The organism is Streptomyces sp. NPDC006458, from assembly GCF_040612135.1.
GTDB lineage: Bacteria > Actinomycetota > Actinomycetes > Streptomycetales > Streptomycetaceae > Streptomyces.
On record NZ_JBEXPR010000020.1, the window covers coordinates 113,931 to 169,906 of the forward strand.

Sequence of the window (55,976 nt, forward strand, 5' to 3'; positions counted from 1 at the left end):
GTACGACGACCGGCCGGAGACCTACGCCAAGCTCGCCGAGCACTTCTTCACCTGCTTCCCGCAGCTGGAGGGGGCGCGGTTCACGCACGCCTGGGGCGGTGCCATCGACACCTGTTCCCGCTTCTCGGCGTTCTTCGGCACCGCCCACCGGGGCAAGGTGGCCTACGCGGCGGGCTACACGGGTCTCGGCGTCGGCGCGACCCGGTTCGGCGCCGAGGTGATGCTGGACCTGCTGGCGGGGGAGCGCACCGAGCGCACCGAGCTCCAGATGGTCCGGCGCAAGCCGCTGCCTTTCCCGCCGGAGCCGTTCGCCTGGACCGGCATCGCCCTGACCAAGTGGTCGCTCGCCCGCGCGGACGCGCACGGCGGGCGGCGCAATCTGTGGCTGCGGGCGATGGACAGGCTGGGGCTGGGCTTCGACAGCTGACCGTTGACCACCGTCACCCGAAAGCGGGGCGCGAAAGCCGCGTCTCCCCGTGGCGGGCGACGCGGACAACGTCTTCCCGCCGCTGCGCCCGGACCAGGTCGCGATCGGCATGCCGGCGTCGACGAACGCGGGCAACGGCCATGTGGCCCCCGCCGAGGTCGGGAAGACCCTGGACTGCCTGACGAAGAAGACCAACTGCGGCTCGTACACCACCCACGGCACCTGGCCCGCGCTGCGCGGCCTGATGACCTGGTCGGTCAACTGGGACCGCTACTCGAACTGGGAGTTCCAGCGGACGTTCGACGGCTACTTCGGCTGACCATGGCGACGTAGGCGGTCAGCAGCACCGCCGACAGGCACCAACTGGCCACGACGTCCAGTGGCCAGTGGTAGCCGCGGCGGACGAGCCCGTAGGACACGCCGAGGACGAGCGCGGCGTACACCGCCACGATCACGCGTCGCAGGAGCGGGGAGGAGGCCCAGGGAAGGAGGAGCAGGGCGGCCGCGCCGTAGGCGACGGCCGCCGTCGCCGTGTGGCCGGACGGGAAGTAGCCGGTGCCCGGCGGCACGGTCGGTGCGATGGCCGGGGTGCCCGGCCGGTCGGTCAGCTCCTTGACCGGGACGACCAGCGCGGGCACCAGCACCATCAGCAGCGTGGCCCAGGCGGCGGGCCACCACCAGCGGTCCGCACCGGCGAGCCGCGACAGCCGGCCCGAGTACACCGCCGCCACGGCGAGCACGGGAACCGCGATGTGCGCGCTGCCGAGGTCGGAGAGTGTCTCGGAGAACCGGTCGGGCTGCACCAGCGCCCGGCTGAGCCGTTCGTCCAGCCCCACCAGTGGGCCGTCAGCCACCACCTGCCAGGTGATCAGCCCGAAGGCGACAGCCGGGAGCAGGAGAAGAAGGAAAAAGGTCGGCCACCCCGGAACAGGGGGGGTGGTTCCGGGGCGGCCGAACGGATCGGAACGCCGCGCGCCCCGGGGGGTCTGGGGCGGGCGACCGTCCGATCGGTGAGGAGATCCGGAGCCAGAGGCCCCGTCTGTGTGCGCGAGGGCACGACCAGGTCGAAGCTGGGGAGGCCCCGGCCTGGGATCGCCCGTGGTGCCCCACGAGCGAGGTGTATCTCTCATCTGGGAAGAACCTACGTCAGGGGGCGGGGCCGGCACAGCAGGAATGGCGTCCTGCCATCTACCCCGCACACCTTCTTCACACGTCTGCCGCAGGCGCCCCTTCAGAGGTGCGGACCACCTGCTCAGATGCGCGCGAACGCCTGCTCGATGAGGTCGAGACCCTCGTTCAGCAGGTCGTCGCCGATGACCAGCGGCGGCAGGAAGCGCAGCACGTTGCCGTAGGTGCCACAGGTCAGGACCAGCAGGCCCTCGGCGTGGCAGGCCTTGGCGAGCGCGGCGGTCGCCTCCGGGTTCGGCTCCTTGGTCGAGCGGTCCTTGACCAGCTCGATGGCGATCATGGCGCCACGGCCGCGGATGTCGCCGATGATGTCGAACTTCTCGGCCATCGCGCCGAGGCGCGCCTTCATCACGGCCTCGATGTTCTTCGCCTTGGCGTTGAGGTCCAGCTCCTTCATCGTCTCGATGGAGCCGAGCGCACCGGCGCAGGCCACCGGGTTGCCGCCGTAGGTGCCGCCCAGGCCCCCGGCGTGCGCGGCGTCCATGATCTCGGCGCGGCCGGTCACCGCGGCCAGCGGCAGACCGCCGGCGATGCCCTTGGCGGTGGTGATCAGGTCGGGGACGATGCCCTCGTCCTCGCAGGCGAACCACTGGCCGGTGCGGCAGAAGCCGGACTGGATCTCGTCGGCGACGAAGACGATGCCGTTGTCGTTGGCGTACTTCACGATCGCCGGCAGGAAGCCCTTGGCCGGCTCGATGAAGCCGCCCTCACCGAGCACCGGCTCGATGATGATCGCGGCGATGTTCTCCGCGCCGACCTGCTTGGTCATCTGGTCGATGGCCTGGGCGGCGGCCTCGGGGCCGGCGTTCTCGGCACCGGTCGGCCAGCGGTAGCCGTAGGCCAACGGGACGCGGTAGACCTCGGGCGCGAACGGGCCGAAGCCGTTCTTGTACGGCATGTTCTTCGCCGTCAGCGCCATCGTCAGGTTCGTACGGCCGTGGTAGCCGTGATCGAAGACGACGACGGCCTGGCGCTTGGTGTACGCGCGGGCGATCTTGACGGCGTTCTCGACGGCCTCGGCACCGGAGTTGAACAGCGCGGACTTCTTGACGTGGTCACCCGGGGTGAGCTCGGCGAGGGCCTCGGCGACCTCCACATAGCCCTCGTAGGGGGTGACCATGAAACAGGTGTGGGTGAAGTCGGCGAGCTGGGCGCTCGCACGGCGTACGACGGCCTCGGCCGAGGCGCCCACGGAGGTCACGGCGATGCCGGAACCGAAGTCGATCAGGCGGTTGCCGTCGACGTCCTCGATGATGCCGCCGCCGGCGCGCGCCGTGAACACGGGCAGCACCGAGCCCACACCCTGCGCGACCGTCGCGACACGGCGGGCCTGAAGCTCCTGCGACTTCGGGCCGGGGATGGCGGTGACGACGCGGCGCTCCTGCGGAAGTGCGGTCATGAGGGCTCCTGTGGGTCTTACGGACGTCTTACGGACGCTTTCCTTCTTTTGTCGCAGGCTAGGCCCGGTGGTGAGGGGTGGGCATGCTCCATGTGGGCGTCTTCGCGTGTCGCGGTTGTCCGCCGTGGACATAGCCGCGCGCCCGCACGCGGGAAGGCCGACTGGCGCGTCCCCGCCGCGTACCGGTGAACTCCCCGTGGGAGAGCGTTAGATTGACCGCTGACGACGGACCGCACGGCTGGTCAGGGGGCAAGGGCGATGGACGGCGACGGGACCCAGGACGCACGGGGCACACAGGCGGGCCCGGTGCCGCGTCCGGCGGGTCCCCCGGACATGCCCGCGGCACCGCCGATGCCCGCGGCCCCGCCCCGGCGGGACGGCTCCGCCTTCCTGTCGTGGCTGCGGGCGCCGCGCCCCGAGGCGGCGCCCGGCGTATGGCGCTTCGGGCACCGGCCGCGCGCCGCGGAGGAACCCGAGGAGGTGCCCGCCCGCCAGCTCCTCGGCGGCGCGCTGATCGCCTTCCTGGTCGGCTGGCTGCTGTGGTCCCTGCTGCAGAACGGCTACCTCGGCGGCTGGTGGATCCTGCCGCTGGAACTGCTCGTCCCCGACTCCTGGCTCGGCAGCGACAGCCGGATCGGCAACGCCCTGCTCTACAACGGCTACACCCTCCTCGTCGCCCTGGCGATCATGGTCGGTGTGGGCCGGCTCGGCCGCTGGGGCGACGTCTGGCGCCGCTTCGTCGCCCCGCGGCTGCGCCGCGGTGAGCCGGACCGGCCCGCCCCCGCCCCCGAGGACGACCCCGCCGCCTGGCCGCAGCTGCGCGCCGCCGGGGCCGTCGACGCCGCCGAGCGGCTCGCGGCGGAGGCACGCGGCGGGCTCATGCGGGACGTCGACCACGCCCGGATCGCCCGCGCCTGGCAGGGCGTACGCACCGGCCGCTTCCCCCTTTCCACGTTCACCGCAGCGGTCCTCCAGGACGGCTCCGCCGCCTGTCCGCACCCCTCCGGCGAGCGCGACCTGCCGGCCCGGCACGCCCGCCACGACCTGGTCACCGGCCAGGTACGCCTCGGCACGACCGCCGACGACCCGCGCAACCCCTACTCCTACCGGGGCGCCGGCCTCGGACTCGGCCCCGACCTGCTCGGCACCTCGCTCGTCGCCGTCGGCCCGGCCGGGTCCGGCAAGACCGGCAGCCTGGTCCGGCCGCTCACCGAGTCGCTGTGCCTGCACGCGCTGGCCGGACGCGCGGCCGTCGTCGTGGTCGGCGCCGCGGGCGCGGGGCTCGGCCCGGCCGACGCGTTCGACGTGGTCGTCCGCGTCGGGAACGCCGACTCCGTCTACGACCTCGACCTCTACGGCGGCACCACCGACCCGGACGAGGCGGCCGCCATACTGGCCGAGGCCCTGGTCGGGGACCTCGACGACGTCCGCCGCGCGACCACCGTGCTCGCCCGGCTGCTCGGCCCCTTCCGGGCCGTGCACGGCCGCTTCCCCGGAGTCCCCGAGCTGCGCCGCCTGCTCGACGGGGATCTCGGTCCGATCGCCGAGCTGCGCCAGGCCCTGCGGGAGTCGGGGCAGGAATCGCTGCTGCGGGAGCTCGACGCGCGCGAACGGCAGCTCGGGCAGCCGGGCGACCCGGGCGGCGCCCTCGCCGACCGGATCGCGCTGCTCGACCGCCCCGCCTTCGCGGGCTTCTTCGACACCTCGGGCCTGTCCCGGCCCTTCTCCCTCAAGGCCCTCGACCACCCGGTCCGGGTCCGGGTCGATCTGCCCGAGCGTGGCCACGCCGACGCCTCGCGCATGCTGGCCCGGCTGGTGCTGGCCCAGTTCACGGCGAGCGTGACCGTACGCGAGGACCGGTCGCTGTTCGCGTGCCTGGTGCTGGACGACGCCACCGGGGTCGTCACCCCCGAGGCCGTGCGCGGCATCCAGCGGCTGCGGTCGTCCAACGCCGGAGTCGTGCTGACCCTGCGCACCCTCGACGATGTCCCGCGTCCGCTGCGCGGCCCCCTGCTCGGCGCCACCGGCTGCCGGATGGCCCTGTCCGGGCTCACCCCGTGGGACGGGCAGGACTTCGCCGAGGTCTGGGGCAAGGAATGGACCGAGGCCCGGGACGTCACCGACCGCCAGATCATCGCCGAGACCCCGGCCGGCAAGGCCGTGCACATGCTGCGCCGGGTGATCACCGGCAAGGCGCCCACCGCCCGCGCCGTCACCGTCCGCCAGGTCGAACGGGAGCGCTGGTCGGCGTCGGAGCTGGCCCACGGGGTGCCCCCCGGGCACGCCGTGCTGTCGCTCACGACGGTGAAGGGGGAGCACGCGCCGCCGCTGCTGGTGGAGCTCCGGAACTGAGGGTGTACGGCTGGGGCCCGACCGTACGGTGAGGCAGAATCGACCCAGGCCGTTCATACGTGGCGGCCAAATGATCAGGCCGCTCTCCCCGGCCTGCCGATCCGCCTCGGCAGGCTTCCCCCGATCCTGTCCCGCCGCTTCCCGTCTGTCCGGTCCCGCCGCTCCCCGTCTGAAGGCCCCATGCTCCCCACGCTCGCCTCGCTCGTCCACCACTCCGCGCTCAAGCTGACCGTGCGGGCGGGCGAGGACCGTCTGGACGTGCCCGTGCGCTGGGCGCACGTCAGCGAACTCGCCGACCCCGTGCCCTACATGGAGGGCGGCGAACTGCTGCTGGTCACCGCGCTGAAGCTGGACGCCGAGGACCCCGAGACCATGCGCCGCTACGTGCGGCGGCTGGCCGGCGCGGGAGTCGTCGGACTCGGCTTCGCGGTCGGCGTCAACTACGACGAGATCCCCGAGGCCCTGGTCGACGCCTGCGCGCGGGAAGGGCTGCCGCTCCTGGAGGTGCCCCGGCGCACCCCGTTCCTCGCCATCACCAAGGCCGTCTCCGCGGCCATCGCCGCCGACCAGTACCGGGCGGTCACCGCGGGCTTCGCCGCCCAGCGCGAACTGACCCGGCAGGCGCTCGGGGCCGGCCCCGAAGGGCTGCTCGCCGTCCTCGCCGCCCAGGTCGACGGCTGGGCCGCGCTCTACGACGCCTCCGGTGCCGTCGTCGCCGCCGCGCCGGAGTGGGCGGGCCGCCGCGCCGGCCGGCTCACCGCCGACGTGGAACGGCTGCGCGAGCGGCCCGCGCCCGCCAGCTCCGTGGTCGGCGGGCCCGAGCACGAGGACCGCGTCGAACTGCACACCATCGGCACCGGCCGCCGCCCCCGCGCGGCCCTCGCCGTCGGCACCGCCGCCGCCCTCGGCACGGCCGAGCGCTACGCCCTGCACTCGGCCATCGCCCTGCTCACCCTCACCACCGAACGCTCCCGCTCGCTGCAGGCCGCCGAGCAGCGCATCGGCGCGGCCGTGCTGCGCATGCTGCTCGCCGGGGAGCCCGACCACGCCCGCGCGGTCGCGGGGGATCTGTACGGGGAGCTGCTGGACGCCCCGTTCCGGGTCGTCCTCGCCGAGTGTGTGGCGGCCACGGCCGAGCGCGCCGAGGCCCTCGGCGCGCTCGCCGAGCTGGTGGAGTCCGCGACGGCCCGCTCCGGCGAGCCCGTGCTGGTGGTGCCGGAGGGGGAGCGGCTGGTGGTGCTGGCCGCCGACGGCGGCGCGGCGGTGGCCGCGTGCGCGCAGTACGCCGCCGCCCGCGAGGCCGCGCGCGAGCAGCCGGGCCGCGCGGGAGCCGCCGTGCGCGAGATCGTGCCCGGCGAGGACGACGAGCTGGTCGTCGGGCTGTCCGCGCCCGTCGGGCCGATCGCCGCGGCCGCCGCCTACAAGCAGGCCGAGCAGGCCCTGTCGGTGGCGCGCAGACGCGGCCGCGTCCTCGTCGAGCACGAGCAGCTCGCCGCCGGGTCCGTGCTGCCGCTGCTGGCCGACGACGCCGTGAAGGCGTTCGCCGACGGGCTGCTGCGGCCGCTGTACGAGCACGACGCCACCGGCCGCGGCGACCTCGTCGCCTCCCTGCGGGCCTGGCTGTCCCGGCACGGACAGTGGGACGCGGCCGCCGCCGACCTCGGCGTGCACCGCCACACCCTGCGCTACCGGATGCGGCGCGTCGAGGAGATCCTCGGCCGCTCCCTGGACGATCCGGACGTACGGATGGAGCTGTGGCTGGCCCTGAAGGCCACGGCCCCCGAGTAGAAGTCCAAAGCGGCGCACCCCGGACGCCCACTGCTACGAATCGGACAACCCCGCCGCCCGCGCCCCGCACCTACGGTGGTCCAGGTAACCCCCACCAGACCTCTACGCGGAAGGGCCGGGACTCGAATGACCGCCACCCATGCCTTCTGGCTCGCCGGCCGTCAGGCCACCGGCACGGACACCTTCGACGTGACGAACCCCTTCGACGGCCGTGTCGTCGCCCAGGTCAGCGTGCCGACCGAGGCCCAGGTCGAAGAGGCCGTCGCCGCCGCGCACGCGGTGGTCGACGAGTTCGCCGCCACCCCGGCCCACGTACGCGCCGCCGCCCTCGACCACGTCTCCAGGCGGCTGGCCGAGCGCACCGAGGAGATCGCCCAGCTGATCTCCGCCGAGAACGGCAAGCCGATCAAGTGGGCCCGCGGCGAGGTCGGCCGTGCCGTCTCCGTCTTCCGCTTCGCGGCCGAGGAGGCCCGCCGCTTCAACGGCGGCGAGGTCCAGCGCCTGGACACCGACGCGGGCGGCGTCGGCCGCCTGGGCCTGACCCGCCGTTTCCCCAAGGGCGTGGTTCTCGGCATCGCGCCGTTCAACTTCCCGCTGAACCTGTGCGCCCACAAGATCGCCCCGGCCATCGCCGTGGGCGCGCCGATCATCCTCAAGCCCGCCCCGGCCACCCCGCTGTCCGGCCTGATCCTCGGTGAGCTGCTCGCCGAGACGGACCTGCCGGCCGGATCCTGGTCCGTGCTGCCGGTGCTCAACGAGGCGATGCCCGCCCTGGTCCAGGACGAGCGCCTGCCGGTCATCTCCTTCACCGGCTCGGACAAGGTCGGCTACGCCATCCAGCAGTCCGTGCCGCACAAGCACTGCACGCTGGAGCTGGGCGGCAACGCCGCGGCCGTCGTCCTCGGCGACTGGTCCTCCGAGGCGGACCTCGACTGGGCGGCGACCCGGATCGCCACCTTCTCCAACTACCAGGCCGGCCAGTCCTGCATCTCCGTACAGCGCGTGATCGCCGACGCCTCCGTCTACGACCGTCTGGCCGAGAAGGTCGTCGCGGCCGTCGAGGCGCAGGTCACCGGCGACCCGGCCGCGGACTCCACCGACGTGGGCCCGCTGGTCAGCGAGGACGCCGCCCGGCGCGTGGAGTCCTGGGTGAACGAGGCCGTCCAGGCCGGTGCCAAGCTGCTCACCGGCGGCACCCGCGAGGGCGCCACCTACGCCCCGACCGTGCTCGCCGAGCTGCCCGAGGGCGTCACCCTCGCCGGCGAGGAGGTCTTCGGCCCGGTCCTGAGCCTGCACAGGGTGGACGGCGAGGCCGAGGCGTTCGCCGCGGTCAACGACTCCAAGTTCGGCCTCCAGGCGGGCGTGTTCACCCACGACCTCCAGACGGCCTTCCGCGCCCACCGCGCCCTGGAGGTCGGCGGTGTGATCGTCGGCGACGTGCCCTCCTACCGCGCCGACCAGATGCCGTACGGCGGCGTCAAGCAGTCCGGCGTCGGCCGCGAGGGCGTCCGGTACGCGATGGACGACTACACGTACGAGCGCGTCCTGGTGCTGACCGGCCTCGCCCTGTGAGGTCGGACGTACTGACCGGCCTCGCTCTCTGAGGTCACACCTCACGGCAGACCACGGCCGGAGCCCGAACTGTGCGGGGGCTCCGGCCGTCGCCGTGTCGCGTGGCGAAGAGGCCCGGCACCGGTGCACTTCCGCTGCCGGGCCCCTTCCCGCGGCTTCCTCCGGAGGGGTGCAGACATGGGGGTGCCCGGGCATGGGCATCGATGACGAGAAGGGGCAGCGCTTCCGGGGGAAGTGACAGTGCGTCAGGACGCGAAGGGCGCCGGTCCCGAACTGGCCCGGATCGTCAACTCGGGCGCGATCAGTATGACTTCGTCGTCGATGCGCCCCTCCAGCTTGGCCACCAGCCGCTGCACGGCATGCCTGCCCATCTCCTGTGCGGGGATCGCGACGGACGTCAGCCGCACCGACGCCTGGACGGCGGACGGCCCCTGGCGGGCTGGCCGAGGCCGGATCGCCCTCCGCCGGACTGGCTCTCGCCGTGTCGGCCTCCGCCCGGCGAGTCGACCCCTGCGGGGCGTTGGGACGGCCGCTGCCGAATCGGCCCCCGCCGGGTTGGCCACCATCAGGATGGCCCCCGCCGGGACGGCCTCCCTCGGGACGGTCCCCGCCGGGACGGTCCCCGCCGGCACGGCCTTCACCGAGGTGGTGTCCGCGAGGCGTGGTCGTCCGGGAGACGGCCCCGGGCGAGGTGGTGTCCGCGAGGCGTCGTTGTCCTGGAGGCGGGCCCGAGGCGGTGTCCGCGAGGCGTGGTTGCCCTGGAGGCGGCCCTCGCCCAAACGGCCCGCCCAGACACCCCCGCGCAGACACCCCCGCCCAGGCGTCCTCCGCTCGGGAGCGCCTCGCCACCCCGGCCCCGTCCACCCGCACCCGTCCGGCCCAAGCCGACCGCCCCGGCGTCGCGGGGGTGGGGCGGCGGGGTCGCCACAGGTCGGCGCCCCCGGGCGCCGCAGCGTATAGCGTCGACATCGGGGCGGCGGCTGCGCGAGGGCTGGTGGGGGCGTCCCGTTTCAGGTACATACGTTCCGGTAGCACCGATCGGTAACGCACGGTTTCCAAGATCCCTCCTCGCGGCGAGGTGAGCCTCATGACCGCAACAACGCCCCCACGCACCGTCACCGAACGTGAGGCCCGCCAGGTGGCGGAGGCGGCCCGGGAACAGGACTGGCGCAAGCCGAGCTTCGCCAAGGAACTGTTCCTCGGGCGCTTCCGCCTCGACCTCATCCACCCCCACCCCCTGCCCGCCCACGACGACGTCCAGCGCGGCGAGGAGTTCCTCGCCAAACTGCGCGACTTCTGCGAGACGGACATCGACCCGGCGGTCATCGAGCGCGACGCCCGCATCCCCGACGCGGTGATCAACGGGCTCAAGGAGCTCGGCGCGCTCGGCATGAAGATCGACCCGAAGTACGGCGGCCTCGGCCTCACCCAGGTCTACTACAACAAGGCCCTCGCCCTCGTCGGCTCCGTCAGCCCGGCCGTCGGCGCCCTGCTCAGCGCCCATCAGTCCATCGGCGTGCCCCAGCCGCTGAAGATGTTCGGCACCCAGGAACAGAAGGACGCCTTCCTGCCGCGCTGCGCCCGCACCGACATCTCCGCGTTCCTGCTCACCGAGCCCGACGTCGGCTCCGACCCCGCACGCCTTGCCACCACCGCCGTACCCGACGGCGACGACAGCTACGTCCTCGACGGCGTCAAGCTGTGGACCACCAACGGCGTCATCGCCGACCTCCTCGTCGTCATGGCCCGGGTCCCGAAGTCCGAGGGCCACAAGGGCGGTATCACCGCGTTCGTCGTGGAGGCCGCCTCCGAGGGCATCACCGTCGAGAACCGCAACGCCTTCATGGGCCTGCGCGGCATCGAGAACGGCGTCACCCGCTTCCACCAGGTCCGCGTACCCGCGGGCAACCGCATCGGCCCCGAGGGCTCGGGCCTGAAGATCGCCCTGACCACCCTCAACACCGGACGGCTGTCCCTGCCCGCGATGTGCGTGGGCGCCGGCAAGTGGGCCCTGAAGATCGCCCGCGAGTGGTCCGCGGTCCGCGAGCAGTGGGGCAGGCCCGTCGCCCAGCACGAGGCGGTCGGCGCCAAGATCAGTTTCATCGCGGCCACCACCTTCGCCCTGGAAGCCGTCCTGGACCTGTCCTCGCAGATGGCCGACGAGGACCGCAACGACATCCGCATCGAGGCCGCCCTCGCCAAGCTCTACGGCTCCGAGATGGCCTGTCTCATGGCCGACGAACTGGTCCAAATCCGCGGCGGCCGCGGCTTCGAGACCGCCGAGTCCCTCCGGGCACGCGGCGAGCGCGCCGTCCCCGCCGAGCAGATACTGCGCGACCTGCGGATCAACCGCATCTTCGAAGGCTCCACCGAGATCATGCACCTGCTCATCGCACGCGAGGCCGTCGACGCCCACCTCAGCGTCGCCGGCGACCTCATCGACCCCGACAAATCCCTCTCCGACAAGGCCAGAGCGGGCGCGAACGCCGGCCTCTTCTACGCCAAATGGCTGCCCAGACTGGTCGCGGGCCCCGGCCAGCTGCCCGTCTCCTACGGCGACTTCCGCCACGAGACCGACCTCTCCGGCCACCTGCGCTACGTCGAGCGCCACGCCCGGAAACTCGCCCGTTCCACCTTCTACGGCATGTCCCGGTGGCAGGGCCGCATGGAGACCAAGCAGGGCTTCCTCGGCCGGATCGTCGACATCGGCGCCGAACTCTTCGCCATGAGCGCCGCCTGCGTCCGCGCCGAACTCCTGCGCAGCCGCGACGACCACGGCCCCGAGGCCTACCGGCTCGCCGACGCCTTCTGCCGCCAGGCCCGCATCCGTGTGGACGAACTCTTCGAGCGGCTGTGGACCAACACCGACGACAACGACCGCAAGGTCGTCAGAGCCGTCCTCGACGGCAGCTACGAGTGGCTGGAACAGGGCATCGTCGACCCGTCCGGCGACGGCCCGTGGATCGCCGACGCCACCCCCGGCCCCGCGACCCGGGAGAACGTCCATCGCTCGATCCGCTGAGCCCCCACCCCATGAGCACATCCGGCGCCCGAGTACGGCAAGAATGGGGGGCATGAGCGACAGCCCAGCCCCCCTCGCCGACCCGCACCTCGTCTTCGACCCCGTCGCGGGAGACGGCCCCAAGGACGTGGTCGTCCTCGGGTCCACCGGCTCGATCGGCACGCAGGCCATCGACCTGGTCCTGCGCAACCCCGACCGCTTCCGGGTGACCGCCCTGTCCGCCAACGGCGGCCGGGTCGCCCTGCTCGCCGAGCAGGCCCGCCGCCTGCGGGTGAACACCGTGGCGGTGGCCCGCGAGGACGTCGTGCCGGACCTGCGCGAGGCACTGGCCGCCGAGTACGGCGCGGGCGAGCCGCTCCCCGAGATCCTGACGGGCCCGGACGCGGCCACCCACGTCGCCGCGTCCGACTGCCACACCGTCCTGAACGGCATCACCGGCTCCATCGGCCTCGCCCCGACCCTCGCCGCCCTGGAGGCGGGCCGCACCCTCGCGCTCGCCAACAAGGAGTCGCTCATCGTCGGCGGCCCGCTGGTCAAGGAGCGCGCCAAGCCCGGCCAGATCATCCCGGTCGACTCCGAGCACGCCGCCCTCTTCCAGGCCCTCGCCGCAGGCACCCGCGCCGACGTCCGCAAACTCGTCGTCACCGCCTCCGGCGGCCCCTTCCGCGGCCGTACGAAGGAACAGCTCGCGCACGTCACCGTCGAGGACGCCCTCGCCCACCCCACCTGGGCCATGGGACCGGTGATCACGATCAACTCGTCGACCCTGGTCAACAAGGGCCTGGAGGTCATCGAGGCGCACCTGCTCTACGACATTCCCTTCGACCGCATTGAGGTCGTCGTCCACCCCCAGTCGTATGTTCACTCGATGGTGGAGTTCACGGACGGATCGACCCTGGCGCAGGCCACGCCCCCCGACATGCGTGGCCCCATCGCCATCGGCCTGGGCTGGCCCGAGCGCGTGCCCGACGCCGCGCCCGCGTTCGACTGGAGCACGGCCTCGACGTGGGAGTTCTTCCCGCTCGACAACGAGGCCTTCCCGTCGGTGAACCTCGCCCGGCACGTGGGCGAGCTCGCGGGCACCGCCCCGGCGGTGTTCAATGCCGCCAACGAGGAGTGCGTGGAGGCCTTCCGGGCCGGTGCGCTGCCCTTCAACGGGATCATGGAGACCGTCACCCGGGTCGTCGAGGAGCACGGCACCCCGAGGACGGGAACTTCACTGACCGTGTCGGACGTCCTCGAAGCGGAGACCTGGGCCCGCGCACGCGCCCGGGAACTGACGGCACAGACGGCGGAGGCCCGTGCATGACGACCCTGATGTTCATCCTCGGCATAGTGGTCTTCGCGGTCGGCCTGCTCTTCTCGATCGCGTGGCACGAGCTGGGCCACCTGTCCACGGCCAAGATGTTCGGCATCCGCGTGCCGCAGTACATGGTCGGCTTCGGCCCGACCATCTGGTCGAGAAACAAGGGCGAGACCGAGTACGGCGTCAAGGCGATCCCGTTCGGCGGCTACATCCGCATGATCGGCATGTTCCCGCCCGGCCCCGACGGCAGGCTGGAGGCCCGCTCCACGTCCCCGTGGCGCGGCATGATCGAGGACGCGCGCTCGGCCGCCTTCGAGGAGCTCAAGCCGGGTGACGAGACCCGCCTCTTCTACACGCGCAAGCCGTGGAAGCGGGTCATCGTGATGTTCGCGGGCCCCTTCATGAACCTGATCCTGGCCTTCGGACTGTTCCTCACCGTTCTGATGGGCTTCGGCATCACCCAGCAGACCACCACCGTCAGCTCGGTCTCCCCCTGCGTCATCGCGCAGAGCGAGAAGCGCGACGAGTGCCAGAAGGCCGACCCCGCCTCCCCGGCCTCGGCCGCGGGCATGAAGGCCGGCGACAAGATCGTCGCCTTCGACGGCACCAGGACCGACGACTGGAACACCCTCTCCGACCGCATCCGCGAGAGCGCGGGCAAGGACGTGGCGATCGTCGTCGACCGCGACGGCCGCGAGGTCACTCTGCACGCGAAGATCGCCACCAACCTGGTCGCCAAGAAGGACTCCGCCGGGACCTACGTCCAGGGCGAGTACATCAAGGCGGGCTTCCTCGGCTTCAGCGCCGCCGAGGGCGTCGTCACCCTGGGCTTCGGCGACTCCGTGACCTGGATGGGCGACCGCGTCGGCGACGCGGCGGACTCCCTGGTCGCCCTGCCCTCCAAGATCCCCGCCCTGTGGGACGCCGCCTTCGGCGACGGCCCGCGCGAGCCGGACTCCCCGATGGGCATCGTCGGCGCGGCCCGCGTCGGCGGCGAGATCGCCACCCTCGACATCCCGGCCTCCCAGCAGCTCGCGATGTTCGTCTTCCTGCTGGCCGGGTTCAACCTCTCCCTGTTCCTGTTCAACATGCTCCCGTTGCTCCCCCTGGACGGCGGCCACATCGCCGGCGCCCTCTGGGAGTCGCTGCGCCGCACCATCGCCAAGGCCCTGCGCCGCCCCGACCCCGGCCCCTTCGACGTGGCGAAGCTGATGCCGGTCGCCTACGTGGTCGCCGGAGTCTTCGTCTGCTTCACCCTGCTGGTCCTGGTGGCGGACGTGGTCAACCCGGTGCGCATCTCGTAGGAAAGAGGCAGGACACCCGCAGTTCACGGCGGCCGGGCACCCTGGGTGTCCGGCCGCATTCCATCGAGTGGTTTACCGGTGTGATGTGATCGGCGCGGGCCGCGTGCCGTAATCTCGAAGCCTGGAGCCCGCCGCAGATACGGGTCCGGACCTTGATCCACGACTTGGGGTTGCACAGCAGATGACTGCGATTTCTCTCGGCATGCCGTCCGTTCCGACCAAGCTCGCCGAGCGCCGGAAGAGCCGGCAGATCCAGGTCGGTTCCGTGGCGGTCGGCGGGGACGCCCCCGTTTCGGTCCAGTCGATGACGACGACCCGTACGTCCGACATCGGCGCCACGCTCCAGCAGATCGCCGAGCTGACCGCGTCCGGCTGCCAGATCGTCCGGGTCGCCTGTCCCACCCAGGACGACGCCGACGCGCTCGCGACCATCGCCCGCAAGTCGCAGATCCCGGTGATCGCCGACATCCACTTCCAGCCCAAGTACGTGTTCGCCGCGATCGAGGCGGGCTGCGCCGCGGTCCGCGTCAACCCGGGCAACATCAAGAAGTTCGACGACCAGGTCAAGGAGATCGCCAAGGCCGCCAACGACCACGGCACTCCGATCCGCATCGGCGTCAACGCGGGCTCGCTGGACCAGCGTCTGCTCCAGAAGTACGGCAAGGCCACCCCGGAGGCCCTCGTCGAGTCCGCCCTGTGGGAGGCGTCCCTCTTCGAGGAGCACGACTTCCGCGACATCAAGATCTCGGTCAAGCACAACGACCCGGTCGTGATGATCGAGGCCTACCGCCAGCTCGCCGCCCAGTCCGACTACCCCCTCCACCTCGGCGTCACCGAGGCGGGCCCCGCCTTCCAGGGCACCATCAAGTCGGCCGTCGCCTTCGGCGCACTGCTCTCCCAGGGCATCGGCGACACCATCCGCGTCTCGCTGAGCGCGCCGCCCGCCGAGGAGGTCAAGGTCGGCATCCAGATCCTGGAGTCCCTCAACCTCAAGCAGCGCGGCCTGGAGATCGTCTCCTGCCCGTCCTGCGGCCGCGCCCAGGTCGACGTCTACAAGCTGGCCGAAGAGGTCACCGCCGGCCTCACCGGCATGGAGGTCCCGCTCCGCGTCGCCGTCATGGGCTGCGTCGTCAACGGCCCCGGCGAGGCCCGCGAGGCCGACCTCGGCGTCGCCTCCGGCAACGGCAAGGGCCAGATCTTCGTCAAGGGCGAGGTCATCAAGACCGTCCCCGAGTCCAAGATCGTGGAGACCCTGATCGAAGAGGCCATGAAGCTGGCCGAGCAGATGGAGGCCGACGGAACCCCCTCGGGCGAGCCCTCGGTCTCGGTAGCAGGCTGACTCCCTGAGCCACCCCCGGCCCCCCAGGGGCGCGCGAGCCGAAGTGGGGGCGCGGGGAGCGGCGCAAAATCCGCCACGAACGGCAAGCGGCCGCCAGCCCGCAACGCCCCGACTGCCCCAGGGGCGCGGGGAACGGCGCGACCAGCCCCGACGAACGGCAAGTCGCCACGAGCCCGCACCCCCGACCACCCCAGGGGTGCGGGGAACGGCGCGACCAGCCCCGACGAACGGAATGCCGCCAACGATCCGCAGCCCCCGAGCCGAAGTGGGGGCGCGGGGAACGGCGCAAAATCCCCGACGATCGGCAAGCGGCCGCCAGCCCGCACCCCCCGACCACCCAAGGGGCGCGGGGAACGGCGCGACCAGCCACGACGGCACGCAAAGTCGCCAACGCACAACAGCCCCCCAAACCGGACGGCGCACTGCCCAGCCCGCGCAGCTATAGTGCGGAGGATCAGCAGCAACCCCAGCGTGAGGCCCCGCACGTGTTGACCCAGACCACCTCCCGGGTCCTCGAACCGAGTGACCTGGACGCCGCGCTCACCGTGCTCGACACGGACCCCGTCGCGAACGCCTTCGTCACCTCCCGGGTCCGGATCGCCGGCCTGGACCCCTGGCGCCTCGGCGGCGAGATGTGGGGCTGGTACGAGGACGGCATGCTCACGTCCCTCTGCTACGCGGGCGCCAACCTCGTCCCCATCTGCGCCACCCCGCGCGCGATCCGCGCCTTCGCCGACCGCGCCCGCCGGGCCGGCCGCCGCTGCTCCTCGATCGTCGGCCCCGCCGAGCCCACCGCCGAACTGTGGCGCCTGCTCGAACCGCACTGGGGTCCGGCCCGCGACGTACGGTCCAAACAGCCGCTGATGGTCACCGACCGCATGCCCGCCGACATCGCCCCGGACCCCGGTGTCCGGCGCGTCCGCAAGGACGAGATGGAGACGATCATGCCGGCCTGCGTGGCCATGTTCACCGAGGAGGTCGGCGTCTCCCCGCTGGCCGGCGACGGCGGGCTCCTCTACCAGGCCCGCGTCGCCGAGCTCGTCGGCACCGGCCGCTCCTTCGCCCGCGTCGACGACCAGGGCAAGGTCGTGTTCAAGGCGGAGATCGGCGCCGCCACGGAACGCGCCTGCCAGATCCAGGGCGTCTGGGTCGCCCCCGAGTACCGCGGCAAGGGCCTCGCGGCCCCCGGTATGGCGGCGGTCCTCCGGTACGCCCTCGCGGACGTGGCCCCCATGGTCAGCCTGTACGTCAACGACTTCAACACGGCGGCGAGAAGGACGTACAGGCGGGTGGGCTTCGACGAAGTGGGTGCGTTCATGAGCGTGCTGTTCTAGAGGATCACCCCCTGTAGGCTCCGGTCATGGACCTCGTCATCAGCCCTCTGGACCTCGCGGCGCACGTGGACGAGGCCCTGGCGGTCCAGGCCCTCGCCTTCGGGCTGGACCAGGACGAGGTCGCCGTACGCCGCCAGATCATCCTGCGGCACATGACCTACCCGGGCGCGCGGGCCCTCGGCGCGACCGTCGCCGGGCACCTCGCCGGCTTCGTCTACGGCATGCCGAACGACCGCACCCACTGGTGGTCCACGGTCGTGGAGCCCTATCTGCGTGCCCGGGACAACGAGACCTGGCTCGACGACTCCTTCGTCATCACCGAGCTGCACGTCCACCCGTCGTACCAGAACCGCGGCATCGGCCGGACCCTGATCACCCGGATCACCGACACCGCCGACGAACCGCGCAGCATCCTCTCCGCGATCGACACCGACAGCCCCGCCCGCGGCCTCTACCACTCCCTCGGCTACGTCGACCTGGCCCGCCGCGTGGTCTTCCCGAGCGCCCCCAGACCGTACGCCGTGATGGGCGCGCCCCTGCCACTGCGCCGCCGTTAACCGATTTCCGGTGCCCCCCGCCCCCCGGCTAACCTCCTAGCCATCACCCTTACTGGCAGGAGTACGAGAACCATGGCCAACGCACCGGTCCAGCGCATGTCCCAGTTGATGGCGAAGACGCTGCGCGACGACCCGGCGGACGCCGAGGTCCTCAGCCACAAGCTTCTCGTGCGCGCCGGCTACGTCCGCCGCACCGCCGCCGGTATCTGGAGCTGGCTGCCCCTCGGCAAGAAGGTCCTCGCCAACGTCGAGCGCATCGTCCGGGAGGAGATGGACGCCATCGGCGCCCAGGAAGTGCTGCTCCCCGCGCTGCTGCCGCGCGAGCCGTACGAGGCGACCGGCCGCTGGGACGAGTACGGCCAGGAGCTGTTCCGCCTGAACGACCGCAAGGGCGGCGACTACCTGCTCGGCCCGACCCACGAGGAGATCTTCACCCTGCTGGTGAAGGACCAGGCGTCCTCCTACAAGGACCTGCCGGTCATCCTGTACCAGATCCAGACGAAGTTCCGCGACGAGGCCCGCCCCCGGGCCGGCATCCTGCGCGGCCGCGAGTTCCTGATGAAGGACTCGTACTCCTTCGATCTGGAGGACGAGGGCCTGGCGAAGTCCTATGCCCTGCACCGCGAGGCCTACCAGCGTGTGTTCGAGCGCCTCGGCCTCGACTACCGCATCTGCGCCGCGACCGCGGGCGCGATGGGCGGCTCGAAGTCGGAGGAGTTCCTGGCGCCCGCCGAGGCCGGCGAGGACACCTTCGCCGACTGCCCGAACTGCGACTTCGCCGCGAACACCGAGGCGATCACCTACACGCTGAAGCCGGCGGACGGTTCCGCCGTGCCCGCCGCCGAGGAGATCCCCACCCCGGACACCCCGACGATCGAGACCCTCGCCGCCTCGCTCGGTGTCCCCGCCTCCGCCACCCTGAAGAACCTCCTGGTGAAGGTCGACGGCGAGATCGTCGCCGTCGGTGTCCCCGGTGACCGCGAGGTCGACATGGGCAAGGTCGAGGCCCACTTCGCCCCGGCCACGGTGGAGATGGTCACCGAGGCCGACTTCGCCGAGCGCCGGGACCTGGTCCGCGGCTATGTCGGTCCGCAGGGCCTGGAGAAGGTGACCTACCTCGCCGACCCGCGCGTGGCGCCCGGCACCTCCTGGATCACCGGTGCCAACAAGGACGGCATGCACACGAAGAACGTGGTCGCGGGCCGTGACTTCGAGGTCGACGCGTACGTCGACGTCGTGGTCGTGCAGGAGGGCGACCCCTGCCCGAAGTGCGGCACCGGCCTGAAGCTGGACCGCGCCATCGAGATCGGCCACATCTTCCAGCTCGGCCGCAAGTACGCCGACGCCCTCAAGCTCGACGTGCTCGGCCAGAACGGCAAGCCGGTCCGGGTCACCATGGGCTCCTACGGCATCGGCGTCTCCCGCGCGGTCGCGGCCCTCGCCGAGCAGACCGCCGACGACAAGGGCCTGTGCTGGTCCGCCGAGGTCGCCCCGGCCGACGTCCATGTCGTCGCCGCGGGCAAGGCCCTGCAGACCGAGCTGGCCCTCGACGTCTCGGACAAGCTCTCCGCGGCGGGCCTGCGCGTGCTGGTCGACGACCGGGCCGGGGTGTCGCCGGGTGTGAAGTTCACGGACTCCGAGCTGATCGGCGTACCGAAGATCCTGGTCGCGGGCCGCCGCGCGGGTGAGGGTGTCGTCGAGCTCAAGGACCGCAGGACGGGTGAGCGCGAGGAACTGACCGTCGAAGAGGCGATCGCGCGCCTGACCGCCTGATCACAACGGACCGTCCGGTCCGAGGGCCCGAACGAGGCCGCCACGGTGCTCCTGCCCGCGGCGGCCGTTCGGTCGCGCCCGGTCGCGGCTGTCAGCACGCCTGCGCGGCGACGGCGCGGGTGAGGAGTTCGGCCGGCAGCTTCACCCGCGTTCCGCAGTAGCACAGGAGAACGTTGCCGGGTCCCTCCGGTGCGCCCAGATCGATCGTGAGCAGGGCGCGCAATTCTCGGATCACGTCGAGAAGGTGGGCTCCTCTGGCGACGAGGACACTGACCTCGTCCGGATCCCAGACGACCATGGCCGGCAGATCGGTCGCTACGCGGACGTGGATGCACACAACTGTCTCCCCAGGGATGCACAACGCGCTGCAGTGATCCGCTCCGGGAGGTCAGCGGGTGACTGATGGTACCGGGGCCTGTGTGCACAGATGGGGGTTTTCGGCGGATCAGTGGGCAGCCGTCGACAGCCGCATATGCCGGAACCGTCGGCTCCGTGATGCTGCCGACGCGTCAGCCGATCCGACTGACCTGCAACATCGCCTCGGCGTCCTTGAGCAGCGCCCGCTGGCGCGATTCTGGCAATTGCCGGTAGAGCTTCAGCAGTCTCGCCTCGCGCTCGTCCCGGCTGGGGCCGGGCACGGGGCGGCCTACGGCCTCGAAGAACTCGCGGGGTGTCGTGCGTACACCCCAGCTCCGGAAGACCTCGACCATGGCCCGCAGGCGCTCGGGATCGATGCGTGAGGTGCCGCGCGTGCGGTTCATCCACGCGTTCAGAGTCGGATACGAGATGCCCGCCTGAGACGCCAGGTCCTTCTGGGTCCTGCCCTGGGTCGCGGAGAGGAGCCTGGTGAGCAGGTCGGACAGGTCCTCGCCCTCGTGCGGGAGGTCGTCGCCCGCCGGAGGCTCGGTGGGGGGTGTCGGCTCGGTGGTCACACGTCAGAGGATCCGGCATCGATATCTACATGCGCAAGTAGATTGCAGATTGATGACGCGACGCGGGTGTGCGCCCGGAGCGTCCGGGGGGTTGGCGTGCCGCGGTGCGCCCCTGTGTGCGTCGGCTCCTCGCGGTCCGTGAGCGGCTTGACACTATCTGCATCTACGTGAAGACTGTAGATGACTCCGGAGAGTCGGGGACCGGCGGCCTTCTCGTCGCCGAAGCGCCGGCGAGCGCCCGGCCGGCGCGGCGAGTGCGATCCCCGTCCGAACATCGCGGATCACTCTCTTTTTTACCCAGCAATCTACATCTACATGCATATCGAAGATGTCGAAGGCTCGAAGAAGCCGAAAGAGCCGAAGGAGCCGAAGGAGCCACAAACGCCAAAGGCCAGAGACATCGCAGACACCAATGACACCCATGACGCCAAAGACACCGCAGAAACCGAAGACATCGAGGCCTCCCATCCGCACCGCACGCATGACGTCCGAGGAGCACCGATCTTGTCCGCATCGACCCTGTCCGCACAGACCTCGTCCGCCCAGACCGACATCCGGACCGCGCCGATCGGTCCCGAGCCCGCGTTAGTCGCGCGGGCCCGCCAGGGCGACCGTGAGGCGTTCGCCCTTCTGTACCGCGAGCACTACCGCGTCGTGTACCGCTATCTGGTGTTCCGCACGCGCGACGGACACCTGGCCGAGGACCTGGCACAGGAGGTGTTCGTGCGCGCCCTGCGCGGCATCGGCGGCTTCGCCTGGCAGGGCAGCGCGTTCGCCGCCTGGCTGATCACCATCGCCCGGAACCTCTACCTGGACGAGATCGGCCGCAGCAGCACCCGGCGCGAGACCCTGGTCGCCGAGCCGAGGGACCCGGTACGCCCGGCCCGCGAAGGCGAGTCCCCGCCGCTGCGCGCCCTGGAGGCCGTGGAGGCGTGCGAGGCCGTCCAGCGTGCCCTGCTGACCCTCAGCCCTCCGCAGCGCCACTGCCTTCAACTGCGCTTCCTCGACGAGCTGTCGCCCGAGGAGACGGCTCACGAGATGGGCCGCACCGTCGGTGCCGTCCGCGCCCTCACCCACCGCGCGATGCGGCAACTGCGGTGGACCGTCGGGGCGGTGTCGGCGTGAGTGAGCACCGCTTCACCGCCGCCGTGCTGCACCGGACGTCCGACGGCGGCTGGTCGCGCACCTCGCTCCCGAGGGCCGGCGGCGGCTGCTCCGGCACCCCCGCGCCTACCGATCTGGAGCGCCAGGCCCTCGCCTGGGACATCGACTGCCGGCGTGCCCGGCGCGTGGCGCGGGCCGTCGAGTCCGAGGCGGGCCGGCACCCCGGGCTGCTCGCCGTCGAGGCCGACGGCGACACCGTACGGGTGCTGCTCCGCGTCCCGGACCTGGCCGAGTGGGGCCAGTGGCGTGCGTACTTCGGCATCACCGTGGTCAGCGAACTGGCCCACCCGCACCTCCTGACCGGCGAGGGACGGCGCCACGGCGTGCGGATGTCGGTCCTGGGCCGGGTCGCCGCCGCGCCAGAGGCCGCCGCGCCCGCCTCCGGGGCCGCCATGCCCGCCTCCGGGGCCGCCATGCCCGCCTCCGGGGCCTTCGCGCCCGCGTCCGACGATCGGGCTACCGGGGGAGAGGCTCAGGCGAAACGGTTGTTCAGGCTCGGCCGGACCACCTACGACCTCGTGCTGCCGTATCGCGACGCCCACGGCGACATCTGGTACTTCCAGGGAGCGCAGACCGCCGACGGTATGCCGCTGATGTCGCTGGACGGCCGTCCGGAGCGGTGCTCCCTCGCCAACGTGGCCGCCTACGCGGGTCCGTTGACACCGGTCCGCGGGACCGGGCCGGACCGGGGAACACACCGGTGAGTCCGTCGGCCGCCGACGGCCGGGGACGGGGCTGGGAGCTGAACGCCGCCTGCAGACTCCAGGACGCGGAGCTCTGGTTCGCCGACCGCACCCGCGACCTGGCCGTCGCCGTCTGCCGGGCCTGTCCCGTCCTCCTGCCGTGCCGGGACGCCGTGCTCAAGCGTGAGGAAGGGCTGGCCGAGGGCCGTCGCAGCGGCATCGTCGCCGGTCTCACCGGAGCCCAGCGGTACGCCCTGGAGCACGCCGGGGTCCGGCTGGGCCCGGCGCCTGACACCGGGAGCGCCGAGAGCCCGCAAGGCCGTCCGCGCCGGGAGCCCGCGCCCTGCGGCACCCGGGCGGCCTATCAGCGGCACCTGCGCCGACGCGAACCTGTCGACGACGCGTGCCGCGCCGCCAACGCCCGCGGCGCCGGGTACTACCGCCGCACCGGCTCCACCCGAGGACAACCCGGCGGACCCGCGCCGCCCGCCGCCCGTTCAGGGCAGTCCGGTCACCGCATCGTCCACCGCACCCGGAGCAGCGCATGTCCGCATCCACCCAGGGCTCCCCGCCCGACGGCCCCGGACCCGGCCGGCCGCGCCCCCTCCCGCGTTCCGCGCGGCGCGGCCGTGCGGGTCTTCTCCCACTCCGCCGCCTCCTGCGGCGCCTCGCGGCCCGCGGGCGCGCGGCGGACTCCCCGTCGCGTCTCGCGGACGACCTCGCCGTCTGCCGACAGGAGGTGACGCGCTGGCAGCGGCACGCCGACTCCTACGCGCAGGAGTCCGGCCGCCTCAGCCGCGAGCGGGCCCACCTGTTGGCCTGGCTGGCGGCCCTCCACCCCGCGAGCGCCGTCATCACCCCGGCCGTCAGGGCCGGGCACCACGGCAGTGTCCGGCTGCGGCTGATGGCGGGGGGACGGCAGTTGTCCTGGTCCGTTCGGCCCGACGACCTCGCGCTGTTCGAGCACGTGCCGTTCGCGGAACCCGCCATGGAACACCCTCTGGGCCACGCCGAGTCGCACACCGACGAGCACACCGACGAGCACGCCGAGGGGACCGGCGCGGACCAGGACGCGCACATCCGCCGACACACACATCTGCTGGCGATCGAGGGAAGTCTGCTCGGCGTTCCCACCGGGCGCCGCCCGCCCCGGCCCCGAGTCGGTCCCTGAGGCTCCGGTCGGCAAGCTCGGGAGGCACGCCGGCCGGTCGTGCCGCGCCCTCTGCCGACGGAGAACGGCGGAGGGCGCGGTCAGTCCCGCGCCCGCCGGGCGCCCCCGCCGGTCCACCCGGCCATCGGCGCACACCACCGGACGGCAGGTCCCGGCAGCGGCTTCCTGTAACCGGACCGCGCATTCCGGCTACAGCCAGCCCGCGAACTCCAGCAGCAGATCCGCGTCCTGCGGCCGGCCGACCCGGCGCGCTCGTACCCCGGACTCCACGGCCCGGAACAGGGTCCAGCCGCGCAGCCGCTCCTGGTCCACGTCCAGGGACTCCGCGAGCCGCTTCACCCGCCGCCGGGTGGTCGCCGCGCCGGACGGGGACGCGATCAGGTCCTCCACACGGTCGCGGACCAGCCGCGCGAGGTCGAACGCGCACTCGCCGACCACCGGGTCGGGCCCCACGGCCAGCCACGGCGTCCGGTCCGCGGCGAGCACCTTGGACTGCCGGAACGTGCCGTGCAGCAGCCGGTGTTCGGGCGGTGCCGCCACCAGTTCCTCACGCACCGCCAGCGCCGCGTCGACCAAGGGCACCAGTTCCGCGTCGGCGTCCGCGCTCGCCCGCATGGCGCGGGCCTGCCGGCCGGTGCGCTCGGCGACCGTCTCGAAGAGATGAGCTTCGCCGCCGGCCGGGGGTTCCACCCACAGCCTGCGCAGGGTGCCCGCGGCCTCCAGCAACGCCTTCGCCTCCGGCAGCGACCGCACCGAGACGTCCGGATGCAGCCGCTCCAGCAGCAACTCGCCCTCCGCCGCCGACTCTTCGAGCAGCTGTACGGCACCCCGCCCGGCCCAGTGCGCCAGCGCGGCCCGCTCGCTCTGCGGCCGGGCCCGCGGCGGGGCCAGCTTGAGCACCGCGGGCGTCCCGTCGGCCTGCCGCACGAGGACGACGAGGCTGCTGCGGCCACCCGGCACCTGAACCCGCTCCACGGTCAACTCGCGTAGCGCGACGGCCCGGTGGAGCGCCTCGGGCAGCTTCTCCAGCCAGTCGTCACCGTTCGGCGCGCTCTCACCGAGCGCCCTGACCAGACGCCGCGGCGGTTCGAAAGCCATGCGCGAGTTGTCCTTCCCGTGTCCCCGTGAACCTCAGGCCGTGGGCGACGCCGAGGCCGTCGCCGCCCGCTCGGCGAGCCCAGGGAAGGCTACGCTCCCGCCGCGCCAGCGCACCGCGCGGACCGCCGCCTCCCGCAGAGCCAGCGCGGCGGCGGCCCGGCGCTCGCCGGTGGTGGCCCGCACCAGGTCGGAGTAGACACCGGCCACGCGGTCCTCCAGCTCGGCGGCCAGCCGTACGGCCGACTCCGAGTCGGTCACCGCGAACGGCAAGGCGTATCCGGGGGCCGCCGGGACCGGCTTGCCGCCCAGGTCGCGTACCTCGCGGACCAGCGTGTCGCGCCGGGCGCGATGGGCGTCGTAGGCGGTGCGGGCCTCGGTGCGGCGGCCCTCGCGGATCCGGCCGCCGACCACGCCGTAGCCGTAGACCGCCGCGTGCTCGGCGGCCAGGGCCGCCTGGAGCGCGGTGAGTCCGGCCTGCTTCGTCGACTCGCTCATGCGGGGCCCTCCGTCGGCGCCTGGGTCAGCAGATACGCGTGCGCGGCCCCGGCCGCGGCCACGGACGCCAGCAGCCGGGCGAGCTCGCCGGGCATCGCCAGCAGTTCCTGGGCCCGCCGGTCGGCGAGCGCCCGCTCGGCGGCGGCCAGCTCGGCGAGGGCGTTCCTCTCGGTGCCGGGCGGGGGAGCGGACGCGGAGGGCGGGGGCGTCACCGAGGGTGTCGCGGAGGCCCGCGGGGAGCGTCGTGCGCCTCCGAAGGCCGTCACATGCCGCACGGCCGCCTCGCGCAGGGGTGCGATCCGTTCCGTCAGTGCCGGGTGGGCCGCGAGGGCGGCGTCGTAGCGTGCCACGAGTCCCGCGCTGTCGACGGCGGCACGCGCGCGTGCCCGCTCGGCGAGCGACGGGCTGCCCGCGGTGGCCTCCTCCTGCTCCTCGGGGCCGTCGGTGCATCCGGTCAGCAGCAGGCCACCCGCGGCCGAGGCGAGCAGGGTTCTTCTGCGCGTCCCCGAGGGGATGCGCGGCGGCGGGGGAAACTGCACGGCAGACGTCCTCGGGAGTCGTACGAACGGATGGACGGGTGACGGCCCGCCGGTGATCACGGTACCCGCGCACCCGCGTGAGTCGTGTCACCGGCTCGACGGCCCTCGGGGCGACTCCCCGAGGAGCCGCGGGGCACCGCGCGTGCCGCCCCGGGGCCGGTGACGGAGCCCGGCCGCCCGGGGCCCCGGGCCCGGCGCCCGCACCGGGCGCCGGGGGGCGTACGTGGACGGCAACACACCCCGGGACCCGATACCCTTTGATCAGACACGCGCCCCATCCCACAACAGCACACGCGGCCGAGGAGTCACCCGGATGAGCACCACCCAGAGCGAGAGGCTGCGAGAACTTCTGGAGCCGCTCGTCACCTCCCAGGGACTTGATCTCGAAGAGATCGCCGTGGACTCGGTCGGACGCAAGCGTGTGCTCCGTGTGGTCGTCGACTCCGACGAAGGTGCCGACCTGGACGCGATCGCCGATGTGAGCCGTGCGCTCTCGGCGAAGCTCGACGAGACCAACGCGATGGGCGACGCGGCCTACGACCTGGAGGTCGGCACCCCCGGCGCGGAGCGCGCGCTCACCGAGCACCGGCACTACGTGCGCGCCGTCGACCGGCTCGTGAAGTTCCAGCTCACCGAGGGCGGCGAGCTGATCGCCCGCATTCTCATCGTGGACGAGGACGGTCTGGACGTCGAGGTCCCCGGGGTGAAGGGCCGCAAGGCCACCAGCCGCCGGCTCGGTTTCCCGGAGATCGCCAAGGCGCGCGTGCAGGTCGAGTTCAACCGCAAGGACAAGAAGGACATGAAGGAAGAGGAGGAGGCGTAGCCGTGGACATCGACATGAGCGCCCTGCGGGGCTTGGTCAGGGAGAAGGAGATCTCGTTCTCCCTGCTGGTCGAGGCGATCGAATCGGCCCTCCTCATCGCCTACCACCGCACCGAGGGAAGCCGCCGACACGCGCGCGTGGAGCTCAACCGGGAGACCGGGCATGTGACCGTGTGGGCGAAGGAGGATCCGGAGGATCTCGAAGAGGGCCAGCAGCCCCGCGAGTTCGACGACACCCCGTCCGGCTTCGGCCGGATCGCCGCGACCACCGCCAAGCAGGTGATCCTGCAGCGGCTGCGCGACGCCGAGGACGACGCCACGCTCGGCGAGTACGCCGGCCGTGAGGGCGACATCGTCACCGGAGTGGTCCAGCAGGGCCGCGACCCGAAGAACGTGCTCGTCGACATCGGCAAGCTGGAGGCGATCCTCCCGGTGCAGGAGCAGGTGCCGGGCGAGACCTACCCGCACGGCATGCGGCTGCGCAGTTACGTCGTCCGGGTGGCGAAGGGCGTGCGCGGTCCGTCCGTCACCCTCTCGCGCACGCACCCCAATCTGGTGAAGAAGCTCTTCGCCCTGGAGGTGCCGGAGATCGCGGACGGCTCGGTGGAGATCTCCGCCATCGCCCGCGAGGCCGGCCACCGCACCAAGATCGCCGTACGGTCCACCCGTTCGGGCCTGAACGCCAAGGGTGCCTGCATCGGCCCCATGGGCGGCCGGGTGCGCAATGTGATGGGTGAGCTGAACGGCGAGAAGATCGACATCGTCGACTGGTCGGACGACCCCGCGGAGATGGTGGCCAACGCCCTGTCCCCGGCCCGGGTCTCCAAGGTCGAGGTCGTGGACCTGGCGGCCCGGTCGGCGCGGGTGACCGTGCCGGACTACCAGCTGTCGCTGGCGATCGGCAAGGAAGGGCAGAACGCCCGGCTCGCTGCCCGGCTCACCGGCTGGCGGATCGACATCCGCCCCGACACCGAGCAGCCCGGGGAATAGTTCCCAGCCGCTCGCCGCTGAGATCACGACAACAGCCGTTCGATTCTTGCCCCAAAAGGGTGAGGTCGGCACGGGGAGGTAGACTTAACTGTGTCTGGCCGGACGCACGCCCGAGCATGCCCTGAACGCACCTGTGTGGGGTGTCGGGAGCGAGCGGCCAAGACCGGTCTGCTGCGCATCGTGGCGATCAAGGGCGAATGTGTCCCTGATTCACGCGGTACGCTGCCCGGCCGGGGTGCTTATGTGCACCCCGCCCTCGTCTGTCTCGACCAGGCGGTCCGCCGCCGGGCGTTCACGCGGGCACTGCGCGCCCCGGGAGCGCTCGACACAAAGGCGTTGCGCCGATACGTGGAGCAGACGATCGTTGCCGAGCAGGCAACACCGTAAGACGTGCCGTACGGAACCCGCCGTGCGGCCTGGTACCTCGCGAGTCGAAAGCAGGTCGAGATTGCGATGAGCACTCGATGAGTACGCGATGAGTACGCCCATGAACTAGCGACGGTCCGGCCGCAACCCGGACCTCAAAGGAGCGAAGTGGCTAAGGTCCGGGTCTACGAACTCGCCAAGGAGTTCGGTGTGGAGAGCAAGGTCGTCATGGCCAAGCTCCAGGAACTCGGTGAATTCGTCCGATCGGCGTCCTCGACGATCGAGGCGCCCGTTGTGCGCAAACTGACTGACGCCTTCCAGGGCGGCGGCAAGTCCGCCGCGCCCAGGAAGTCCGCCCCCAAGCCCGCCGCACCCTCTCCGGTGCAGGCGGCCCGTCCGGCTGGTCCGAGGCCGGCGGCCCCCAAGCCCGCTGCGGCCCCGCCCGCGGCTCCGGCTGCCCCCGCGGCACCCGCAGCGGCACCCGCGGCTCCCGCCGCACAGGCGCCGGCCTCCGGTCCGCGCCCGACGCCGGGCCCGAAGCCCGCGCCGCGTCCCGCCCCGGCGGCTCCGGAGTTCACCGCTCCGCCGGCCGCTCCGGCCGTCCCAGCCGCCCCGGCTCCGGCCGCCGCCCAGGCTCCGCGTCCCGCGGCAGCCCGTCCGGGTGGTCCGAAGCCCGGTGCCCGTCCCTCCGGCCCCGGTCAGGGCCAGGCGGCCCGTCCGGGCCAGGGTGGTCCGCGCGCCGGTGGCCAGGCTCCGCGTCCGGGCGGTGCCCGTCCGGCCGGTCCGCGTCCGGGCAACAACCCCTTCACCTCCGGCGGCAACGCCGGCATGGCGCGCCCCCAGGCGCCCCGTCCGCAGGGCGCTCCGCGTCCCGGCGGCCAGGGTGCTCCCGGTGGCGGCGGCGGTCCTCGTCCGCAGGCGCCCGGCGCCCAGGGCGGCGGTCCTCGTCCCCAGGCTCCCGGTGGCGCGCGTCCGACTCCGGGCTCGATGCCGCGTCCGCAGGGCGGTCCCCGTCCCGGCGGTGGCCCCGGCGGCCCGCGTCCGAACCCCGGCATGATGCCGCAGCGTCCCGCTGCCGGCCCGCGTCCCGGCCCCGGCGGCGGTCGTGGTCCGGGCACCGGCGGGGCCGGTCGTCCCGGCGGTGCCGGTCGTCCCGGCGGCGGCGGCGGCTTCGCCGGCCGTCCCGGTGGCGGCGGTGGCGCCCGTCCGGGTGGCGGCGGCGGTTTCGCCGGTCGTCCCGGTGGTCCCGGTGGCGGCGGCGGCTTCGGCGGCGGTCCCGGTGGCGGTGGCGGCGCTGGCCGTCCCGGCTTCGGCGGTCGTCCCGGCGGTCCCGGTGGCCGTGGTGGCACGCAGGGTGCCTTCGGCCGTCCCGGTGGTCCCGCGCGTCGTGGCCGCAAGTCGAAGCGGCAGAGGCGCCAGGAGTACGAGGCCATGCAGGCCCCGTCGGTCGGCGGCGTGATGCTGCCTCGCGGCAACGGCGAGAGCATTCGCCTGTCGCGCGGTGCGTCGCTCACCGACTTCGCGGAGAAGATCAACGCCAACCCGGCGTCCCTCGTCGCGGTCATGATGAACCTCGGCGAGATGGTCACCGCGACCCAGTCCGTCTCCGACGAGACCCTCCAGCTCCTCGCGGGCGAGATGAACTACACGGTTCAGATCGTCAGCCCGGAGGAGGAGGACCGCGAGCTGCTCGAGTCCTTCGACATCGAGTTCGGCGAGGACGAGGGCGACGAGGACGACCTGGTCGTGCGTCCGCCGGTCGTGACCGTCATGGGTCACGTCGACCACGGTAAGACCCGCCTGCTCGACGCCATCCGCAAGACGAACGTCATCGCGGGCGAGGCCGGTGGCATCACCCAGCACATCGGTGCCTACCAGGTCTCCACCGAGGTCAACGAAGAAGAGCGCAAGATCACCTTCATCGACACCCCGGGTCACGAGGCGTTCACCGCCATGCGTGCCCGTGGTGCGAAGTCGACCGACATCGCGATCCTGGTCGTCGCGGCCAACGACGGCGTCATGCCGCAGACGGTCGAGGCGCTCAACCACGCCAAGGCGGCCGACGTCCCGATCGTCGTCGCGGTCAACAAGATCGACGTCGAGGGCGCCGACCCGACCAAGGTGCGCGGTCAGCTGACCGAGTACGGCCTGGTGGCCGAGGAGTACGGCGGCGACACGATGTTCGTCGACATCTCCGCCAAGCAGGGTCTGCACATCGACTCGCTGCTGGAGGCCGTGGTCCTCACGGCCGACGCCTCGCTCGACCTGCGGGCCAACCCGAACCAGGACGCGCAGGGCATCTCGATCGAGTCCCGTCTCGACCGCGGCCGCGGTGCCGTGGCGACGGTCCTCGTCCAGCGAGGCACGCTGCGGGTCGGCGACACGATGGTCGTGGGCGACGCCTACGGTCGCGTGCGCGCCATGCTCGACGACAACGGCAACAACGTCGCCGAGGCCGGCCCGTCGACGCCGGTCCAGGTCCTGGGCCTGACCAACGTCCCGGGTGCGGGCGACAACTTCCTGGTGGTCGACGAGGACCGTACGGCCCGTCAGATCGCCGAGAAGCGCGCCGCCCGTGAGCGCAACGCCGCGTTCGCCAAGCGCACGCGCCGCGTGTCGCTGGAGGACCTGGACAAGGTGCTCAAGGCCGGCGAGGTCCAGCAGCTGAACCTGATCATCAAGGGTGACGCTTCTGGCTCCGTCGAGGCCCTGGAGTCCTCCCTGCTCCAGCTGGACGTCGGCGAAGAGGTCGACATCCGCGTCCTGCACCGCGGTGTCGGTGCGGTCACGGAGTCCGACATCGACCTGGCGATGGGCTCCGACGCCATCGTGATCGGCTTCAACGTCCGCGCGGCCGGCCGCGCGGCGCAGATGGCCGAGCGCGAGGGTGTGGACGTCCGGTACTACTCGGTCATCTACCAGGCGATCGAGGAGATCGAGGCGGCCCTCAAGGGCATGCTCAAGCCGGAGTACGAGGAGGTCGAGCTCGGTACGGCGGAGATCCGCGAGGTCTTCAAGTCGTCCAAGCTGGGCAACATCGCCGGTGTGCTCATCCGGTCGGGCGAGGTCAAGCGCAACACCAAGGCGCGCCTCATCCGCGACGGCAAGGTGGTCGCGGAGAGCCTCAACATCGAGGGCCTGCGTCGCTTCAAGGACGACGTCACCGAGATCCGCGAAGGCTACGAGGGTGGTATCAACCTCGGAAACTTCAACGACATCAAGGTCGACGACGTCATCGCGACGTACGAGATGCGCGAGAAGCCGCGCGTGTGACCTGACACGCGACCGGGGCCGGTCGGCGGAGAGTATTTCCGTCGATCGGCCCCGGCCGTTGCGTGTACGGTTCCCGTATCGGCGCCGCGCTGAGGCGCCCGTACCCCGAACCGGCGGGACATCCGGACACACACATGTATGTGGGGACTCTGTCCTTCGATCTGCTCCTCGGCGACGTCCACTCGCTCAAGGAGAAGCGCTCCCTGGTCCGTCCGATCGTCGCCGAGCTCCAGCGCAAGTACGCGGTGAGCGCGGCCGAGACCGACCACCAGGACCTCCACCGCAGGGCCGAGATCGGGCTCGCGTACGTCTCGGGCGACGCGGGACATCTCGGAGACGTGCTGGACCGCTGCGAGCGGCTGGTGGCCGCACGGCCCGAGGTGGAACTGCTCTCGGTTCGACGCAGACTCCACAGCGACGAAGACTGAAGCAAGAAGCAAGACACTTAAGGAGACGGACCAGTGGCCGACAACGCGCGGGCTAAGAGGCTGGCGGACCTCATCCGAGAGGTGGTGGCCCAGAAGCTCCAGCGCGGGATCAAGGACCCGCGGCTCGGCTCGCACGTCACCATCACGGACACCCGGGTCACCGGGGATCTGCGGGAGGCGACCGTCTTCTACACCGTGTACGGGGACGAGGAGGAGCGCAAGGCCGCCGCGGCCGGGCTGGAGAGCGCCAAGGGCATCCTGCGCTCCGAGGTCGGACGCGCGGCCGGGGTGAAGTTCACCCCGACCCTGGCCTTCGTCGCCGACGCCCTGCCGGACACCGCGCGCACCATCGAGGACCTCCTCGACAAGGCGCGCCAGTCCGACGCCAAGGTGCGCGAGGCCTCCGCGGGCGCCGCGTACGCCGGTGAGGCCGACCCGTACAAGAAGCCGGAATCCGACGACGAGGCGGACATCGCGACCGACGAGACGGACGACGCCGCCGAATGAGCCAGAAGCCCAGCACGCCCGACGGCCTTGTCATCGTCGACAAGCCGTCGGGCTTCACTTCGCACGACGTCGTGGCCAAGATGCGCGGCATCGCCCGCACCCGACGTGTCGGCCACGCCGGCACGCTCGACCCCATGGCGACCGGCGTGCTCGTCCTCGGCGTGGAGCGGGCGACCAAGCTCCTCGGGCATCTCGCCCTCACCGAGAAGGAATATCTCGGCACGATCCGGCTCGGCCAGACGACCGTCACCGACGACGCCGAGGGCGAGGTCACCGCGTCCGTCGACGCCTCCGAGGTCACCCGCGAGGCCATCGACGCCGGGATCGCCAAGCTGTCCGGCGACATCATGCAGGTGCCGTCCAAGGTCAGCGCCATCAAGATCGACGGCGTGCGCTCCTACAAGCGGGCGCGCGACGGCGAGGACTTCGAGATCCCGGCCCGCCCGGTCACCGTCTCGTCCTTCGCCGTGTACGACGTGCGCGACGCGGTCGCGGAGGACGGTACGGCCGTGCGCGACCTGGTCGTGTCGGTGGTCTGCTCCTCCGGCACCTACATCCGCGCCCTCGCCCGCGACCTGGGCGCCGACCTCGGTGTCGGCGGCCACCTCACCGCTCTGCGCCGCACCCGGGTGGGCCCGTACAAGCTGGACGCGGCCAGGACGCTCGACCAGCTCCAACAGGACCTCACGGTCATGCCGGTCGCCGAGGCCGCCGCTGCCGCGTTCCCGCGCTGGGACATCGACGCCAAGCGGGCCCGGCTGCTGCTGAACGGCGTACGCCTGGAGATGCCGGACGTGTACACGGGCTCCGGTCCCGTGGCCGTGTTCGACCCCGAAGGGCACTTCCTGGTGCTCGTCGAGGAGCACAAGGGCAAGGCCAAGAGCCTGGCCGTCTTCGGCTGACCTCCACATCGCCTCGGCCCGGACCCGGGCAGGGCGTCGGCCGAGCGTGCCCGGGCCGACGCCCGTGGAGCGGCGATCACGGGGCATCCTGTCGCCGCTCCACGGTCCCCCCTCGGTTCCCCCGCCCCTAGGTCTATCCAGTCCTCCCCGTCGATTCACCCGTCCGGGCAGGCGCTCGGAGTGAACCGGGGGAGCGCAGGGGGGCGCGTTCACCGCGCGATCTGTCCGCCTGATCACCGCGCCCCTACCGTCGAGGACAGGGCACGCGCGCGAGGCGGGGAGGTTCGGCCATGGCGGCAGGGGGCCGGCGGGCCGACACCACGCCGGACGGGACGCCTCGGGGCGTGGCGCGGGGTGAGTCGGACACGACGCCTTGTGAGCCGTACGGCGGTGACGGGCAGGCGCCGCCGCCTCCCGGAACCGCCCGTGACGACGTTCTCGTCCAGGTGCACGACCTCGCCGGACGGCCGCGCGGCCTCGGCTTCCTCGCCGACCACCACGGCACCCTGATCACCAGTCACGAGGCCGTCGACGGCCTGCGCCGCCTCGTCCTGCGCGCGGCCGGGGGCCGCTCCTGTGTGGTCGCCGCCGAGGCCGTCACGCCGCTGCCCGCGCTGGACCTGGCCCTCGTCCGCACCCAGGGGCTCGGCGTGGACCCGCTTCCCGTGACCGCGCGGGACCGTGTCGACGCCGGGACGTACGTACGGCTCGCCGCGGGCTGCTGGCGCGAGGCCCGGGTACTGGGTGCGACCCGTGCGACGTACACGGCCACGGACCGCTTCCACGCCCTGGGCGACGCCCTGGAGCTCGCGATCGGCACCGCGGGCCGGGACGCGCTGCGGCTCGGCGGGGGAGCGGCCGGCGGGCCTGTGCTGGACGCCGCGACCGGCACGGTGATCGGCGTACTGGGCACGGCCCTGCGGCGCGAGGGCCGGGACGCGGGCTTCGCGGTCGCGCTGCGTCCTGCCCCGGACGGTCCGCTCGCCGACGTCCTCGCCCGCAACGCGGCCACCGTGCCCGCCTACGGCACCGACCTCAACCTCGCGGGCGTCCTCGAACTCACCGCCACCTCCGTCGGCTCCGACGGTCCGCCCGCCGCGCTCGCGGGCCACGCGGGCGGCCCCGGCGACACCGACACGACCGAACCCGTCGAACGGGCCGCCACGGCGGCGGAGTTCGCCGCGTTCGCCCACGGCCCCGCCGTCGTCCTCGGCCTCGTCGGGGCACCCGGCAGCGGCCGGACGACGGAACTGGCGGCCCTCGCCGCCCGTCGGCACCGGGGCCCCGAACCGGCCCCCACCCTGTGGCTGCGGGGCGCCGACCTGCGCGACACGGACACCTCGGTGGCTGACGCCGTGCGCCGCACCCTGACCCGGGCCGTCCGCATCCTGCACGCCTCCGCCACCGGCCTCACCGCCGGCCTCGACGACACCACCCCCGAACACCTGGCCCGCGCCGCCCGATCGGCCGGCCGGCCCCTGCTGCTCCTCCTGGACGGTCCCGAGGAGATGCCGCCCGTCCTGGCCCACTGGCTGCCCGCCTGGACCGAGGGCACCGCCGAGTGGCTGCGGGAGACCGGCGCACGGCTGGTCGTGGCGTGCCGGGCGGAGTACTGGGAGAGCGCGGGGGCGGAGTTTCCGCCGGAGCTGTTGCATGGTGCCGGTGCCGGTGCCGGTGCCGGTGCCGGTGCCGGTGGGGGTGGGTGTGCGAGTGCGGGTGCCGGTGGGGGTGGGTGTGCGAGTGCGGGTGCCGGTGGGGGTGGGTGTGCGAGTGCGGGTGCCGGTGGGGGTGCGGGTGTGGGTGGGGGCGCGGATGCCGGGGGGCCGTCCGGTGACGCTGGCTCTGGGTCGCCGTCCGCCGGCCCGGCTGGGAGTTTTGCTGCGGGCGCCGGGGGGTCGGAAATGGGCACTGGGAGTCTTGCTGCGGGGGAGGGAGGGTCTGAAGCGGGCGTCGGGAGCTTTGCCGCTGGCGCCAGGGGGTCCGAAGCGGGTGCCGGAAGGCCCGCTGCCGAAACTGGCAGGCCGCGCGCTGCCGAAACTGGCAGGCCGCGCGCCGCCGATACTGGCGGGCCGCCCGCTGCTGACACTGGCGGGCCGCTCGCCGCCGATACCGGCAGGACGCCCGCCGACGCCGACGCGCCGGCCCCCGCCCCCGACGAGCCCTCGCTCCCGCCCTGCCTCCGTCTCGGCGACCTGACCGCCGACGAGGCCCGTCGGGCCCGAGCGCGCTACGGCATCCCCGAAGGAGCCCTCGCCGAGGCCGACGCCCGGCACCCGCTCACCCTGCGCCTGCTGTCCGAGGTGCGGGCCGCGCTGCCCGACGCCCCGACCCCGAGAGTCGACCGGGACGACGTCCTCGCCGCCTGGCTCGACCTGATGTGCCTGCGCGTCGCCGTCCGGCTCGCCGCCGAGAACGGACTGCGCGGCACGGCCGTACGGCGTCTCGCGGCCCGTGTGGCCGGCCAGGTGCACGAGGCGGCCCGGCGCAGCCTCGGCCCCGGACAGGGCGAACTGGACCGCGCGTCCTTCGAGGCGGTCTTCCCTTGGGGCCCCGCCCCCGCCCGGCTCGGCGGCGGCACCGGCTGGGCCTCCGCCGTGCTCACCGAGGGACTGCTCGTGCCGGCGGGCGGCGGCTACCGCTTCGCCCACGAGGAACTCGCGGACTGGATCCAGGGCACCCACCTCGACCTCGACGAGGCCCTGCGCGCCCTGGTGCACCGCCGCCGCAGCCCGCACACCGCCCACCCCGTCCCGGTCCCGCACCACCGCGTCGGACCCGTCGTCCAGGCCCTGCTGTTCCTCGCCCGCCAGCACGGAACGGGCCGGCTCGCCGCGACACTCGACGAGTTGGCCCACGCCCTGGACGCGGACCCGGACTCCTGGTGGCCCGCCCGGCTGTTCACCGAGGTCCTGCTCCGGGTGCCGGACGCCACGCCGTACACGCCGGTGCTGCGGCTGCTCGCCGACACCGTCGTGGACTGGCGACGTCAAGGACGGCCCGTGTCACGGGAGTTCGGCCCCGGCTTCTGGACCGCGCTGCGGCTGGCCGACACCGACCGCCTCGACCTGCTGCGCCGCCTGGTCCTCGCGGACCCCGCCCCGGCCGAGCACGACAGCGGCACCGGCGACCGGTACCTGGACGCGACCGCACGGCTGCTCGCCGCCGACGCCACCGCCGTACAGCCGCAGCTGATCCGGTGGTTCGACGACGAACGGCCGCTGCCCGCGACCCCGCACGCCACCGTCGCGCGGGCCGCGCAGGCGCTGCTGCACACGCACCGGCACCGGGCGCTGGACGACCTCACCGAGGTGCTCGTCGACGCCGCGCACCGACGCGGTGACGAACTGCTGGCCGTACTGGCGGAGGACGAGCCGTCGGCGGTGTGCCGGGCCGTCGACCGATGGGCGCACGACGAACGCCCCGCACGGCGGGTCGCGGCCGTCACCTACGGCCTCGCCGCCGCCCCGCACGTCCGTACCGACGCCGACCGCGCCCTGCTGCGCTACGCCGCCCTCGCCCTGCTCACCCGTCCCGCCGACAGCACCCTGCACGGCGGCGCGCTCGGCCTGCTCGTCCGCGACCCCCGCACCCGCGCCCAGCATCTCCCGCAGGCCCTCGGCCACTTCGCCGCGGGCGACCCCCACCTGCCGCCAAGCGCGCTCCTCGCCGCGCTGAACACCCACCCGGAGGTGGTGCTCGCGGCGTTCCGGGCCCGCCTGGGGGCCGAAGACGAGGGCCCCTACGCCGTCCCGCCCGCTGCCGAACGCGAGCTCTCCCACGCCGCCCGCCCCGTCCCACGCCATCCGCCCGCCGATGTCGGAGAATCCCTTCGCGCCCTCGCCGACGTCACCACCCCCGGCCCCGCCCGCCGGGTGGCCGCGCTGGTGCGGGACGTCGTGGAGCGGCGGCCCGAGACCGCCGGCCACTTCGCCGCGTACGCGGACCGGCGGCTCGACCAGGGCCCCGAGGCGCGCCCGGTGCTGCTGCCGCTGCTCACCGGGCTCCTGGACAACGGCCCCGAGCCGGTGCGGGCCGCCCTCGCCGGGGTGATCGCGACGCCCGGGAACCCCGCCTCCCGCCCGCTGCGCGCCGAGCTGTGCGAGTACCTGCTGGCCCGTGAGCGCGACCCGGCCGTGCTGGACGCCCTGCTGCGCGCCGCGGCCCCGCACGGTGGCGACGGCCTGCGCGACCTCGTCCACCGCCTCGGCCTGCTGTTCGTGCGCACCCCCGAGGGCGCCACCCGCTACGACCGCGCCCTGGTCGACCTGGGCCGCCATCTGCCCGGCTTCGCCACGCAGGTCACCGGCTGGCTGACCGACGCTCCCCAGGACTGGTCGGGCGTGGTCGGGCCCGCCACCAGACGCATGATCGAGAACCTCGCGGGCGCCGTCGTACCCGCATGATCACCTTTCGTCACGTGCGAACCGTCACAGGATCGATGCCGATGCCTGCCGAGGCGACCCGGCATGGCACCCTTAGACCTGCATAAGAAGCATCCGTAAGAGTCAGACACGGGTTCGAGGAGCGGTCACAGTGCAGCGCTGGCGTGGCTTGGAGGACATCCCCCAGGACTGGGGGCGCAGCGTCGTCACCATCGGCTCCTACGACGGAGTCCACCGCGGGCATCAACTCATCATCAAGCATGCCGTGGACCGGGCCCGCGAACTGGGCTCGCCCACGGTGGTCGTCACCTTCGACCCGCACCCCAGCGAGGTCGTCCGTCCCGGCAGCCATCCGCCGCTGCTCGCCCCGCACCACCGCCGCGCCGAACTCATCGCGGAACTGGGCGTGGACGCGGTGCTGATCCTGCCGTTCACGGCCGAGTTCTCGAAGTTGTCGCCCGCCGACTTCGTCGCCAAGGTGCTGGTCGACAAGCTGCACGCGAAGGCCGTCGTCGAAGGCCCCAACTTCCGCTTCGGGCACAAGGCCGCCGGTGACGTGGCCTTCCTGGCCGAGCAGGGCCGGACGTTCGACTTCGAGGTCGAGATCGTCGACCTGTACGTCAGCGGCAGCGCGGGCGGCGGCGAGGCCTTCTCCTCGTCCCTGACCCGGCGTCTGGTCGCCGAGGGCGACGTCGAGGGCGCGGGCGAGATCCTGGGCCGCCCGCACCGCGTGGAGGGTGTCGTCGTGCGCGGCGCGCAGCGCGGCCGCGAACTGGGCTTCCCGACGGCCAACGTCGAGACGCTCCCGCACACCGCCATCCCGGCCGACGGCGTCTACGCGGGCTGGCTGCACGTCGAGGGCGAGGCCATGCCGGCCGCGATCTCCGTCGGCACCAACCCGCAGTTCGACGGCACCGAGCGCACGGTCGAGGCGTACGCCATCGACCGCGTCGGGCTCGACCTGTACGGCCTGCACGTCGCCGTCGACTTCCTGTCCTTCGTGCGCGGCCAGGCCAAGTTCGACTCCCTGGAGGGCCTGCTGGAGCAGATGGCGGCCGATGTGAAGAAGTGCAGGGAGCTGATCGCCGCCGCGGAGTGACATCCGCTCCCCACACGCCGAAGGGCGGCCGGTGCCTCGCGGGGCACCGGCCGCCCTTCGGCTTTCCGGCCTACTGCTGCGGCTGGGGCGGGTACGGCTGCCCCGGCTGCTGCGGCGGATACTGCTCCCCCTGCGGGCCTGCCTGCGGTGGGTAGGGCTGTTGCTGCTGCCCCGCCTGCGGCGGGTAGGGCTGGCCCGGCTGCGGCTGCGGCTGCTGTTGCTGTTGCGGGTACGGCTGGGCGTACGGCTGTCCGGGCTGGGGCGCCTGGGGAGCCTGAGGTGCCTGAGGTGCTTGCGGCTGATGCGGCTGCTGCGGGGCGTAGGGCTGGCCCGGCTGGGGTGCCTGCGCCTGCTGCGGGTACGCGCCGCCCGCCGCGGGCTGCTGGGGTACCTGCTGCGGGTACGGCTGCTGTCCGGGCAGGGGCCCGCCCGGCATCGGCGGGGCGGCGACCGGCGGCGGGTTGCCGTCGTTGGTCCACAGCCCGTGCGCCTGCTGGTGCCGGGTGAAGTCCTCGGCGACCATCGCCGCGAGGTTGAAGTACGCCTCCCGCACCTTCGGCCGCATCATGTCGAGGTCGACCTCCGCACCGGCCGCCAGGTGCTCGTCGAACGGCACCACGACGACACCGCGGCAGCGGGTCTCGAAGTGCGCCACGATGTCGTCGACCTTGATCATCTTGCCGGTCTCGCGGACTCCGGAGATGACCGTGATGGAACGCGACACCAGGTCGGCGTACCCGTGCGCGGACAGCCAGTCCAGCGTGGTGCTGGCGCTGGAGGCACCGTCCACGGAGGGCGTCGAGATGATGATGAGCTGGTCGGCGAGGTCCAGCACCCCGCGCATGGCGCTGTAGAGCAGACCGGTGCCCGAGTCCGTGAGGATGATCGGGTACTGCTTGCCCAGCACGTCGATCGCGCGCCGGTAGTCCTCGTCGTTGAACGTCGTGGACACGGCCGGATCGACGTCGTTGGCGATGATCTCCAGGCCGGACGACGCCTGGGAGGTGAACCGCCGGATGTCCATGTACGAGTTGAGGTACGGGATCGCCTGCACCAGGTCGCGGATCGTCGCCCCGGTCTCCCGCCGCACGCGGCGCCCGAGCGTACCGGCGTCCGGGTTGGCGTCGATCGCCAGGATCTTGTCCTGACGCTCGCTGGCGAGCGTGGAGCCGAGCGCGGTGGTGGTCGTCGTCTTGCCGACACCGCCCTTGAGGCTGATGACCGCGATCCGGTAGCAGGACAGCACCGGGGTGCGGATCAGGTGCAACTTGCGCTGCCGCTCGGCCTCTTCCTTCTTCCCGCCGATCTTGAACCGGGAGGGCGCGGAGGCCGGGCGGCCGCTCTTCGCCTTCTGCCGCTTGTTGTTGAGCAGCCGGTCCGAGGACAGCTCCACGGCGGCGGTGTAACCGAGCGGCGCGGCACCGGGGTTGGTGGGCTGCCGCTGGTCGTGCTGGATGGGCTGCGGCCAGGCGGCACCGGCGCGGGGGTCGGCGGGGGCCTGGGGGTGCGGCGGCTGGGCGGGGTGCGGCTGGGGCTGTTCCTGCGGCTGTTGGGGCTGTTGGGGCTGCGGCTGTTCCTGGGGGGTGTAGGCCTGGGCCTGCTGGGGGATCGGGGCCTGGGGCGCCTGCGGAGCGGGGGGCTGCTGAGGCGTGTCCGCCGGGGCGGGGGCCTGGGCCTGCGCCGGGGCCTGCGGGAAGCCGTACCCGCCGGGCTGGGCGGCGTGGTCGGGCACCGGCGCACCGGGCGGGGGGAAGCCGTAGCCGGCCTGGGGACCGGTGGGGGAGGAGGGGGCCGGCTGCGGGGGTGCCTGCGGGGCGGGCTGCTGGGCCGCGGGCACGGGGATGCCGGGCTGCGGGAAGCCGTAACCGCCCTGGGCGCCGGCCGCGGGCGGCTGCGGGAAGCCGTAGCCGGGCTGGGGTGCGGCGGGCGGCTGGTTCCATCCGGCGGGCGCGGCCTGCGGCGCCTGCGGCTGGAACGGCGGCTGCTGGGCGGGCACGCCAGGCTGGTCCTGCGCGGCGGCGGGGCGCGGCGGCGCGGGCTGCGGAGGTACGGCGGGCTGGGCCTGGGGCTGGGCGTGGGGCTGGACCTGCGGTTGGGCGGGCCACTGCGCGGCCGGCGCGGGGGCGGCGGGCTGGTACGGCGGAGGCGGCGCGGGAGCCCACTCGGGCGGCGAGATGCCGGGGACGCCTGCGGGGATGCTCGGGGCGGCCTGCTGAGGCGTGGCGTCCTGCGGCGCGCTGTCCTGGGGGGCGTCCTGCGGGGTGGCGTCCTGGGGGACCGCGTCCGACGGCTCGGGCTCGGTGGGTGCCGCGTCCGCGGGGACGGCGTCGATGGGCTCGCTGTCCTCGGAGCCCAGGGCGTCTTCGGCGTCCTCGACGCGGTGGTCCAGGGGCGCGGCGTCCGCGGGTTCGGCGTACGGCGGGGTGTCCTGCGGCTCGTCCTCGGCCCCGGCGGGGGCGGGCGGCGTCTCCGAGACCGCCTCGGCGGCGAAGACAGGCTCGTCGACCGGAGCGTCGCCGTCGCCGTCGCCGTCGGTGTCCGTGGCAGTGTCGGTGACGGCCTCGGTCTCGGGGTCGGTCTCAGCCTCGGGTCCGGGCCCGGAGTCGGCGAGTTCGGTGTCGTCTCCCTCGCTCTCCTTGACGTCCGTGTCCTGATCGCCGTAGGAGAGACGGTTGTTCAAGAGGTCGCCACCCGAAGGGGCGTCGCTGGCAGGACCGTCGCTCGCAGGGCTGTCGTCGGAAACGCTGTCGTCGGAGGCACCGGCGTTCGAAAGACCGGCGTCCGAAAGGCCGGCGTCCGAAGGACCGACGTTCTCCTCGCGCTCCGGCGACGCCTCGTCCGTCACCTCCCGAGACGGCTCCGCCTCGCCGACCTCTGCGGCGTCGGGCTCGGCCTCGGGGGCGCGTTCCGCGATCTCCCGCCTCAGGGCGGCGGCGGAGAAGCGCATGGTGGCGCCGCTCTCCAGATCCCCGTTGCCGGTGTCGCCGGACTCCTTCTCCTCCGGCTCCTCGGCAGACGCCGGGGAGCCGCTCTGGGCGAGGCTCGGCAGCGCGTTCGGTGACGCGGCGTCAGCCTCGGGCGCCTCGGTTGCCTTGGGCGCGCCCGGCTGCGGCTGCGGCTCGAAACCGCTCCCGACGGGAAGCCGGGGCACGGCGATCGGGCTCCCGGTCGGCGGGGGAAACGCCCCGGCTCCCTCCGGCACGGGCGGCGCGTACGGCCCGCCGGGCGCGGGAGCGGGCGGCGCGGGGAACGCGGCACCCGGAGCGGGGGGCGTGTACGGCGCACGGGGCGCGGGCGAGGCAGCGGCGGGAGGAGCAAGGGGCGCTCCCGGCTCAGGCGAGGCACCCGCGGGCGGCGTGAAGGGCGCCCCAGGCGCAGGAGCGGGAGGCGTGAAAGGAGCCCCCGGCGCGGGCGGCGTGAAGGGAGCACCAGACGCGGGCGCGGGCGGCGTGAAGGGAGCCCCCGGCGCGGGTGCAGGAGCAGGAGGCGTGAACGGCGCCCCCGGAGCAACGGCGGGCGGTGTGAACGGCCCCCCGGGCACCGGCGGCACAGGCGCCACCGGCGGAACCGAAGCCGCACCGAACCCAGCCCCGGACCCGGCATCGCCGCCGTTCCCGGCACCGCCCGCGCCCTGCGCCCCTGTACTCCCGGACGCAACGGCCCCCGGCTCGCTGCCCTGCGCCCCCGTACTCCCGGAGGCCACGGCCCCCGGCTCGCTGCCCTGCGGCACGGCCGAAGCCGCCGTACCGGCCACGTCCACCGCGTCACCGCCCGCCGCATCTTCCGCGTCCGGCGAGGCAGGCGAACTCGCCGCGTCCCCGGCCGCGTTCTGCGTGTACCAGGCAGGCGGCGCGTAGTCGAGGGTGAACTCGCCCGTCGTCTCGACGGCGGACGCCGCGTCGGGCTGGTCGTCGCCGGGCGTCGCCCAGCCCCCGCGGATCCCGTCCCGATCGCTGCTCACAGTTCCTCCTGGTGTGGTCGGTACCCGCATGCCGTGCCGGGGCGACCATGTCTCGTCTTCCGAAGCCTTCGAGGTCGTGTCCGAGGTCGTCCGATCCACCGGTTCTCCCCCTGGGGCGCCGACGCCCGGTCCACGGGTCTGGCGTCACGCCCGGACCCAGCCTAATCACCGCCTGCCGCACCCCGGCAGGCCCGTCCACCCCTGAGCACCTGACCACTGCGTCACAGCCTGCCCACCGATTCCGTACCCACCCCGGGGCACAGTGGACGAACCCGGTGAACAAAGCGGTCGATATCCGTGAACATCCCGAACATCGTGAACTTCCCCGGCCCGCACCGGTATTGACGCCCGAGCCGCCGTACCCACCCCGTGCCCACCACCGGCGGGCGGGCATAGTAAGGGGTTGATCATCCCCCGCCCACTTCCCCAACCACCCATAGAAAAGGACCTTTTCGCGTGAGCTTCGGCCCACCCCCGTCCATCTACACACAATCCGCACTGACCGCCGAGCAGCAGCAGAGCAAGCGCCGCAGGAAGCGTGTGCTCGGCGGGCTCTCCGTCGTCCTGGCCCTGGTGCTTGGCGTGGGCGGCTGGCTCTGGTGGGGCAGCGGCGGCGACCCGGGGCCCGACGACCCCAAGGCACCGGCCGCCGCCGGCGGTGGCCGCCTCGACGTGCGCGAGACGGTCGAGAAGCGGCCCGCCAACCAGCGCGGCGTCATGGGCTTCCGCTTCTCCGCCGACGACATGGCCCCCGGCGAGCGTCACGAGATGCCCGGCACCTGGGCCACCGACAAGATCCTTGCCAAGGGCATCAACCGCAGCCTGATCGGCTTCCGCATCGGCAAGGACGTGGCCGTCGGCGACGAGGAGTGGAAGCTCCGCCTCGACGGCCCGATCTGCGGCGTCACCCGCGATGTGACCGGCGAAAACCGTACGGCCGTGCTGTCCAGGGAGAGCGAGGACGCGAGCGCGCTGTGCAACCAGGTCGTCTTCGTCGACCTGGACGACGGCAGGAAGGTGTGGCAGCGCGAGGTCCCGGTCTCCAAGCTCGGCACCGGCAAGGGCAGCCCGAAGGAGAGCGGCGGCGGCCAGGACACGCCGGGCGTCGCCCTCGCCCACGGCACCGTGGCCGTCACCTGGGGCGGCGGCACCGACGCCTACTCCATGGACACCGGCAAGACCCGCTGGAGCGTCGAGTCCGACTCCGCGGACAAGTGCGAGCACCACGGCGCCGCGGGCGGCATTGGTCTGGTCGTGCGCCTCCAGTGCTGGACCGGCGACACGTACGACGGCCTCACGTACAAGGTGCGCGGCCTCGACCCGGACACGGGCGCGACCCGATGGACGTACAAGGTGGACGCGGGCATCCAGGACGTGCGCGTGCTGTCCACCGAGCCTCCCGTGCTCGCCGTCGCGGCCGCCGACATCGGCATCACGCACATCCTCGCCCTGGACGAGAAGGGCAAGCACCGCACCACCATCACACTGGCCACCGACGCCTACGTCGCGGAGTGCGCCGACGAGACCGATCTGCTCGCCACCGACGACTGCCCGACCGTCGTGGTCGGCGACGGACAGGTCTTCCTCACCACCTCCGAGCAGGGCGACACGATCCACAACTACAACTGGATCGTCGGCTTCGACCTGAGGACCGGGCGTACGACGGAGAAGTTCGAGTCGGGCCGCAACGCGCTGCTGCACCCGCTGCGGATGAGCGGCGACAAGCTCCTGGCCCTGCGCGACAGCAGCGACCACATCACGCCCATGGGCCTGGTCGCCCTCGACCCGCGCACCGGCGAGGAGTCGACCTACCTCTACTTCGACCTGCCCACCGAGGGCTGGACGCTCACCTCGACGGAACTGGCACACATCATCGTCGAGCACGGCCGCGTCTTCTTCGCCGCAAGGTCCGCCAGCGCCCCCGACAACGGGGACGGCAGCAAGTCCTGGGTCTGGCTGACCGTCGGCATCGAACCCGACGCGGCCCGCAAGAGGTAACCGCGCACGGGGTGGGGAGCCCCGCTTCCCACCCGCACGCGCGCGTGCGCTCACCGGCCGTACCGGCTCCGCGGCGGAGCTGAGACCCCATCCCGGCACGCAGGCACGCAGGCACGCAGGCACGCAGGCACGCACGCGCGTGCGCTCAAGCCCGGCCTCGCCCGGAGCCACGCGTGCTCACCCGGCCCTCGCCCGGAGCCGCGCGTGCGCTCAGGCCTGGCTCCGACCCGGAGCGGCGGCTCACCCTCGGGCCCTTGCCCGGAGCCGCGCGTGCGCTCAGCCCCGGCCCTCGCCCGGAGCCGCGCGTGCGCTCAGCCCCGGCCCTCGCCCGGAGCCGCGCGTGCGCTCAGCCCCGCCCCTCGCCCGGAGCCGCGCGTGCGCTCAGCCCCGGCCCTCGCCCGGAGCCGGCTCCAGATCGAACTCCCCGTCCCGCGCGCCCAGCACGAACGCCCGCCATTCCGCCTCCGTGTAGCGCAGCACGGTGGCGTGGTCGAGCGACGACCGCATGGCCACGGCCCCGCCGGGCAGATATGCGATCTCGACGCGCTCCTCATGGCCCTCGGTGCCCGGCGCGCTCTGCCACTCGACGCCGGAGATGTCGAGGGCGTACAGCTCGTCGCGCTCGCGCTCCTTGCGTGCCTTCACGGCCGCGTCCACTTCCTCCGCCATGCCGAGGCGCCCCTTTCCGACGTGCCTGTGATCCCGCAGGTCACCCTAGTGGCCGTACGCGCGCGTGGAGGGCGGTTCCCGGCCCCCGGCACAGACGCCCGCCGCCGGCTGGTACTCTGGGTGACGGCCGTTTGTGTACGCGCCCCTGGAATCCGTCGGCGTGTCCGGCGTTCCGGTGGCCGCGCCCAGCGGATCCCGCCTCCAGAGTTATGGAAGCTCCCTCGAGACGAAGACCGGGGGCACTCGGAGGCCTCACGAAGACCCATGAGGAGTACGCGTGTCGCTCGACGCCGCTACGAAGAAGCAGATCATCGCCGAGTTCGGTACCAAGGAGGGCGACACCGGCTCCCCCGAGGTCCAGGTCGCCATGCTGTCGCGTCGGATCTCCGACCTGACCGAGCACCTCAAGGCCCACAAGCACGACCACCACTCCCGCCGTGGTCTGCTGATCCTGGTCGGTCAGCGCCGTCGCCTGCTGCAGTACCTGGCGAAGAAGGACATCCAGCGCTTCCGTGCGCTGGTCGACCGCCTGGGCATCCGCCGCGGTGCGGCGGGCGCCAAGTAACACGCCTCGAAGGGAGCGGTTCCCGGAAAGATCGGGACCGCTCCCTTTGCCGTACGTCCGGAAACGTGCGGACTGTCACTACCCCTTTGTAGTGTGGTAGCACAACGCAATACGGACGACACGGCACAACAAAGAAGACGACACAGCTCAACAAAGAAGAGGAGAGGCGCACCAAGCCGCCGCCGGTCCTCGGTAGTGGCCCCCGGGGGGAAGCGAGCCCCGGGTGCTTCGATCGAAGACCGGCCCGCACCGCACGGAGCGCTTCTCCACCATCGTCCCCCTGCCACACGGGCAGCCCGGGACGAAGACGAGGAGAAATTGCTGGTGGAGAACGAGACCCACTACGCCGAGGCCGTCATCGACAACGGCTCCTTCGGCACCCGCACCATCCGCTTCGAGACGGGCCGCCTGGCCAAGCAGGCCGCCGGCTCCGCCGTCGCGTACCTGGACGACGACACCATGGTGCTGTCGGCCACCACCGCTTCCAAGAACCCCAAGGACCAGCTCGACTTCTTCCCCCTCACGGTGGACGTCGAGGAGCGGATGTACGCCGCCGGCAAGATCCCCGGCAGCTTCTTCCGCCGTGAGGGCCGTCCCTCCGAGGACGCGATCCTCACCTGTCGTCTGATCGACCGTCCGCTGCGCCCGTCCTTCAGGAAGGGCCTGCGCAACGAGATCCAGGTCGTCGCGACGATCATGGCCCTCAACCCCGACCACCTGTACGACGTCGTGGCGATCAACGCCGCGTCCGCGTCCACGCAGCTGGCCGGTCTGCCCTTCTCCGGCCCGATCGGCGGCGTCCGCGTCGCGCTGATCCGCGGTCAGTGGGTGGCCTTCCCGACGCACACCGAGCTCGAGGACGCCGTCTTCGACATGGTCGTCGCGGGCCGCGTCCTGGAGGACGGCGACGTCGCGATCATGATGGTCGAGGCCGAGGCCACCGACAAGACCATCCAGCTGGTCGAGGGCGGCGCCGAGGCGCCGACCGAGGAGGTCGTCGCCGCCGGTCTGGACGCCGCGAAGCCCTTCATCAAGGTGCTCTGCAAGGCCCAGGCCGACCTCGCCGCCAAGGCCGCCAAGCCGACCGGTGAGTTCCCCGTCTTCCTCGACTACCAGGACGACGTCCTGGAGGCGCTGTCCGCCGCCGTCCGCCCGGAGCTGACCTCCGCGCTGACCATCGCGGGCAAGCAGGACCGCGAGGCCGAGCTGGACCGCGTCAAGGCGCTCGCCGCCGAGAAGCTCCTGCCGGAGTTCGAGGGCCGCGAGAAGGAGATCTCCGCCGCGTACCGCTCCCTGACCAAGCAGCTCGTCCGCGAGCGCGTGATCAAGGAGAAGAAGCGCATCGACGGCCGTGGCGTCACGGACATCCGTACGCTCGCCGCCGAGGTCGAGGCCATCCCGCGCGTGCACGGCTCGGCGCTGTTCGAGCGTGGCGAGACCCAGATCCTGGGCGTCACCACCCTCAACATGCTCCGTATGGAGCAGCAGCTGGACACCCTCTCCCCGGTGACCCGCAAGCGCTACATGCACAACTACAACTTCCCGCCGTACTCCGTCGGCGAGACCGGTCGCGTGGGCTCCCCCAAGCGCCGCGAGATCGGCCACGGCGCCCTCGCCGAGCGCGCCATCGTGCCGGTCCTGCCGAGCCGCGAGGACTTCCCCTACGCGATCCGCCAGGTGTCCGAGGCCCTCGGCTCCAACGGCTCGACGTCCATGGGCTCGGTCTGCGCCTCCACCATGTCGCTGCTGAACGCCGGTGTGCCCCTCAAGGCCCCCGTCGCCGGTATCGCCATGGGCCTGATCTCCCAGGAGATCAACGGCGAGACGCACTACGTCGCCCTCACCGACATCCTCGGTGCGGAGGACGCCTTCGGCGACATGGACTTCAAGGTCGCCGGCACCAAGGAGTTCGTGACCGCCCTCCAGCTCGACACCAAGCTGGACGGCATCCCGGCCTCGGTCCTCGCCGCCGCCCTGAAGCAGGCCCGCGACGCGCGTCTCCACATCCTCGACGTGATGATGGAGGCCATCGACCGGCCCGACGAGATGTCCCCGAACGCACCGCGGATCATCACCGTGAAGATCCCGGTCGACAAGATCGGTGAGGTCATCGGCCCCAAGGGCAAGATGATCAACCAGATCCAGGAGGACACGGGCGCCGAGATCACCATCGAGGACGACGGCACGATCTACATCGGTGCCGCCGACGGCCCGGCCGCCGAGGCCGCCCGCGCCACGATCAACGGCATCGCCAACCCGACGATGCCCGAGGTCGGCGAGCGCTACCTGGGCACGGTCGTGAAGACGACCACCTTCGGCGCGTTCGTCTCCCTGCTCCCCGGCAAGGACGGTCTGCTGCACATCTCGCAGATCCGCAAGCTGGCCGGCGGCAAGCGCGTGGAGAACGTCGAGGACGTCCTCGGTGTGGGCCAGAAGGTCCAGGTCGAGATCGCCGAGATCGACTCCCGCGGCAAGCTCTCCCTCATCCCCGTGGTCGAGGGCGAGGAAGGCTCTGACGACAAGGACGACACCGACAAGTGACGTCTCGTAGCACCACGGCGACGGCCCGCACCTCCTCGGAGGCGCGGGCCGTCGCCCGTACCCAAACCCTGATCAAGGGCGTCAACGGCATCGGCACGGTGCGCAAGACGACCCTGCCCGGCGGCCTGCGCATCGTCACCGAGACCCTGCCTTCGGTCCGTTCCGCCACCTTCGGCATCTGGGCCCACGTCGGCTCCCGCGACGAGACCCCGGCCCTGAACGGCGCCACGCACTACCTGGAGCACCTGCTCTTCAAGGGCACCACCCGGCGCAGCGCACTGGACATCTCCTCCGCGCTCGACGCCGTCGGCGGCGAGATGAACGCCTTCACGGCCAAGGAGTACACGTGTTACTACGCGCGTGTGCTCGACACGGACCTGCCGCTCGCCATAGACGTGGTCTGCGACATGCTGACCGGCTCCCTCATCCTGGAGGAGGACGTCAACGTCGAGCGGGGCGCGATCCTCGAAGAGATCGCCATGACCGAGGACGACCCGGGCGACTGTGTGCACGACCTGTTCGCGCACACCATGTTCGGCGACAACCCCCTCGGCCGCCCGGTCCTCGGCACGGTCGACACGGTCAACGCCCTCAGCGCCGACCGCATCCGCCGCTTCTACAAGAAGCACTACGACCCCACGCACCTGGTCGTGGCCTGCGCGGGCAACATCGACCACAACAAGGTCGTACGACAGGTCCGCGCGGCCTTCGACAAGGCGGGCGCCTTCAAGGACTTCGACGCCCAGCCCATCGCCCCGCGCGACGGCCGGCGCGCCATCCGCACCGCGGGCCGCGTCGACCTCCTCGGCCGCAAGACCGAGCAGGCGCACGTCGTCCTCGGCATGCCGGGCCTGGCCCGCACCGACGACCGCCGCTGGGCCCTCGGCGTGCTCAACACCGCCCTCGGCGGCGGTATGTCCTCCCGCCTGTTCCAGGAGGTCCGCGAGAAGCGCGGCCTGGCCTACAGCGTGTACTCCTACACGTCCGGCTTCGCCGACTGCGGCCTGTTCGGCGTGTACGCCGGCTGCCGCCCCTCGCAGGTGCACGACGTGCTGAAGATCTGCCGCGACGAACTCGACCACGTCGCCCGGCACGGTCTGACCGACGAGGAGATCGGGCGTGCCATCGGTCAGCTGCGCGGCTCCACCGTCCTCGGCCTGGAGGACACCGGCGCGCTGATGAACCGCATCGGCAAGAGCGAGCTGTGCTGGGGCGAGCAGATGTCGGTCGACGACATGCTCGCCCGGATCGGCGCGGTGACCCCGGACGACGTCCGCGACATCGCCGGCGCCATCCTGGGACAGCGGCCCTCGCTGTCGGTCATCGGCCCGCTCAAGGACAAACAGGCGGCCCGACTGCACGACGCCGTGGCCTGACCCTGTCCGCCTCCGGAACATCCGACGTTAGGAAGCAACTGAGATGAGCAAGCTGCGCGTGGCGGTCCTCGGCGCCAAGGGCCGGATCGGCTCCGAGGCGGTACGGGCGGTCGAGGCCGCCGAGGACATGGAGCTGGTCGCCGCCCTCGGCCGCGGCGACCAGCTGGAGACGCTCGCGGAGACCGGCGCCCAGGTGGCCGTCGAGCTGACCACGCCGGACTCGGTGATGGCCAACCTGGAGTACTGCGTCGGGCACGGCATCCACGCCGTCGTCGGTACGACGGGCTGGACCGAGGACCGTCTCGCACAGCTGAACGGCTGGCTCGCCGACTCCCCGGCGACGGGTGTGCTGATCGCCCCGAACTTCTCCATCGGGGCCGTCCTGACCATGAAGTTCGCGCAGATCGCCGCGCCGTACTTCGAGTCGGTCGAGGTCGTCGAGCTGCACCACCCGAAGAAGGTCGACGCCCCCTCCGGCACCGCCACCCGCACCGCACAGCTCATCGCCGAGGCCCGCGCCAAGGCGGGCACGGCCCCGGCGCCGGACGCCACGGAGACGGCCCTGGACGGCGCGCGGGGCGCGGACGTCGACGGCATCCCCGTCCACTCCGTCCGCCTGCGCGGCCTGCTGGCCCACCAGGAGGTCCTGCTGGGCGGCGAGGGCGAGACCCTGACCGTCCGCCACGACTCCCTGCACCACAGCAGCTTCATGCCGGGCATCCTGCTGGGCGCCCGCCGGGTGGTGACGACTCCGGGTCTGACCTTCGGCCTGGAGCACTTCCTGGACCTGGGCTGAGGAATCACCGATGCGCGCGAAGCTCTCCTACGCCGTCACGGCAGCCGTCCTGGTCGTCTACTTCGTCCTGGCCGGCAGCCGTGGCGTGATGCTCATCCGGTCCGGCACGCTCCTCACCGTCACCTTCGGCGTGGCGGTGCTGATCCTGCCGGTCATCGGCGTGTGGTTCCTGTGGAAGAACACCCAGTTCGTCCGCAGGGCCAACGCCCTCGCCGCCGAACTCGACGCCGAGGGCGGCCTGCCCGTGGACGAGCTCCGGCGCACGCCCAGCGGTCGTGTCGACCGGGACTCCGCCGACGAGGTGTTCGCCCGCCGCAAGGCCGAGACGGAGGCCGCCCCGGAGGACTGGCGGACCTGGTTCCGGCTGGCCGTCGCCTACCACGACGCCCGCGACACCCCGCGCGCCCGCAGGGCGATGCAGCGCGCCATCGCCCTGCACGACGGCCGCGCCGTCCAGGCGGCCTGAACGCCGTACGCCGAAGGGGCCGGCCCGCGTCCACCGCGGGCCGGCCCCTTCACGCGTGTCGGCCGGTGACGGCCGCCGGGCTCAGCCCCGCCGGTACTCCGCGGCCCACGCCTCGATCGTGTCGGCCGCGCGGTCGAAGGCCGCGAAGCGGCCGAGGAAGTCGGCGTTGTGCGTGGTCATCAACGGCGGCAGATCGGAGGCGGCCCGCTCCCGCAGGGCCGGCACGAGCGCCTGGCCCTGCACGGTGCGGGGCAGACCGAGCCAGCGCACCGGCTGCTGCACCGTGCGAACCGAGTCGACCCGGTTCCAGCCGATCGTGCGCGTGGCGAAGAAACTCACCAGGCGTAGCCCGCGGGCGCTCACCCAGACGCCCATCCGCAGCAGCCGCAGGGCCCCGACGATGATCGCCAGGGCGATGCCGAAGACGACGCCCGCGCCGCCGAACGTTCCGGTCAGCGCGATGATGACCGCCGCGAACAGCACGAACGAGGCGAGCATCAGGCAGACCGCAGCCGCGCCCACCCGCCAGGGACCGGGCCGGTAGGGGCGCCGCCAACGGTCGCGGTCGTCGAAGGGCAGCGCGACATCGTCAGCCGCCTCGAAGGCACGGTCGGCCGTCAGGAAGGGCAGGGGCACGGCTGGTCCTCACTCGATCCACGCAGGGGCAGTGCCCGGTGAGGCTATCGACCCCGGTCCACCCTCACCACCCTCGGGGGGCCGGATGGGGTCAGCGGGCCTGTGCGGCCTGGGACTGCCGCGTCCCGTCGGCGTGCTCGATCGACAGCGCCGGCATACCGAGGACCACGGCACCCACCAGCGCGCCGACGATCGTGGCCCCCAGCAGCCAGCGCCCGGCTATCTCCCTGGCCGAGGCCCGCTGCCGGGCCGGGGTAGCGACATTGCTGTGGAACATCGGGGTGCGGTTCCTTTCGGGACAGTTCGAACGAATCACGCTCACCGGTACAGACGAGCGAGAGTCGCGGAAGGTGCCCGCTTCTCCGCAATTCGCAGAACTCCGCCCGGACCCGGACCGAACACCCGGCTGTCAGTGCGGAGCCGTAGAGTGGGCGCCGCCCAGAGAAGTGATGGAAGGACCCCCCGAGCCGTGACCGACACCCCCGTCGACGATCTCAAGCCCAGTTTCCGCAGTGACGTCACCGTCGAGCTGGTCAAGCACAGCGTGGCCGACTCCGACGTGCTGTGGGCCGCCCGTGTCTCCACCACCGGCGAGCAGTCCCTGGAGGAGCTGCAGCAGGACCCCGCGCGTTCCAAGGGCCTGATCAACTACCTGATGCGGGACCGGCACGGCAGCCCCTTCGAGCACAACTCGATGACCTTCTTCATCAGCGCCCCGATCTTCGTGTTCCGCGAGTTCATGCGGCACCGCGTGGGCTGGTCCTACAACGAGGAGAGCGGGCGCTACCGGGAGCTCCAGCCCGTGTTCTACGTCCCCGACGACTCCCGCAAGCTGGTCCAGGAGGGCCGCCCGGGCAAGTACCAGTTCGTCGAGGGCACCCAGGCGCAGCAGGAGCTCACCGGCCGCGTCATGGAGGACTCGTACCGCCAGGCCTACGAGGCCTACCAGGAGATGCTCGCCGCGGGCGTCGCCCGTGAGGTCGCCCGAGCCGTGCTCCCCGTCGGCCTGTTCTCCTCGATGTACGCCACCTGCAACGCCCGGTCGCTGATGCACTTCCTCGGCCTGCGCACGCAGCACGAGCTGGCCAGGGTGCCGTCCTTCCCGCAGCGCGAGATCGAGATGGTGGGCGAGAAGATGGAAGCCGAGTGGGAGAGGCTGATGCCGCTCACCCACGCGGCCTTCAACGCCAACGGCCGCGTGGCCCCGTAACGCACACGGTTTCCCCGTCCGGCACAGATGTACGGATCAGCCGCACGAAGTGTCCGTATTGCGGCATTTGGAGAAGTTCATCTAGCCTGATCAAACGGACCCGGCACTGCTTGAACCCCCGAGCAGGCAGTGCCGGGCTCCGCCTTTGTCATGACTTTTCGCTCCCCCCGAGGGCAGACCGCGCCTTGAGCAACGAGTAGCGTGTAACCCATGGCTCCGACCTCCACTCCGCAGACCCCCTTCGGGCGGGTCCTCACCGCCATGGTCACGCCGTTCACGGCGGACGGCGCACTCGACCTCGACGGCGCACAGCGGCTCGCTACCCACCTGGTGGACGCAGGCAACGACGGCCTGGTCATCAACGGCACCACCGGTGAGTCCCCGACCACCAGCGACGCGGAGAAATCGGACCTCGTACGAGCCGTACTGGAGGCGGTCGGCGACCGCGCCCACATCGTGGCCGGAGTCGGCACCAACGACACCCACCACAGCGTCGAGCTGGCCAAGGCCGCCGAGAAGACGGGCGCCCACGGCCTCCTGGTCGTCACCCCGTACTACAACAAGCCCCCGCAGGAGGGCCTGTACCGGCACTTCACGACCCTCGCCGACGCCACCGAGCTGCCGGTCATGCTCTACGACATCCCCGGCCGCAGCGGCGTCCCGATCGACACCGAGACGCTCGTCCGCCTCGCGCAGCACCCGAGGATCGTCGCGAACAAGGACGCCAAGGGCGACCTCGGCCGCGCCAGCTGGGCCATCGCCCGCTCCGGCCTCGCCTGGTACTCCGGCGACGACATGCTCAACCTGCCCCTGCTCTCCGTGGGCGGGGTCGGCTTCGTCTCCGTCGTGGGCCATGTCGTCACCCCCGACCTGCGCACCCTGGTCGAGGCCTACACGTCGGGCGACGTACAGAAGGCCACGGAGATCCACCAGAAGCTGCTCCCCGTCTACACCGGCATGTTCCGCACCCAGGGCGTCATGACCACCAAGGCCGCGCTCGCCCTCCAGGGCCTGCCCGCCGGCCCGCTGCGCGCCCCCATGGTCGAGTGCTCGCCGGAAGAGGTGGCCCAGCTCAAGATCGATCTTGCCGCCGGCGGGGTACAGCTCTGACAACGGACTTCGCGGAACCACACCGCGCGCAAAGACTTCACAACTGAATAGCGGGCCACCGGTGCCCGCACCCGACATCGCAACGACAACTGCTTCTGCACGAACGTCACGCGCGCCACGTGCCTCACCGGTACGTGGCGCGCGTGGTGAGGAGAGTCTTTTGAGTCATCCGCACCCTGAACTCAGCCCGCCCCCGCCGCTTCCCGAAGGCGGCCTACGGGTCACCCCGCTCGGCGGCCTCGGCGAGATCGGCCGAAACATGACGGTCTTCGAGTACGGCGGCCGCCTGCTGATCGTCGACTGTGGAGTGCTCTTCCCCGAGGAGGAGCAGCCCGGAATCGACCTGATCCTGCCGGACTTCTCGTCCATCCGGGACCGCCTCGACGACATCGAGGGCATCGTCCTGACCCATGGCCACGAGGACCACATCGGCGGCGTGCCCTTCCTGCTGCGCGAGAAGCCGGACATCCCGCTGATCGGCTCCAAGCTGACCCTCGCCCTGATCGAGGCCAAGCTCCAGGAGCACCGCATCCGCCCCTACACCCTCGAAGTGGCCGAGGGACAGCGCGAGCGCGTCGGCCCCTTCGACTGCGAGTTCATCGCGGTCAACCACTCCATCCCGGACGCCCTGGCCGTCGCGATCCGCACCCCGGCCGGCATGGTGGTCCACACGGGCGACTTCAAGATGGACCAGCTCCCGCTGGACAACCGCCTCACGGACCTGCACGCCTTCGCCCGGCTGAGCGAGGAGGGCATCGACCTCCTGCTCAGCGACTCCACCAACGCCGAGGTCCCGGGCTTCACCGCGCACGAGCGCGACATCTCCAACGTGCTGCGCCAGGTCTTCGGCGGCGCCCGCAAGCGCATCATCGTGGCGAGCTTCGCCAGTCACGTGCACCGCATCCAGCAGATCCTGGACGCCGCCCACGAGTACGGTCGCCGCGTCGCCTTCGTGGGCCGCTCGATGGTCCGCAACATGGGCATCGCCCGTGACCTGGGCTACCTCAAGGTCCCGCCGGGCCTGGTCGTGGACGTCAAGACCCTCGACGACCTCCCGGACCACCAGGTGGTGCTGGTGTGCACGGGCTCCCAGGGCGAACCGATGGCCGCCCTGTCCCGCATGGCCAACCGCGACCACCAGATCCGCATCGTCGAGGGCGACACGGTCATCCTCGCCTCGTCGCTCATCCCGGGCAACGAGAACGCGGTCTACCGCGTGATCAACGGCCTCACCCGCTGGGGCGCCAACGTCGTCCACAAGGGCAACGCCAAGGTCCATGTCTCGGGTCACGCCTCGGCCGGCGAGCTGCTGTACTTCTACAACATCTGCCGCCCGAGGAACCTCATGCCGGTTCACGGCGAGTGGCGCCACCTCCGGGCGAACGCCGAGCTGGGCGCCATGACCGGTGTCCCGCACGACCGCATCGTCATCGCCGAGGACGGCATCGCCGTCGACCTCATCGAGGGCAAGGCCAAGATCTCGGGCAAAGTCCAGGCGGGTTACGTCTACGTCGACGGCCTCTCCGTCGGCGATGTGGGCGAGCCGGCCCTCAAGGACCGCAAGATCCTCGGCGACGAGGGCATCATCTCGGTCTTCGTGGTGATCGACTCCTCCACCGGGAAGATCACCGGCGGCCCGCACATCCAGGCCCGTGGCTCCGGCATCGAGGACTCCGCCTTCGGGGACGTCATCCCGAAGATCACGGAGATTCTGGAGCGCTCGGCCCAGGACGGCGTGGTGGAGCCCCACCAGCTCCAGCAGCTGATCCGCCGCACCCTCGGCAAGTGGGTCTCCGACTCGTATCGGCGCAGGCCGATGATCCTGCCGGTCGTCGTCGAGGTCTGACCCCCGACGGCCCACCGAAAGCGCCAAGTTGGAGCGGGGCGCCTCGATTTGCATCGGGGCGCCCCGCTCCAGTACGTTTACGGCTCCACCGCGAAGGGAACCCGAGCGCCTTGTGCGCCCGACATCGTGTCCCGGAGGGGGTGGGAATTCCGACTCAGAATCTCTGATAAAGTCGGAGCCGCCGGAAAGGGAAACGCGGAAGCGAAACCCTGGAAAGCACCGAGGAAATCGGATCGGAAAAAGATCTGATAGAGTCGGAAACGCAAGACCGAAGGGAAGCGCCCGGAGGAAAGCCCGAGAGGGTGAGTACAAAGGAAGCGTCCGTTCCTTGAGAACTCAACAGCGTGCCAAAAGTCAACGCCAGATATGTTGATACCCCGTCTCCAGCATCAGCTGGGACGAGGTTCCTTTGAAATAACACAGCGAGGACGCTGTGTGCGAGAGGATTATTCCTCCTCTCGCACCGCTCTCGTGGTGTTCAACCGGATTACCGGTAAACATTCACGGAGAGTTTGATCCTGGCTCAGGACGAACGCTGGCGGCGTGCTTAACACATGCAAGTCGAACGATGAAGCCCTTCGGGGTGGATT

At 72.2% G+C, this 55,976-nt stretch carries 44 protein-coding genes, 1 rRNA gene and 2 pseudogenes (1 of these 47 only partly in view); 35 read left to right on the top strand and 12 right to left on the bottom strand.

What is annotated here, in order from left to right; genetic code table 11:
• Positions 1-427, top strand: the 3' portion of a protein-coding gene (locus ABZZ79_RS26155; protein ID WP_356692582.1) for an FAD-dependent oxidoreductase. The gene continues 1,001 nt to the left of window position 1, outside the view; only the last 427 of its 1,428 coding nucleotides appear in the window; the start codon falls outside the window, past its left edge; its stop codon occupies positions 425-427.
• A gap of 46 nt (positions 428-473) precedes the next feature.
• Positions 474-746, top strand: a pseudogene (locus ABZZ79_RS26160) (chitinase); the annotation flags it as partial.
• Here ABZZ79_RS26160 and ABZZ79_RS26165 read toward each other — a convergent pair.
• Together ABZZ79_RS26165 and gabT are read right to left on the bottom strand one after the other, a co-directional pair.
• Positions 685-1,281, bottom strand: coding sequence for a phosphatase PAP2 family protein (locus ABZZ79_RS26165; RefSeq protein ID WP_356692584.1), 597 nt, complete (start codon positions 1,279-1,281; stop codon positions 685-687). The pseudogene ABZZ79_RS26160 and the gene ABZZ79_RS26165 overlap by 62 nt on opposite strands.
• A 398-nt stretch (positions 1,282-1,679) precedes the next feature.
• Entirely contained in the window at positions 1,680-3,014 is a 1,335-nt protein-coding gene (gene gabT / locus ABZZ79_RS26170) for a 4-aminobutyrate--2-oxoglutarate transaminase (protein ID WP_356692586.1), read from the bottom strand.
• A 258-nt stretch (positions 3,015-3,272) separates the two neighbouring features.
• On the opposite strand from gabT, the gene ABZZ79_RS26175 reads away from it, so the two are divergent.
• The 3 genes from ABZZ79_RS26175 to ABZZ79_RS26185 all read left to right on the top strand — a co-directional run bounded on the left by ABZZ79_RS26175 (position 3,273) and on the right by ABZZ79_RS26185 (position 8,726).
• The gene (locus ABZZ79_RS26175; RefSeq protein WP_356692588.1) at positions 3,273-5,366 is read left to right on the top strand and encodes an ATP-binding protein; all 2,094 of its coding nucleotides are present in this window, start codon (positions 3,273-3,275) and stop codon (positions 5,364-5,366) included.
• Positions 5,367-5,546: 180 nt separating this feature from the next.
• A complete protein-coding gene (locus ABZZ79_RS26180) occupies positions 5,547-7,154 on the top strand; it encodes a PucR family transcriptional regulator (protein WP_356692590.1) in 1,608 nt (535 codons plus the stop codon).
• A gap of 126 nt (positions 7,155-7,280) precedes the next feature.
• Positions 7,281-8,726: an aldehyde dehydrogenase family protein gene (locus tag ABZZ79_RS26185; RefSeq protein ID WP_356692592.1), complete on the top strand. Its 1,446-nt coding sequence runs from the start codon at positions 7,281-7,283 to the stop codon at positions 8,724-8,726.
• A 245-nt stretch (positions 8,727-8,971) separates the two neighbouring features.
• On the opposite strand, the pseudogene ABZZ79_RS26190 reads toward ABZZ79_RS26185, so the two are convergent.
• Positions 8,972-9,148: pseudogene (locus tag ABZZ79_RS26190) on the bottom strand (substrate-binding domain-containing protein); the annotation flags it as partial.
• A gap of 665 nt (positions 9,149-9,813) precedes the next feature.
• Between ABZZ79_RS26190 and ABZZ79_RS26195 the strand changes: the two are divergent.
• The 7 genes from ABZZ79_RS26195 (at position 9,814) to ABZZ79_RS26225 (ending at position 19,361) form a co-directional block, all read left to right on the top strand.
• Positions 9,814-11,748 carry an acyl-CoA dehydrogenase family protein gene (locus tag ABZZ79_RS26195; RefSeq protein WP_356692594.1) on the top strand — a complete coding sequence of 645 codons (1,935 nt, stop codon included), beginning with the start codon at positions 9,814-9,816 and terminating at the stop codon, positions 11,746-11,748.
• A 52-nt stretch (positions 11,749-11,800) separates the two neighbouring features.
• Positions 11,801-13,057, top strand: a complete 1,257-nt coding sequence (gene dxr, locus ABZZ79_RS26200) for a 1-deoxy-D-xylulose-5-phosphate reductoisomerase (RefSeq protein WP_356692596.1) — start codon at positions 11,801-11,803, stop codon at positions 13,055-13,057.
• Positions 13,058-13,065: 8 nt separating this feature from the next.
• Positions 13,066-14,358: a site-2 protease family protein gene (locus tag ABZZ79_RS26205; RefSeq protein WP_356692676.1), complete on the top strand. Its 1,293-nt coding sequence runs from the start codon at positions 13,066-13,068 to the stop codon at positions 14,356-14,358.
• Positions 14,359-14,539: 181 nt separating this feature from the next.
• Positions 14,540-15,697 (top strand): flavodoxin-dependent (E)-4-hydroxy-3-methylbut-2-enyl-diphosphate synthase, encoded by a 1,158-nt coding sequence (ispG, locus tag ABZZ79_RS26210; protein ID WP_356692598.1) that lies wholly within the window; start codon positions 14,540-14,542, stop codon positions 15,695-15,697.
• A 485-nt stretch (positions 15,698-16,182) separates the two neighbouring features.
• Positions 16,183-17,031 (top strand): GNAT family N-acetyltransferase, encoded by an 849-nt coding sequence (locus ABZZ79_RS26215; RefSeq protein ID WP_356692600.1) that lies wholly within the window; start codon positions 16,183-16,185, stop codon positions 17,029-17,031.
• Between the two features lie 26 nt (positions 17,032-17,057).
• On the top strand, positions 17,058-17,588 hold the full coding sequence (locus ABZZ79_RS26220) for a GNAT family N-acetyltransferase (protein WP_356692602.1): 531 nt from the start codon (positions 17,058-17,060) through the stop codon (positions 17,586-17,588).
• 72 nt (positions 17,589-17,660) lie between these two features.
• Positions 17,661-19,361, top strand: a complete 1,701-nt coding sequence (locus tag ABZZ79_RS26225) for a proline--tRNA ligase (protein ID WP_356692604.1) — start codon at positions 17,661-17,663, stop codon at positions 19,359-19,361.
• Between the two features lie 91 nt (positions 19,362-19,452).
• On the opposite strand, the gene ABZZ79_RS26230 is transcribed toward ABZZ79_RS26225, so the two are convergent.
• Positions 19,453-19,698 (bottom strand): hypothetical protein, encoded by a 246-nt coding sequence (locus ABZZ79_RS26230; RefSeq protein ID WP_356692606.1) that lies wholly within the window; start codon positions 19,696-19,698, stop codon positions 19,453-19,455.
• A gap of 172 nt (positions 19,699-19,870) precedes the next feature.
• The gene (locus ABZZ79_RS26235; protein WP_356692608.1) at positions 19,871-20,293 is read right to left on the bottom strand and encodes a helix-turn-helix domain-containing protein; all 423 of its coding nucleotides are present in this window, start codon (positions 20,291-20,293) and stop codon (positions 19,871-19,873) included.
• A 504-nt stretch (positions 20,294-20,797) separates the two neighbouring features.
• Here ABZZ79_RS26235 and ABZZ79_RS26240 point away from each other — a divergent pair.
• Genes ABZZ79_RS26240 through ABZZ79_RS26255 form a run of 4 tightly spaced genes read left to right on the top strand, consistent with a single transcriptional unit; the run spans position 20,798 to position 23,311 of the window.
• A complete protein-coding gene (locus ABZZ79_RS26240) occupies positions 20,798-21,418 on the top strand; it encodes a sigma-70 family RNA polymerase sigma factor (protein WP_356692610.1) in 621 nt (206 codons plus the stop codon).
• Complete coding sequence (locus ABZZ79_RS26245) at positions 21,415-22,161, top strand: BN159_2729 family protein (protein ID WP_356692612.1); 747 nt, start codon at positions 21,415-21,417, stop codon at positions 22,159-22,161. The genes ABZZ79_RS26240 and ABZZ79_RS26245 overlap by 4 nt, the downstream gene beginning before the upstream one ends.
• Complete coding sequence (locus ABZZ79_RS26250) at positions 22,158-22,883, top strand: WhiB family transcriptional regulator (RefSeq protein ID WP_356692614.1); 726 nt, start codon at positions 22,158-22,160, stop codon at positions 22,881-22,883. The genes ABZZ79_RS26245 and ABZZ79_RS26250 overlap by 4 nt, the downstream gene beginning before the upstream one ends.
• Entirely contained in the window at positions 22,880-23,311 is a 432-nt protein-coding gene (locus tag ABZZ79_RS26255; protein ID WP_356692616.1) for a hypothetical protein, read from the top strand. The genes ABZZ79_RS26250 and ABZZ79_RS26255 overlap by 4 nt, the downstream gene beginning before the upstream one ends.
• Positions 23,312-23,500: 189 nt before the next feature.
• Here the strand turns inward: ABZZ79_RS26255 and ABZZ79_RS26260 are convergent, their stop codons facing one another.
• The 3 genes from ABZZ79_RS26260 to ABZZ79_RS26270 are packed head-to-tail and all read right to left on the bottom strand — an operon-like array spanning position 23,501 to position 25,443.
• Entirely contained in the window at positions 23,501-24,409 is a 909-nt protein-coding gene (locus tag ABZZ79_RS26260; RefSeq protein WP_356692618.1) for an aminoglycoside phosphotransferase family protein, read from the bottom strand.
• A 33-nt stretch (positions 24,410-24,442) separates the two neighbouring features.
• Positions 24,443-24,904, bottom strand: coding sequence for a ferritin-like domain-containing protein (locus ABZZ79_RS26265; RefSeq protein ID WP_356692620.1), 462 nt, complete (start codon positions 24,902-24,904; stop codon positions 24,443-24,445).
• Positions 24,901-25,443 carry a hypothetical protein gene (locus ABZZ79_RS26270; protein WP_356692622.1) on the bottom strand — a complete coding sequence of 181 codons (543 nt, stop codon included), beginning with the start codon at positions 25,441-25,443 and terminating at the stop codon, positions 24,901-24,903. Before ABZZ79_RS26270 ends, ABZZ79_RS26265 begins: the two co-directional genes overlap by 4 nt.
• 313 nt (positions 25,444-25,756) lie before the next feature.
• Here ABZZ79_RS26270 and rimP point away from each other — a divergent pair, with 313 nt between their 5' ends.
• The 9 genes from rimP to ABZZ79_RS26315 all read left to right on the top strand — a co-directional run bounded on the left by rimP (position 25,757) and on the right by ABZZ79_RS26315 (position 38,212).
• A complete protein-coding gene (rimP, locus tag ABZZ79_RS26275) occupies positions 25,757-26,266 on the top strand; it encodes a ribosome maturation factor RimP (protein ID WP_356692624.1) in 510 nt (169 codons plus the stop codon).
• 2 nt (positions 26,267-26,268) lie between these two features.
• Positions 26,269-27,255 (top strand): transcription termination factor NusA, encoded by a 987-nt coding sequence (nusA, locus tag ABZZ79_RS26280; protein WP_356692626.1) that lies wholly within the window; start codon positions 26,269-26,271, stop codon positions 27,253-27,255.
• 90 nt (positions 27,256-27,345) lie between these two features.
• The gene (locus ABZZ79_RS26285; RefSeq protein WP_356692628.1) at positions 27,346-27,642 is read left to right on the top strand and encodes a YlxR family protein; all 297 of its coding nucleotides are present in this window, start codon (positions 27,346-27,348) and stop codon (positions 27,640-27,642) included.
• A 147-nt stretch (positions 27,643-27,789) separates the two neighbouring features.
• Positions 27,790-30,894 carry a translation initiation factor IF-2 gene (infB, locus tag ABZZ79_RS26290; protein WP_356692630.1) on the top strand — a complete coding sequence of 1,035 codons (3,105 nt, stop codon included), beginning with the start codon at positions 27,790-27,792 and terminating at the stop codon, positions 30,892-30,894.
• A gap of 134 nt (positions 30,895-31,028) precedes the next feature.
• Positions 31,029-31,322, top strand: coding sequence for a DUF503 domain-containing protein (locus ABZZ79_RS26295; protein ID WP_356692632.1), 294 nt, complete (start codon positions 31,029-31,031; stop codon positions 31,320-31,322).
• A 33-nt stretch (positions 31,323-31,355) separates the two neighbouring features.
• On the top strand, positions 31,356-31,829 hold the full coding sequence (gene rbfA / locus ABZZ79_RS26300; RefSeq protein WP_356692634.1) for a 30S ribosome-binding factor RbfA: 474 nt from the start codon (positions 31,356-31,358) through the stop codon (positions 31,827-31,829).
• Complete coding sequence (gene truB / locus ABZZ79_RS26305; RefSeq protein WP_356692636.1) at positions 31,826-32,731, top strand: tRNA pseudouridine(55) synthase TruB; 906 nt, start codon at positions 31,826-31,828, stop codon at positions 32,729-32,731. The genes rbfA and truB overlap by 4 nt, the downstream gene beginning before the upstream one ends.
• 290 nt (positions 32,732-33,021) lie before the next feature.
• Positions 33,022-37,134, top strand: coding sequence for a serine protease (locus tag ABZZ79_RS26310; protein WP_356692638.1), 4,113 nt, complete (start codon positions 33,022-33,024; stop codon positions 37,132-37,134).
• Between the two features lie 130 nt (positions 37,135-37,264).
• Positions 37,265-38,212 carry a bifunctional riboflavin kinase/FAD synthetase gene (locus ABZZ79_RS26315; protein WP_356692640.1) on the top strand — a complete coding sequence of 316 codons (948 nt, stop codon included), beginning with the start codon at positions 37,265-37,267 and terminating at the stop codon, positions 38,210-38,212.
• 70 nt (positions 38,213-38,282) lie between these two features.
• Here ABZZ79_RS26315 and ABZZ79_RS26320 read toward each other — a convergent pair whose 3' ends face one another.
• A complete protein-coding gene (locus tag ABZZ79_RS26320; RefSeq protein ID WP_356692678.1) occupies positions 38,283-42,203 on the bottom strand; it encodes an SCO5717 family growth-regulating ATPase in 3,921 nt (1,306 codons plus the stop codon).
• 426 nt (positions 42,204-42,629) lie between these two features.
• Between ABZZ79_RS26320 and ABZZ79_RS26325 the strand changes: the two genes are divergently transcribed.
• Entirely contained in the window at positions 42,630-44,171 is a 1,542-nt protein-coding gene (locus tag ABZZ79_RS26325) for a PQQ-binding-like beta-propeller repeat protein (protein WP_356692642.1), read from the top strand.
• A 381-nt stretch (positions 44,172-44,552) separates the two neighbouring features.
• Here the strand turns inward: ABZZ79_RS26325 and ABZZ79_RS26330 are convergent, their stop codons facing one another.
• Positions 44,553-44,840, bottom strand: a complete 288-nt coding sequence (locus ABZZ79_RS26330) for a DUF397 domain-containing protein (protein ID WP_356692644.1) — start codon at positions 44,838-44,840, stop codon at positions 44,553-44,555.
• A 277-nt stretch (positions 44,841-45,117) separates the two neighbouring features.
• Here ABZZ79_RS26330 and rpsO point away from each other — a divergent pair, with 277 nt between their 5' ends.
• From rpsO to ABZZ79_RS26355, 5 genes are all read left to right on the top strand, one after another.
• Positions 45,118-45,405 carry a 30S ribosomal protein S15 gene (gene rpsO, locus ABZZ79_RS26335; RefSeq protein WP_356692646.1) on the top strand — a complete coding sequence of 96 codons (288 nt, stop codon included), beginning with the start codon at positions 45,118-45,120 and terminating at the stop codon, positions 45,403-45,405.
• A gap of 324 nt (positions 45,406-45,729) precedes the next feature.
• The gene (locus ABZZ79_RS26340; RefSeq protein ID WP_356692648.1) at positions 45,730-47,946 is read left to right on the top strand and encodes a polyribonucleotide nucleotidyltransferase; all 2,217 of its coding nucleotides are present in this window, start codon (positions 45,730-45,732) and stop codon (positions 47,944-47,946) included.
• Complete coding sequence (locus ABZZ79_RS26345; RefSeq protein WP_356692650.1) at positions 47,943-49,322, top strand: pitrilysin family protein; 1,380 nt, start codon at positions 47,943-47,945, stop codon at positions 49,320-49,322. Before ABZZ79_RS26340 ends, ABZZ79_RS26345 begins: the two co-directional genes overlap by 4 nt.
• A gap of 43 nt (positions 49,323-49,365) precedes the next feature.
• On the top strand, positions 49,366-50,118 hold the full coding sequence (gene dapB, locus ABZZ79_RS26350; RefSeq protein WP_356692652.1) for a 4-hydroxy-tetrahydrodipicolinate reductase: 753 nt from the start codon (positions 49,366-49,368) through the stop codon (positions 50,116-50,118).
• Positions 50,119-50,128: 10 nt separating this feature from the next.
• Positions 50,129-50,584, top strand: coding sequence for a hypothetical protein (locus ABZZ79_RS26355; protein WP_356692654.1), 456 nt, complete (start codon positions 50,129-50,131; stop codon positions 50,582-50,584).
• Between the two features lie 81 nt (positions 50,585-50,665).
• On the opposite strand, the gene ABZZ79_RS26360 is transcribed toward ABZZ79_RS26355, so the two are convergent.
• Both ABZZ79_RS26360 and ABZZ79_RS26365 read right to left on the bottom strand, forming a co-directional pair.
• A complete protein-coding gene (locus ABZZ79_RS26360) occupies positions 50,666-51,220 on the bottom strand; it encodes a hypothetical protein (RefSeq protein ID WP_356692656.1) in 555 nt (184 codons plus the stop codon).
• 91 nt (positions 51,221-51,311) lie between these two features.
• Positions 51,312-51,497, bottom strand: coding sequence for a hypothetical protein (locus ABZZ79_RS26365; RefSeq protein ID WP_356692658.1), 186 nt, complete (start codon positions 51,495-51,497; stop codon positions 51,312-51,314).
• A gap of 192 nt (positions 51,498-51,689) precedes the next feature.
• On the opposite strand from ABZZ79_RS26365, the gene thyX reads away from it, so the two are divergent.
• The 4 genes from thyX to ABZZ79_RS26385 form a co-directional block, all read left to right on the top strand.
• On the top strand, positions 51,690-52,430 hold the full coding sequence (gene thyX, locus ABZZ79_RS26370; RefSeq protein WP_356692660.1) for an FAD-dependent thymidylate synthase: 741 nt from the start codon (positions 51,690-51,692) through the stop codon (positions 52,428-52,430).
• 210 nt (positions 52,431-52,640) lie between these two features.
• Complete coding sequence (gene dapA, locus ABZZ79_RS26375) at positions 52,641-53,540, top strand: 4-hydroxy-tetrahydrodipicolinate synthase (protein WP_356692662.1); 900 nt, start codon at positions 52,641-52,643, stop codon at positions 53,538-53,540.
• A 160-nt stretch (positions 53,541-53,700) separates the two neighbouring features.
• Positions 53,701-55,386, top strand: a complete 1,686-nt coding sequence (locus ABZZ79_RS26380) for a ribonuclease J (RefSeq protein ID WP_356692664.1) — start codon at positions 53,701-53,703, stop codon at positions 55,384-55,386.
• A gap of 500 nt (positions 55,387-55,886) precedes the next feature.
• Positions 55,887-55,976, top strand: a 16S ribosomal RNA gene (locus tag ABZZ79_RS26385); the annotation flags it as partial.

Bases quoted from the DNA above. Each gene is read 5' to 3' on its own strand.
- ABZZ79_RS26185 (WP_356692592.1), top strand. From the start codon at position 7,281: ATGACCGCCACCCATGCCTTCTGGCTCGCCGGCCGTCAGGCCACCGGC.
- dxr (WP_356692596.1), top strand. From the start codon at position 11,801: ATGAGCGACAGCCCAGCCCCCCTCGCCGACCCGCACCTCGTCTTCGAC.
- ABZZ79_RS26365 (WP_356692658.1), bottom strand. From the start codon at position 51,497: ATGTTCCACAGCAATGTCGCTACCCCGGCCCGGCAGCGGGCCTCGGCC.
- ABZZ79_RS26355 (WP_356692654.1), top strand. From the start codon at position 50,129: ATGCGCGCGAAGCTCTCCTACGCCGTCACGGCAGCCGTCCTGGTCGTC.
- ABZZ79_RS26205 (WP_356692676.1), top strand. From the start codon at position 13,066: ATGTTCATCCTCGGCATAGTGGTCTTCGCGGTCGGCCTGCTCTTCTCG.
- truB (WP_356692636.1), top strand. From the start codon at position 31,826: ATGAGCCAGAAGCCCAGCACGCCCGACGGCCTTGTCATCGTCGACAAG.
- ABZZ79_RS26260 (WP_356692618.1), bottom strand. From the start codon at position 24,409: ATGGCTTTCGAACCGCCGCGGCGTCTGGTCAGGGCGCTCGGTGAGAGC.
- ispG (WP_356692598.1), top strand. From the start codon at position 14,540: ATGACTGCGATTTCTCTCGGCATGCCGTCCGTTCCGACCAAGCTCGCC.
- ABZZ79_RS26265 (WP_356692620.1), bottom strand. From the start codon at position 24,904: ATGAGCGAGTCGACGAAGCAGGCCGGACTCACCGCGCTCCAGGCGGCC.
- ABZZ79_RS26320 (WP_356692678.1), bottom strand. From the start codon at position 42,203: ATGCGGGTACCGACCACACCAGGAGGAACTGTGAGCAGCGATCGGGAC.
- ABZZ79_RS26175 (WP_356692588.1), top strand. From the start codon at position 3,273: ATGGACGGCGACGGGACCCAGGACGCACGGGGCACACAGGCGGGCCCG.
- ABZZ79_RS26220 (WP_356692602.1), top strand. From the start codon at position 17,058: ATGGACCTCGTCATCAGCCCTCTGGACCTCGCGGCGCACGTGGACGAG.
- dapA (WP_356692662.1), top strand. From the start codon at position 52,641: ATGGCTCCGACCTCCACTCCGCAGACCCCCTTCGGGCGGGTCCTCACC.
- rimP (WP_356692624.1), top strand. From the start codon at position 25,757: ATGAGCACCACCCAGAGCGAGAGGCTGCGAGAACTTCTGGAGCCGCTC.
- ABZZ79_RS26310 (WP_356692638.1), top strand. From the start codon at position 33,022: ATGGCGGCAGGGGGCCGGCGGGCCGACACCACGCCGGACGGGACGCCT.
- ABZZ79_RS26180 (WP_356692590.1), top strand. From the start codon at position 5,547: ATGCTCCCCACGCTCGCCTCGCTCGTCCACCACTCCGCGCTCAAGCTG.
- dapB (WP_356692652.1), top strand. From the start codon at position 49,366: ATGAGCAAGCTGCGCGTGGCGGTCCTCGGCGCCAAGGGCCGGATCGGC.
- ABZZ79_RS26295 (WP_356692632.1), top strand. From the start codon at position 31,029: ATGTATGTGGGGACTCTGTCCTTCGATCTGCTCCTCGGCGACGTCCAC.
- ABZZ79_RS26195 (WP_356692594.1), top strand. From the start codon at position 9,814: ATGACCGCAACAACGCCCCCACGCACCGTCACCGAACGTGAGGCCCGC.
- ABZZ79_RS26330 (WP_356692644.1), bottom strand. From the start codon at position 44,840: ATGGCGGAGGAAGTGGACGCGGCCGTGAAGGCACGCAAGGAGCGCGAG.
- ABZZ79_RS26225 (WP_356692604.1), top strand. From the start codon at position 17,661: ATGGCCAACGCACCGGTCCAGCGCATGTCCCAGTTGATGGCGAAGACG.
- gabT (WP_356692586.1), bottom strand. From the start codon at position 3,014: ATGACCGCACTTCCGCAGGAGCGCCGCGTCGTCACCGCCATCCCCGGC.